A 52,788-nucleotide genomic window follows, 5' to 3' on the forward strand; every position below is an offset into this window, starting at 1 on the left:
ATGGGTCGAATTTTTCACACCAACGATTAAAACATGGTGGCATGGACGAAGACGTTGTTTCTTTCATAATGACCTAATGTTGTCACTCTGTCTACTTTTATTATTAGTTTACCTTACTTTTCTGTTTAAGTACCGCTATTAAGCAAGGCTGGGGCGGGGCATCAAACCCCATCAATGAAATAACATTTCCATATCACCCTGAGTAAAATCTTCTAAGGATAACAACCCAATACCAGATTTTCCCGTAACTTTTTCTCTGATTGCCTGTGTGTTGTAACCCCAAGTTGCCAAAAATAATTTTACTCCATCTAAATCAGGTTGTTTTCTTACCCCCTCTAAGGCTTCTAGTCTATCCTCAATAAAACAAATATCCCTAGGGCTAACTTTTTCTTGATTAATGATTAGGCGTAGGCTTTCATATTTTGGTCGTTTTTGTTCCTTTCCCCAAACGGTTATTTTATCAGTGTCAATTTCTGCACTTTCTAATATTTTTCTTACAAATTTTCCTTCTTTTGTAGTTATGATATATACCTTATAACCTTCATTAATTACCTTAATTAAAGTCTCGATAATTTGAGAATAAAAAGTATGTAAACCCAACCATTGCTCAAGGTTATTATTAATTTGCTTTTGCCTAATGTTATCCAATGCCTTAGCTATATTTTCCTTTTTGATCCCATCTTGTTCGATGATTTTCTTCACAAAAGAACTCCAATGATCAAACAATAATTGTTTATCTTGCTCCATTTCCATGGCTCTAAAAATCAAAGGCATTTCCCACCCTGTCTCAATGGTTGGTCGCAGATGGTTAAATATTTCTTTACTATGTTCTATATTTTCCAGTGACTTTTGCCAAATTTGTTCATAGGTTAATCTACTACTATGGAAATATTCTGCCATCCCATCACAAACAACACCATCAAAATCTAGGGCTAAAATTTGATTCATAATCTCTTTAAATTTCAGTTTTATATTATAGTATAAATTAAGTAGATAGGCTCAATTACATCCATGGTTTAAAAGGCATTGTCCTATTATTAAGAATTGCTTCAATATAATAATTTTTATGACTAATTCACCCAATTTATTTACCATGAATCAAGAGATAAATTCAACCTTTATTCATTCTTTAACGAAGGAAACGTTGATAGATTTAAAAAAACAAATTACTAGAATTGATAATTATTTGATGGTGATTTTTACTTTGGTAGTTATTTTACTGGTGATTTCGGGTTATCTTAACCACACTTACGTATTAAGGATAGTTTTTCAGTCTTTGGAGATTGCTTTGTTGTTAGGTTTATTAATTGTTTGTGTGGTGGGTTTATTTCAGTATCGACATCAATATTTTATTTTTAATGATTTACCACAGGATACCGAAAACTTGATTATTCAAGAAAAAGACGTGGTTAAATATTGGCAAGAGGAGTTATGGAAGTTACATCGGGTTTATCAAAGAAAAAATACTTGCCTTAATAGTGCCTATATATTAATGATTGTATCAACCATTTTTTTGACTATCAACATATTTTTAAGCTAATACTATGGGTGAAAACGGGTAATAAACTTTTTTTCTCTGTGCTAAAAGTTATTAAATAATAAAATTACTGTGAAAATCAAGTATATTTACGTACATATATTTCCCATTACATAAAAAGAACTAATAAAGTTATAATAAAAATAATATATAACAAAATAAAATGTATAGGTATGGGCAAGATTTAAGAAACACCTAGGGGTGATAATCTTTGTTTAAACCCTATAAAATAGCTATTCAAGATAATCATTACAACTATTAAACTTCATATTAAATAATTATTAACTTTTCTTTTCAACTACTAATATTATTAGAATAAACGGAGGAAATCATCCCATGTCCCACAAACCACCCCAATCTCCCCTAAAATCATTATTATGGCTATGGCAAAAAACCCTTAATCATCATCACCAAGAGGCAGGAAATACTTTAATTATTGCGGTGTCTTTGGGGGTATTATTGGTGGGGGCTACTACCACCATGATTTTTACTTCTAGCAGGAATAAAACTAATGTTGCTTCTGATGAGTTTGCGACACAAGCCTTGGAAACAGCAGAAACAGGAATCACTCGTACTATTGATAAGCTCAGTTCTCTATATCCATATTTTTTATCTTTGAATTACAATCCAGAAATAAAGAATCCTACTCCTGCAGATAGAGATTGGCGAAATCCACCAGATGATGCAAATATATCAGTATGTGCTCCTTCTACAAGTGAAACAATACTCACTGATGCGATTCTTACAGAAGAATTGGGTAATGGTCGTCGATATAAAATTCAATCTTATAGCTATAACTCTTCAGACGATACTGGAACTTTAATCGTTCAAGGCATAAATGACAACGGGGAAACTTTCAGCTCAAAAGCACAAATAGAAATCAACGCAAGTATAGAAACATTGACCCGCCCGAATTCCTTTCCTGGATTGTATGCAGAAACTGTTATTGACTTAGGCAACAACGATATTTTATCACAAGATCCAAACTCTTCTACTAGAACCTTTAATATTATATGTACTGATTGTACCTCCACCAAACCGTTGAATTGTCAAGATGGAGAACCGAGTCGAGAATATTTAGAAGATGCAATGAATATTAAGAGTAACTCAAAAGTAGAAGGTGATTTAATAATTGGTACACCTCTACTACCTCCATATCCTGATCCCCCCACGGCAATTTGTTCCAAAACCCAAGCATTACCTTGTCATATTCCCATTGGTAATATAGGTTCTTCCACAACTCTTCCAAGATCAACTGACATCACGGCAAGAGAAGATTGGGTTAAGGATCCAACTTCTGTATGGTATAACAAGGCAAGTTTACTTTCAAAAGACTATACATATATACTGGGAAGATCGGGCAACGATAGCATCAACATATCAGGAAATACAGATCAACGAATTACTATTAATAGTGCTGCGGCACCAGTCAGATTATATGTTACTGGTAATATAAGTTTTAGTGGTGGTGCATCTATCCGTCATACAGGAACACTTGATCGCTTTGCCATTTTTGGATGCACAGCATCTCTTAACAGTATTACCCCTTGTTTAATGAGGGACGCTAGCGGAAAGGCAGTGCAACGATTTTCAGTATCTGGAGGTGCCACAACTTCTAGTGCTTTTATTTATGCTCCAAATACCATTTTAGGCGTGAATGGAGGCTCTGCAAATCCTGATTTTAATGCTGTTATATGGGCTGATACTTGGGATGGTTCTAAGTCAAATCAGGTTGAAATAGTTGTGCCTGATAACGCAGAGTCTCTTGTGCAGCAAGCATATGGAGTTGATGGTCAAGGCATTGGTATGCCTTATAACAGAATTGGATCAATAACTTCATGGCAAAGGAGGCAAGCTAATTAAAATGACTAAAAATAATTCAAGATTAATTCAATTAAACTTTTTATCAAGATTGGGGCAAAAAAATAAACAATCAGGCTTCACCCTAATTGAAGTCCTTGTAACCATTCTTGTGGTGACGGGTTTCGTCCTCGGTTCACTCCAGGCGGTGGTATTAGCCACATTTTTCCGAGTTCAAGCCCAAGACAAAAACGAAGCCCTTAACTGGGTACAGCAGGATTTAGAGTTGATTCGCTATGAGGCTTTTATGTTGGATCGGAATGATGATGGTACTTATGGAAATAGTGGATGTCCCAACACTTATGGTGAAAGGTTGTTAGATGATACTACGAATGGATTATTGCAACCAAGTGCGAATCCACGTTTTCCAGGGGTTGAAACTCCAAATACTCCCGAGGCACAAACTGTTAGCGTTAATGCTAGGTCTTACGATATATTTAGAGAATACACGCCCAGCGGAAATACCTTACAAATTACACACACTGTAACCTACGGAGAAAATCATCCTCGTGGTAATTCTAGTAATACTCAAGTAACAACCCTATCAACGGAGGTAATACCCGATGCTGCACTTAGTTGCTAATCTAAGAAATAAAGATCCCCAAAAAGGTTTTACTTTAGTAGAAATCGTGGCTATTCTGGTTATTGTGGGTATTAGTGCCGCCATTGGTACTCCTAGCTTGGTTAATGCTCGGCGCCAAGATCAGGTAAATCAAGCCCATAGTCGCATTAGAAGTACATTAGTAGAAGCTCAGATTAATGCGAACAGGAGAAGTCAAGATTGTACTGTCAATATTGGTACAAGTAGCACAACGGGTTCTCCATCTGGTTGCGTACTAGAGGTAATTAATTATGATCCAGATGTTGTAAATGTTACACAAACTTCAATTACTTATACTTTTCAAGGAAGAACAAATGCTTCTCAAACTATTATAGTCGGCAGAAAAGATTTTAATGGTACAGTAATTCCTGGTACTGAAAAATGTATAGTAGTATCGTCTGTGGGGATGATACGTACAGGTATTGGCGATTCGGCGGCGAACTGTAGTAATCCTGAAAATGCCCGTTATGATTTGAGTAATCCTTAATGGACTGGTTTGATCCCCCCTAACCCCCCTTAATAAGGGGGGAATTAGAAAAAACAAAATAATGAAAACCGACTCTATCTTTTACGAACTATTCTTAAATCTTCCCGATAGCCTATTTTCCTTCCTCGGATTATCCCCCGAATAAGCAAAGGAATATCAATTTACCTCCCAAGAGTTAAAACAACTTGCTAAAAGAATCGACGGACTTTTTCTCCCTCTCAATGATGACAAACCTATCTATTTTGTGGAGGTACAATTTCAAAAAGACGAAAATCTATACTATCGGTTATTCACTGAAATATTTACTTACTTAGGGCAATACAAACCACCGCAAAACTTCCGTGCTGTTGTTATATGGGCAAAAAAAAGTTTAGATATATCCCTTCCATCCTATTATCAAGAATTTAAAGACTCAGGTAAATTAACTGTCGTATATCTTGATCAATTAAACTCAAACACTACTAATAGTATTGGAGTGGAAATTATGAAACTAATCATCGCTCCACAATCTCAGGCAAAAACTCAAGTAGAAAAGCTATTTTCCATTGCTCAACAAGCCGAAAACTCAACCACAAAAAACCAAGATATTATAGAACTATTAGAGAAAATATTAACCTACAAATTTAGTAATTACTCAAGGGAGGAATTAGCAAAAATGTTTACCCTATCAGACTTCAAAAAAACTCGCTTTTATCAAGAAACCTACGCAGAAGGCAAAATTGATGCAAAAATATCTAGTATTCCTAACCTGTTAAAACTAGGTTTAACCGCCGAACAAATAGCCCAAGCCCTCGAATTAGATATTGAATTGGTTAAAAAAGTGGCTGGAAATTAGCAAAATTAATCAAAGTCCTCCTGTCTTGGGTGGTTTCAATCCCCCCTAACCCCCCTTATTAAGGGGGGAACTGTGCGATCGCCCCTGGGCTTGTTTAATAATGAAATTAATCATTGCTCTAAAGTCAGAGGCAAAAATTCAGGTGGAAAGGCTCTGTGCGATCGCCCCATAAGGGGAAAACTCAACCACAAAAAACCAAGATATTGTAAGGGAAAAATTAGAGGAACGAAATCAAACTATTGCTATAAAGTCTTTTCTGACTGCACCATACGATAATAGGAAAACCAACCACTAACAAGCATCACTCCTGAAAAAATAAGTAAAAACCAAAAATGGTTTTGTACCTCCCTAAAATCATCACCCCCAGCCCACACACCAATTAAAGCCTCATTCATGTGAAAAATAGGATTAAATTGAGCAACTCTTAATAAACCATCGGGAAAGAGAGAAGTGGGTAAAAAAGCACCCCCAACAATCAATAATGGTACCCCAAAAGTTGCCACGATCGCATTTACATCCTCCGTACGTTTAGCCAGTTGAGTACCCAAAATAAAACCTACCCCCACATAACCAGCAATACTAAGACATAGAATAGTAAACCCAAGGAAAAAAGAACCTTCGATGGTTTCCCCCCTCGAAAAAATTACTCCATAAACAAGAATAGTTTGCCCAATACCGATTAAAGCATGGGCGATGAAAATACCAAGAAAATAAGAAAAACCACTTAATGGAGAGATAAACAATCTTTTCAAGGTTTTTTGCTCCCTTTCTGATACCACCGTAGCCACACTACCCCCTAGGCAACTAAAGAATAAAGCTGCTCCCACAAGACTAGGAGGTGCTGCCATCTTCAATGCCTCTGATAACTCTAAATTTGCCCTTTCTCCTAATATATAACCATTGATAAATAAAATAGAAATAGGAAAAATTGACCAAAAAATTAAACTTCTTCTTCTCTTAATTAATTCCGTTAAAATTCTTTGACTAACAGCTAAGGTTTCATTCCAATATTTCATCATAGGTAATCTATTCTTTAGAAAATAATTATTAATACAGGTTAACTTACTTCCCGATACTTTGAAATAATACTTCCAAGGTTAAACTTTAATACAGCTAACAATCGGCTTAAGCCCATTGCCAAAAACAATCAATATAATTTGTACATCGGATTTGGTATCAAGTAGCAACTACAAAAAGAAAAAGTGGGCGCTTAACCCACCTTTAAACTAACTAAGACTTAATAAGAACTTTGACCTTATTTCTAGCTACCGCCGACACGGGCAACATCTTGAGAATTGGCTTCAAAAGCAGCGTTTAAGGCTTCATCTCCTGTTAAACCAGAATCAATGGCTTCTTTAATTGCCTCTAAGACTCGTTTATAATCACGGGGCATTACCTTCACAAATTTAGCGATATTTTCCTGCCAATTAGCCAGAACTTTTTCCGCTCTTTTACTACCAGTAAGCTGTTGATGATTAGTAATTAACTGTTTCAACTCCGCAATTTCCGAAGCATCATCGAGGGTTTCTAAACCCACCATTTCTGTATTACAACGGGTAGCAAAATCGCCCTTTTCATCGAGGATATAAGCCACACCGCCACTCATTCCAGCGGCAAAATTACGACCAGTGGCACCGATAATAACCACTTTACCCCCCGTCATATATTCACAACCGTGATCGCCAATACCTTCTACCACAGTGGTTACCCCAGAGTTACGGACACAAAAACGCTCCCCTGCAATGCCAGAAAGATAGGCTTCGCCACTGGTAGCCCCATAAAAGGCAACGTTACCAACGATGATATTTTCCTCTGCTTTGAAGGTGGCTTTTTTGTCAGGATAAACGATGATTTTTCCTCCGCTTAAGCCTTTACCTATATAATCATTGGCATCTCCTTCTAACTCGAGGGTGACTCCCTTGGGTACAAATGCTCCAAAACTCTGCCCTGCGCTACCGACAAAGTGTAAATTAACGGTGTCTTCGGGTAAGCCTTGCCAGTGGTTTTTGGTAATCTCGTTACCTAAAATTGTGCCTACCACACGATTAATATTTTTGATGGGTAAAGTAGCGCTAACTTTTTCGCCCTTCTCAATGGCTGGTTTGCATATATCCAATAAGCTAGTTATATCAAGGGATTGGTCTAAACCGTGATCCTGTTTGATGGTACAATGACGGGGCATTTCAGGATCTACATCGGGTTGATAAAGAATGGGGGAAATATCTATCCCTTTTGCTTTCCAATGGTCAACGGCTTTTTTCGGTTCTAATACATCTGTACGCCCTACCATTTCATCCACCGTGCGGAAGCCTAGTTCTGCCATGATTTCCCGCATTTCTTGGGCAATAAATGTCATGAAATTAACGGTGTGGGCTGGATCTCCCGTAAACTTAGCACGGAGTTCGGGGTTTTGGGTAGCAACTCCCACGGGGCAAGTGTTGAGGTGACACACACGCATCATGATACACCCTAGACTAACGAGGGGGGCGGTGGAAAAACCAAATTCTTCTGCACCCAATAAAGTGGCGATCGCAATGTCGCGCCCAGTTTTCATTTGTCCATCGGTTTCCACCACGATACGGCTACGGAGATTATTTAATAACAGGGTTTGATGGGTTTCCGCCAAACCTAATTCCCACGGTAATCCAGCGTGTTTAATAGAGGTTTTAGGAGATGCGCCTGTACCGCCATCATAACCAGAAATGAGAACCACATCAGCCTTGGCTTTAGCCACCCCAGAGGCGATAGTACCGACTCCCACCTCAGAAACTAATTTAACGTTAATACGGGCGTTACGATTAGCATTTTTCAAATCATGGATTAACTCCGCCAAATCCTCGATGGAATAGATGTCATGGTGAGGGGGAGGAGAAATTAAACCAACCCCGGGGGTAGAATAGCGCACCTTCGCAATCCAAGGATAAACCTTCTTACCAGGTAACTGTCCCCCTTCTCCCGGTTTTGCACCCTGCGCCATCTTGATTTGGATTTCTTTGGCTTGGGAGAGATAAAGACTATTTACCCCAAAACGCCCACTAGCTACCTGCTTGATAGCACTGTTTTTCGAGTCTCCTTGATCATTTGTCCAAGTATAGCGCTCGGGGTCTTCCCCTCCTTCCCCTGTGTTGGATTTACCACCGATACGGTTCATGGCGATCGCCAAGGATTCATGGGCTTCTTTGGAAATTGAACCATAACTCATCGCCCCTGTTTTAAACCGCCTTGTAATATTTTCAATGGGTTCCACTTCTTCGATAGGAATCGATTCCCGTTGTTTAAACTCCAATAAATCCCGCAAACGGAAGTAGTGTTTTCCATGGTCGTTGATCATTTGGGAGTAGGCTTTAAACAGTTGATAATCCCCTTCTCTAACGGCCTGTTGTAGGGTATGGATAGTTTGAGGATTAAATAAATGGGCTTCTCCATCCTTACGCCACTGATACTCACCGCCCACATCGAGGGTATGTCCGTTAACCTGTCGTTTAGGGAAACCGTGGTTATGGCGCATGGTGGTTTCCTCGGCGATTACTTCTAAGCCTACCCCTTGTAAACGGGAAGCAGTGCGAGAAAAGTATTTATCAATAACGCTATCATTCAAGCCCACGGATTCAAAAATTTGCGCCCCTCGGTAACTTTGGATGGTAGAAATACCAATCTTGGAAGCGATTTTAATTACCCCTTTGGTAACACATTTAATGTAGTTATAAACGGCCGTGTCGTAGTCAACCCCTATGATCATTTTTTCTTCGATCATCTGGTGGATGGTTTCATAGGCGAGGTAGGGATTAATGGCACCGCAACCATAACCAAGGAGAAGGGCGAAATGATGGACTTCCTTGGGCTCACCCGATTCGAGGATTAGACCAACGAGGGTACGGGTGCCATGGCGAATGAGATGATGGTGTAATCCTGACACCGCCAGGAGGGCGGGAATAGGGGCATGATTTTCGTCAACTCCTCTATCGCTTAAAATAAGATGGGTGCATCCTTCTTCAATAGCTTGATCTGCTTGGGCAAAAATCCCCTCTAGGGCTTGTTCCATCCCTTTTTCTCCATCTTTGGGGTCAAACAAGATTGAGAGGGTCTGGGCTTTGAATTGGTGGGATTGATCCCCCGTTGATAAGGAGGGTGTCAAATTTTTGAGTTTTGCTAGTTCCTCGTTAGTGATAACAGGAGTTTTCAGGGCGATGAGGTGAGCGCTTTCGGGCTGAGGGTTAAGTAAATTTCCTTCCCTGCCAATGGTGGTTTCGGCGGAGGTGATAATGGCTTCTCGGATGGAGTCGATGGGGGGGTTAGTTACTTGGGCAAATAGTTGTTTGAAGTAGTCGTATAAAAGTTTGGGTTTGTCACTCAACACCGCTAGGGGAGTATCAATGCCCATGGCGCCGATCGCCTCTACCCCATTGGTTGCCATGGGGGCGAGTAACATCCGCAAGTCTTCAAAGGTATAACCGAAGGTTTGTTGCAAGGGTATGAGATCCCCCCCAGCCCCCCTTGATAAGGGGGGAATAGAGGGCAAATCATCGAGGGTATAGAGGTTTTTGTCGAGCCATTGTTGATAGGGTTTTTCGGTGACGATCGCCCTTTTAACTTCTTCATCGGCTACGATGCGCCCTGCTTCCATATCTACCAAAAACATCTGCCCGGGTTGTAGTCTGCCTTTGGATTCTACCCTTTCTGGTTCAATGGGTAATACCCCTGCTTCCGATGCCATGATTACTAGCCCGTCTTTGGTGACGATATATCTTGAGGGACGTAACCCGTTGCGATCGAGAATTGCGCCGATTTGTTTGCCGTCGGTAAAGGCGATGGAGGCAGGTCCATCCCAAGGCTCCATTAAGCAGGAGTGGTATTGATAAAAGGCTTTTTTCTCGGCATCCATGGACTCATGCCCCGTCCAAGGTTCAGGTATCATCATCATGACGGCATGGGGAAGGCTACGACCACTTAAAACCAACATTTCGAGGGCGTTATCAAAGATAAGGGAATCGCTTCCTTCCATGTTGATGATGGGTTGGATTTTTTTCATATCTTCCCCAAATAGTTCGGACTCAAAGAGGGCTTGTCGGGCGTGCATCCAATTGGTGTTACCTCTAAGGGTATTTATTTCCCCGTTATGGGTGATGTAGCGGTAGGGGTGCGCCCTTTCCCAACTGGGGAAAGTGTTGGTGCTAAATCTGGAATGGACGAGGGCGAGGGCGGTTTCTAGGGCCCGGTTGTTTAAATCGAGGTAATATTTCCCTACTTGCTCTGGTTTGAGCATTCCTTTATACACGATGGTACGGCTGGAAATGGTGGCAGGATACCAGTATTCATCAATATTTGTGGCTTTGATGGCACGGTGCGATCGCTTCCTAATTACAAATAAAGTGCGCTCGAAGGCAGTATTATCGTCAATGTGAGGATTTTTGGCGATAAATACCTGTTGCACAAAAGGCTCATTAATTAAGGCACTTTTTCCCAAATCAGAATTATCGGTGGGTACATCTCGCCAACCTAATACTTTTTGCCCTTCTTCGGCTACTATTTCTTCAAATACGGCTCTAGCTTTGAATCTTTTTTCTTCATCGGGGGAAGTAAACATCATCCCGACCGCATATTCTCCCGTGGGGGGTAGGGCGATACCTAATTTTTCGGCTTCCTGAACCATAAAGCCATGGGGAATTTGCATTAATATCCCTGCACCGTCTCCTGTGTTGGGTTCGGCACCGCAGCCTCCCCGATGGTCTAAGTTGATTAAGATGGTTAATGCTTGTTGTACTGTATCGTGAGATTTTTTGCCATATTTATGCACTACAAAGCCTACACCACAGGCATCATGTTCATTTTGTGGATCGTATAATCCCTGTTTTTTTGGTATATTATTTATGGTCATAATTGCTTCCTAAATTCTTGGTGTTAATCGTGCAAATATAAAGAAAATATTAAGTTTAGCTCTACTTTTTTCTCTATTTTTAGTTCTTTATATTATAGGAAAATTTCTTAATGATCTTTCTTTTTTGTCAGATTTTTAAGATAATATTAAGTTTATTAAAGATTTGGCAAGAAAATTTATGGGCATCCTAAGTCTATTTAGGGAATGTATAAGACAACTTATCAAGTTAATCTAAGAAAACAAAATAAAACAACTATGGGGGATGTAATAGAATAAGACTAGGAGTAAAAAATATAGTTAATGTTTACTTTTTTAAATTTCAGTTCACAAAGTTAAGTAATCATAAATAGTTTTCTATGTCATCACCTGTACTATTATGGCTTATCGTAGGCTCTCTATTTTGTTTAATGGAGCTTATTTTTCCTACCGCATTTGTGGAATTTATGATGGGCTTAAGCGCTTTTATCGTCGCAGGTATTTCCCTCATTTTTCCCTATAATAATGCTCTAATTGTTATTTGGATGATACTTTCTTTTTCCTTAATTCTTCTAGCTAAAAAATATTTTTCTCCCAAAAGAAAAGATCCGTTATTATTAGAAGAAGATGAAGCTGTTACGATAACGGCGATCGCCCCCGGGCAAATGGGAAGAGTAATGTATGAAGGAAATTCATGGCAGGCAGTATGTGCCGATGAAACCATCGAACTTAGCCCCGATGAAAAAGTCTATATCGTTAGTCGTCATGGTAACACCCTATCGGTACTTCCCAGAAAATTTTGAACAGAATAAATATAAGCAAAAAATAGATTCTCTTAACCTTTTTTAATAAAAAAACACCTTAATAACTAATAAAATTAGGTAATAAAAAAACCGATCTTTAAAATAAAAAAACATCAAAAATAACAACCCATGGAACAACTATTTTTTATCGTCGCCCTAGCAGGTTCAGCAATTTTCGGTAGTGTCAAAATTGTTAACGAAAAAAACGAATACCTCGTAGAGCGCCTCGGAAGCTACAACAAAAAACTTTCCCCCGGACTAAATTTTGTAGTCCCTTTTTTAGATAAAGTGGTTTATAAAGACACCATCAGAGACAAAATATTAGATGTCCCCCCCCAATCCTGTATCACCAAGGATAACGTCTCTATCAGCGTTGATGCCGTCGTATATTGGCGCATCGTTGACATGGAAAAAGCCTATTACAAAATCGAAAATCTCCAGTCAGCCATGCAAAACCTAGTTTTAACCCAAATTCGCTCAGAAATAGGAAAATTAGAACTAGATGAAACCTTCGTCGCTAGAACCGAAATTAACAACATTCTCCTAAGGGAATTAGACATCGCTACGGATCCTTGGGGTGTTAAAGTATTGAGGGTAGAACTAAAAGACATTACCCCTTCTATTGCCGTACAACAGTCCATGGAACAACAGATGACGGCAGAAAGGAAAAAAAGAGCTTCCATTCTCACCTCCGAAGGAGAAAGGGATTCCGCTATCAACTCCGCCCAGGGTAGGGCAGAAGCCAAACTCCTAGAAGCTGAAGCCATGAAAAAAGCCGCTATTTTGGAAGCCGAAGCCGAAAAACAACAGCAAATCCTCCAAGCCCAAGCCACCGCTGAAGCTCTGCAAATTGTGGTCAATCAGTTACGGGGAGATACCCTCGCCCAAAAAGCACTACAGTTTTTACTCACCCAACAATATTTAGAAACGGGTAAGGTGATAGGTAGCAGTCAGAGTAGTAAGGTAATGTTTATGGATCCTAGTAGTATTGTATCGACCCTTGAGGGGATGAATTCTCTAATAGAAGGCAATTCTGAACTTTAGATATTTCTTTTTCTCAATCAATGAAACCAACAATGGGCTTAAGCCCATTGCCCACAAATTTTAAAAAACTGTTCCCCATCCTAAGTAGTATCTGGTGTTGTTCATTTTAGGTCTGCAACATTATTGAACTAAAGCAAATATATAATACTACAACACTAAAAATAATACCTTCAGGACTTACGCCGTATCCTATTAGCACGGGGTTTAATATCAAGCATCATATAAAAAGTTGATAGTGTGTAATGTCGGTGATAAAATTTAGCCAATATTGCAATTACCTGATCAACAACCATGACGGACTGGACTTTATTATTACAACAACTTCTCGCCCAAGAATCCTTGAGTCAGGCTCAAGCATCAACCCTCATGGAAGGGTGGCTAAATGAGGAAATTAGTCCCGCCTTGTCGGGGGCTATTTTGGCAGCACTACAAGCCAAAGGGGTTTCAGGGATAGAATTGGCAGGGATGGCTCAGGTGTTGCAATCTCAGTCATTACAATCAGATTTAATTAACCATACCGTACCCGTTATCGATACCTGTGGCACTGGGGGAGATGGTTCTTCTACTTTTAATATTTCCACCGCCGTGGCTTTTGTGGCGGCAGCGGGGGGCGTAAAGGTGGCAAAACACGGTAATCGCTCGGCATCTAGTAAAGTGGGTTCAGCGGATGTTTTAGAATATCTTGGGGTTAAATTAAATGGAGATATTCAAGAATATAAACAAGCATTGAACGAAGTAGGGGTAACTTTTTTGTTTGCTCCAGGGTGGCATCCTGCCATGAAGGCGGTGGGGCCTATCCGTCGGGAATTAAAAATCAGAACAATTTTCAATTTACTTGGCCCTTTGGTCAATCCTTTACGTCCTACAGGGCAGATTATTGGGGTATATGCTCCCGAATTTATTGAACCCATGGCGATCGCCCTTAATACTTTAGGGATAAAACGTGCGATCGCCCTTCACGGTAGAGAAAAACTAGACGAAGCAGGATTAGGAGATATTACAGATCTGGCAATTATTGATAATGGTAATGTTAATAAAACCACCATTAACCCCCAAGAATTAGGCTTAACCCCTGCCCCCCTATCCCATTTAAAAGGAGGAGATGTGGAAGAAAATGCCCAGATTTTAACCCAAGTATTACAAGGAAAAGGCACCCAAGCCCAAACCGATGCCGTGGTATTAAATGCCTCCCTTGCCCTACAGGTGGGAGAAGTTACCCCCCTAGGGGATTACGCCACCGCCATTGAAAAAGCACAACAGATCATTGAAAGTGGTAGTGCGTGGGATAAATTACAACAATTAGTAACCTTTTTTGCCCAAAAGTAAAATTATCCACATATATTCCTTAAAAAGATAAATACCATAGGTTAAGTTATAATTTTTGTGAGCATAGGTAAAGCTATTACTCCCTAAAATTGAAATATTTATGTAACTCTTATTTTTACTAAAAAAAAAGTATTTATTATTAACACCATAGCTAAATAAGCCTAAAATAAAAAATGAATGAATCAGATCTCAACCTTGCCAAATATTTAATTGAGTCATCAGGAATAAAAAAGAATCAAAATAATAACTCCCCTCAAAAAACCCAAAAGCCCAAGGCTCAAACTCCCCCCGTTGAAACTAATATGAATTCCCGTCAAATAGTCCCTAGCAACGTAGCCCAAATCAAAGTCATCGGCGTTGGCGGTGGAGGTTGTAATGCCGTTAATCGCATGATTCAAAGTAACGTCTCGGGGGTAGAATTTTGGCAAATTAACACCGATGCCCAAGCCCTCACCGAATCCATGGCCACCTATTGCCTACAAATTGGGCAAAAACTCACCCGAGGTTTAGGGGCAGGGGGTAATCCTTCCATCGGGCAAAAAGCCGCCGAAGAATCTCGGGAAGAAATCGCTAAAGCCCTTGAAAATACCGACCTTGTTTTTATCACCGCAGGCATGGGCGGAGGTACAGGCACAGGGGCAGCCCCTATCGTCGCTGAAATCGCCAAGGAGATGGGTTGCCTTACCGTAGGGGTAGTTACTCGCCCTTTCACCTTTGAGGGCAGAAGACGCACCACCCAAGCCGATGATGGCATCGCCGCCCTACAAAGTAGAGTTGATACCCTCATTGTTATTCCTAACAACAAACTTTTATCGGTTATTCCTTCCGAAACTCCTTTACAAGAATCTTTCCGCATTGCCGATGATATTCTCCGTCAAGGGGTACAAGGTATTTCCGACATCATCACTATTCCAGGTTTAGTTAACGTGGACTTTGCCGATGTCAGGGCAGTTATGGCGGATGCAGGTTCAGCCCTAATGGGTATTGGCATTGGCTCAGGAAAATCTCGGGCAAAGGAAAGTGCGGTGGCGGCTATTTCTTCTCCTCTGATTGAGTCTTCTATTCAAGGGGCAAAGGGAGTTGTGTTAAATATCACTGGGGGCAATGATTTGACTCTCCATGAGGTTAACACGGTGGCGGAAACCATCTACGATATTGTAGATCCCAATGCTAATATTATTTTTGGTGCGGTGATAGATGAGAGTATGCAGGGAGAAATTCGCATCACGGTTATTGCCACAGGATTTTCCGCAGACAATGTCTCTGATGATTCTTTACAGAATATTATTTCTCCTCCTACCCCTCCTAGTATTCCCCTAGCTTCTTCTAGCAAGGATGAGGATGAAGAAAAGTCCGATGATTCGGACTCAGAAGGGAATCCCCTCGCTGGGTTGGATATTCCTGAGTTTCTACAACGTCGTCGATTTCCTCGCCGTTAAGGGCAAATTAATAATTGACAATAGGCAATGGACAATGGGATACTTTTTTACTTGTCCGTTGTCTTTTTCTGTAACCATATTTATTAATCAATGTCTTTTATTCTTTTTGGTCAAAAGATTTGGTTAATTTTATTAAATATTTAGACTTAAATGTTGTGCAGAATCGTGGTGTTTGAAAAACAATGAGTATTTATTTTATCAAGTTGAGATAATTTTTTTATGAATATAAACGAATATGTTGAGTTAACAAAACAAACGGCTATCTATCCTCCTGATACTTTTTTGGAGTATCTAACCCTTGGACTGGCTTCCGAGGCTGGGGAAGTTAGTGGGGTGGTGAAAAAGTATATCCGTAAAGATTTTCCCCTCGCACAAGCCCAAGATAAATTAACGAAGGAGTTAGGAGATGTGCTGTGGTATTGGGCAAGATTATGTGATGAATTGGGGTTAAACCCTGAAGAAGTGATGGAAGCTAATATTTCTAAACTGCTTAAAAGAAAAGAAAATCAAACGTTACAAGGAGATGGAGATGACCGATAATTTAGAGTTATTAGATCCTCGTTTTAAGGTTACTGTATTGGGGAAAACCGATCGCCCTAATCTGCTTTGTTATTTGGCAATGCACCAAGATTATAGTGAGAGTTTTGTGGCGGAGGAATACGAAAAGTTAGCTAGTTATTCTGAGGCGGAATTGGGCAGAAGAATTGTTCGTAATTGTGTTAATAAGATGCACTGGGGTATTATTGAACATCCTAGTATTACTTTTAATGTAATTAATTTTCCCCATTCGGTGATGGTACAGGCGCGCACCCATCGGGTGGGGGTAAGTTTTGATTGTCAATCTCAGCGTTATACTAGCCAACGAATTTTGAATCTTGCCAAAAAAATTGAGGAGTTGCAAGCCCAATCGGTGGATTTTGAAGTTATTGCCCAAGAAATTGAGAGTTTATTTTATTTTCGGGCTATTGGTAATTATTTTGATCGGGAGGGTAATAAATATTTTTATTCTCAGGATACCCGTAATAAGGATATTGCTTTTACCCAAGGTGCGATCGCCTATTATGCGGAAAAAATAAACAATGATGGTTATGCCCCAGAACACGCTAGGGATATATTAACCCAAAATATCCGTCAACATTTTGTAGTGTCTTTTAATGCCCGAAGTCTATTGCATTTTTGTGACCTACGCTTACCCAAAGATGCCCAATCGGAAATCCGAGACTTAGCAACCCTATTGCTATATCACTTTGAGCAATGGATGCCTGAAGTGGCAGAGGTATATAAGAAAAAGAGACTAGGTAAAAATTTACTAGCCCCTTAATCTTTTAACATGGCGGGAGGCGGATTTGAACCACCGACCTTCGGGTTATGAGCCCGACGAGCTACCTGACTGCTCTATCCCGCGTCATCACTCTTACGAGTATAACAAACTTTCTCAGATTATGCAAGGGGGAGCTTAGTTTTGGGGCGAAATATGGGAGGAAGGGCGATCGCCCAGATAGCTAACGGTAAACTATGGGCATATGGTTTTACCTCTTTATCCCCACGTCATAAAACTTATTAGTTCCCCTATTTTCTGAGTTGATACTTCTATACTGAAGACTAATATTCATTAAAAAAAATAAATGTTAATAAAACTATATCTCTATCTAGTCCTATTCTTAATATTAGGGATTTCTATATTGCATTTATTACCTCGGTTGGGAGACACGGGAAAAAAACTTTCCGATAGACTTTGTTATGCCCCCGGCATTGATTTAGCCTTAGCATATTTTATGCCATTACCTCTCCTCATCGGTTCAATTATTGCCCAGTGGCAAGGAGTCGGAATTGCTTTACTCGCTGAATTTACCAGTCTTTGGATTTGGATTTTCGCTCACGAATCGTTACACACAAGACCTAAAAGTAATATTCACAGCACATTAAGCACCATGGTAGGAAAATGGCGTAACCATCTAGCCGTGTGGATTACAGCCCTAGCAATTCCCCTATTTTGGCTTGTGCGTCTGGCTGAAATTGTTGTCTATCCCCCCTTGACTTGGTTAGTTAAACTACCTAAATACGAAGCAAAAGAATGGGTTAATGTTTCCCGTCAAAAATTTGAAGGATTAATTGGCTATGACTTAATCTGGTGCTTATATTGCGACTGGATGACAGGGGTATGGTCATTGGGTAGTGAAATGTTACGTAATGTAGAATCCTTTTGGTGTCCCATTCGCTTTTATCCTGATAAAAAGTGCGAAAATTGTCAACTAGACTTTCCAGACATCGAAAATGGATGGGTATTACCAGAAGGCACCATGGAAGATGTAACTCAACTATTGCAAGAAAAATATACAGCTAATCAAGAAAAAAGATCATGGTTTGGACATAATTCTCGTAAAGATAAATAATTCCTTGATATTCTCCGTCATCAAATGGCGGATTTTTCTATGGCAAAGACTTGGCGGCGGCATTAACCAACTCAGAAGCCACCTTGGCAGAATAGGGCTTAATAAACCACCAAATAAGAGGGGATAGCCACCCCTTGAGGGTGATGGAATAGGCAATATAACTGCCCCGTAGAGTTGATTCCATCTGATAGGTAATTCTTTGCTCAATACCGGGTATGGCTAATAGACGAATACTCAAAAATTCCTTGGGGCGCACATTTTCCACAAATACCCTGATAGGAATGGGGGTAAGACGAGTTACCACCCCAAAAATTAACCCCGGTTTTGGAATTAATCCCTTGGGTAATCTAGTTTTGACAAATAGGGGATGCCAAGACATATCTGCTAGGTTAATCAAACGATGCCATACCACGTCCACGGGAATATTTGTTGTTACTCGATAGGTTTTGTAGAGAGAGCATTGACATAAAAGTTTTTCGCCATCTGCCAGAAGTAATTTAAAGGAAAAGTTAAAAGTCATGATGGTAAGCAATGGATAATTGATAAATAATTTATCTGTGCTAATAAACTATTAAAAGTTAGTGTTGATCAATTATTGCTGAAGGCGTTTTTTTATTTCATAATATTAAGAACTGCAAAAATTTTAAGTTCCAAGACCCCTTACAGTTTAGATTGATAGATTGTAAGTTATTTTTAGCAATATTTAAAAAAAAATTATGAATACGGCGACCAAAGAAAATACTAACCCCATCAATTCTACTTCTTTTCCTCCAGAAGATGCAAAAACTAGGGTAAGTCAGTTTATGCAGTCTATCCAAGATGAGATTTGCCAAGGTTTAGAAGCCTTAGACGGTAAGGGTAAGTTTCAGGAAGAAAGTTGGGAAAGGGAGGAAGGAGGCGGTGGCCGCTCCCGTGTTATGACTAATGGAGATGTTTTTGAACAGGGGGGAGTCAATTTTTCTGAGGTATGGGGTGATAATCTTCCCCCTAGTATTCTGAAACAACGTCCTGAAGCGGAGGGACATCGTTTTTATGCCACGGGTACTTCGATGGTATTGCACCCTAAAAATCCTTATATTCCTACGGTACATTTAAATTATCGTTATTTTGAGGCGGGCCCAGTATGGTGGTTTGGGGGGGGTGCTGATTTAACTCCTTATTATCCTTTTGCTGAGGATGCGAAGCATTTTCACACTACTTTTAAAAAGACTTGTGATAAGCACCATCCAGAGTATTACAATGTGTTTAAGCGTTGGTGCGATGAGTATTTTTATTTAAAACATCGTGATGAAACCCGTGGGGTAGGGGGGCTTTTCTTTGATTATCAGGATGGCAATGATCCTATTTATCGTGGGCCTCACCCAGATAAGGCGGCGGCGCAGTACAGTAATCAGTTACCTCCTCAAAAACAACGTAGTTGGGAAGAAATTTTTGCTTTTGTGCAGGATTGCGGTAAGACTTTTTTACCTGCCTATAGCCCTATTGCTGAAAAACGTCGTAATATGGATTATGGCGATCGCCAGAGAAACTTCCAATTATATCGTCGTGGTCGTTATGTGGAATTTAATTTGGTTTACGATAGGGGAACTATTTTCGGTTTACAAACCAATGGGCGCACGGAGTCTATTTTAATGTCTCTACCTCCCTTGGTGCGCTGGGAATATGGTTATACCCCTGAACCTAATACCCCTGAAGCCGAATTATATGATATTTTCCTCAAACCTCAAGATTGGGCAAACTGGGATTAACAATTGATAATTGACAATGGACAATTAAACTTCAATTTGTTTTGTTTTGCTTATTTTAGACCCTGTTTCTGCATTGACAACAAATTATCATTGTGGGGATGGGGTTTAAATTTCTTCGGAGGGGATTGTGCAATAAAATTAAACACAAGATAATTAGTCGTTGTATTAGGATCAAGAAAAGTCTTTTAATTTTTTAATAAATCAAATATATGGGTAGATCACAAAAGAATGATAATTTTATCGATAAAACTTTTACCGTCATGGCGGATATTATTCTAAAGGTTTTACCGATTAATGCTAGGGCAAAGGAGGCTTTTGTTTATTACCGTGATGGTATGTCTGCCCAAGCGGATGGGGAATATGCTGAAGCCCTTGAAAACTATGAAGAAGCCCTCAGATTAGAGGATGATCCGGGCGATCGCAGCGAAATCCTCTATAATATGGGTTTAATCCATGCTAGTAATGGTAAATTGGAAGAAGCCCTAGGGTATTATCATCAGTGCTTAGAACTTAATCCTCGTAAACCTTCTGCCCTAAATAATATTGCGGTGCTATACCACTATCAAGGGGATAAATGTAAACAAGAAGGAAAGGAAGATGAGGCAGAAAATCTTTTTGATAAGGCAGCGGAGTATTGGAAACAAGCCATTAGACTTTCCCCTAATAGTTACCTAGAGGCTCAAAACTGGCTCAAAACCACTGGTAGATCAGAAATGGATGTATTCTTTTAATAATTGAAATTGATAATGGAGAATTGATGATGGATAATCTTAATTGTCAATTGTCCATTTTTGATTCTTATTATGTGTGTCAAAAATACAACTATTTTTTAATAGTAAACATAGCATAGATAAACTTCCATGAAATAAAGTGAATAATTTCCTCAGAGAATTTTAAAATATAATTTCCGTATAATTTCCGTGTGAGTATTTTTCTTGCAACAATTTTATATTTAAGAAATACAGTTAAAATAGTTCAATCAAAGAGAAAAGGCAATGAAAAATAATCGTAAAACTATTAAAGTTTTGACTCTAAGCGTTCTTTATCCCCCATTACTTCTATTCTCTGAATCTGCTGAAGCTCTATTTATTCATTTGTAGATAGACCAGTTTTTGGCAGAATCTGTTTCCTCTAAACTGATACAACTTAATCAGGAACAATATATACGATTGGTTTTATGAAAGTAATTCCTTAATAATAAGAGTGTAATATTTGGAAATATATGTTTACTTTTATTAATATAAAAAATCAATCAATAATTGCTATAATATTTCATAGAAATAAAAAAATGAACGGTATGCAGACTACATCAAAACAGTAAAAATAACCTATTAGTTAAAAAATCTATAGCCATTAGCGTAAAATTTTCAGTGAAAAAGATGGTTATCATATACTTAGCAAACTTTTAGATTGGAAATCAATTCTTTAGCTGTAAGGTGAAAAGCATACTAGGAGGTAATTTGCCATGAAAAAACGCTTTACACTGCCCTTAAGTTTACTCACAACATCTTTGGGATTGAGTCTCTTTTTCGTTACAGCACCAACTGCTTTATCTCAAAGTAATCAGACCCCGACAAATTCTATCACCATAACCCAAGCAAGAAATATAAGACTTCTATTTATTAATAGATGTCAATCAACCCCTATTCGTTTAGCGGTTCGATTTCGAAATAATACAGGAGACTGGGAAACAGCTTCTTGGTATAATTTTGACCCACAAGAAGGTCCTACTAGTTTACGGGGCGTAGTAACCAACAATAGAATTTTTTACTATTATGCAGAAGCAACAGATAACTCTGGTCGAGTTTGGAGTGGAGATCATCCTGTAAATATTGGAGGGAGAACATATCAGATGACAGAGGTGAATATTCGTTCTGGAGCGACCCAATTTACTCAAGGTTTGACTTGTAATGACGAATCTCCCACACCAACTCCTAACCCAAATCCCAGTCCTACTCCAGACCCAATAAACTATATGGAACCAGAAACAGCACCTACTGTGAGAGCGGAACGGAGTGTCACTTTATCGACAAGAGCAACTGGTGGGGCTACTGTTACTCTAAATCGTGGCGGACGACTATATATAGAAGGAAGATCAAGATCAAGACATATTACTAGGGCTTCCAGACCTACAGTAACTGTTGTGGGTTTGGATCGAATAGGTAGAGAATTATTTGTCTCTGAACATTTTGACATTCCGACGGCCTGTTCGACGACCGATCCTATGTGTCCATCAATCAGGTTTGCAAGTAATACACAATATATCAGCCCAGATATTGCTAAATATGTTCATAGTATGCAATTAGAATTCACTGAGCGTAGGGGAAGATCTGTTTCTGATCGTGTGGCAAGAAATATTTTGAAGGCTTGTCAAAATTATACAAATTTACCTCCTAGCGTTCGGACTGCGATTGGTGTAACCGCAACGGCAGTCTCAGGAGGTAGCGGGGGAGGAGTCGCTGGTGGTGTGGAAACATTTTGTGGTATTCATTCTCGTTAAGGTGTCAATAAATTTGACTGTGAGTAATATGAGTCCCCCAGAATTGGGGGATTTAATAAACCCAAATTGCTCTTTTTGTACAAGTTATTACCTTACTTAAACTCTCTCTAATAACAGGATATATTAGACTTGTTCTGAATTAAATATCTGCGTATCCAAAACTCTTATCAAATAAGAATTAAATTTGGGAAAAAACCTATTTCGCAACAACTCTATTACTAAAGCTTATTAAATCTAAATTTAGGCTGACATTGGAATGAAGTGTAATAATTAAATTTCCTATTCCCTGTTATGATTAATAGGGTTTTGATTATTTTTTATTAGTTATTATTTTTTATGAGTATCAGTCAGGAAGAAGTTAAAAAAGTGGCTAATTTAGCCCGTTTAGAGATTAGCGAACAGGAGGAGCAAGAATTTGGCTCTCAGTTAAATGCTATTCTTGAATATTTTGATCAATTGAGTGAGTTAGATACCAGTGAAGTAGAACCCACGACAAGGGCGATTGATGTTAGTAATATTATGCGCACCGATGCACAAACTACCTATGAAGATAGGGAAAGTTTATTAGATAATGCCCCTTCTCGGGATGATGACTTTTTCCGAGTTCCTAAAATTATGGGCTAATATTCTTTGGGGGTGTGAAATATGCCCCCTATTTATTGGGTAGCTTAACGATAAAATTTGTTCCCTCATGGGGGTTACTTTCTACTTTTATGCTACCGTGATGGTTTTCGATGATGGCACGGGCGATCGCCAAGCCTAACCCTGTGTTACTGTTATTGTTATCCCGATAACTACGGGCAGAATCACCCCGATAAAATCTATCAAAAAGATGGGGGACATTTTCTTTTTCTATGCCGATACCATTATCTTTAATTTCAACGCTACAATAAAGTTTATTTGTTTTTTTGATGCTTTTTAATATTACTTGAATAGTAGCTTTTTTATTATTATTTTCTTCAAATCCATGGATAATTGCATTACTAATTAAATTAGTAAAAAGACGGATTAACTGCCCCCAGTCTCCCTCTATGGTAAACAAATATTCAATGTCATCTAATTCCTTTAAGTTAGGCTCATAAATATTATCTATTATCTCCAATGATAAATTAATAGATTTTTCCTTAGCAATAATTACTTGTTCTTCCACCACTTCAAGCAACAAAGAATCAAGGGGAATAGATTGAAAAGTGGGATTGATAATACCGCTATCACTACGGGCTAAAAACAATAAATCATTAACTAAATTAGATAATCTTTCCGTTAAACGTTCAACAATTTCCAACTGTTTTTTATTTTGCTCTGGCTCCATATCTGGATAGGCTAAAATACTTTGGATATTGGTTTTAATGGTGGCAATGGGATTTCTCAACTCATGGGAAGCATCGGCGGTGAATTGTTTCAAACTTTGGTAGGATTCTTTGACGGGTTGAATGGCAATACCTGAGAGAAACCAACCGATCGCCCCTACAGAAGTAATCATTAATGTTACGCCGATAATTAAATCCGTAATTAGTTGACGAATGGGTTTGATGACATCAAAAAGGGGATGACTCACCCGCAGATAACCTAAAACATAGCGCCCTACTTCTATTCTTTTGGTAATTTGTCGTAATAGGTAATCGGAAGACATACGGATAGTTTTCCCCCCAGAGTGGAAGGAAAGGGGTATGGGTAAGGGCTCTTCTAAAGTCTGCCATAATAACTCCCCATTAGGACTAAACCATTCTAAATCAATGTGATCATCTTCTACTTTATTAGTAGTATCAGGATGTTGACGGAAACTAGCATTGATATTTAATTTATACTTTCCTTCCCCTAAGCTGACATCATCTATCACGAGGGAAGGTTCAACAATTTCAACCACGTGTTTGAGGGTATCATCAATTCTGTCAATGAGGGTTTTATAAACATAGCCATAAATCCCGATGGCAAAGATAATTAATAATACCGCTGTAACAATGGTGTAATAGAGGGCTAAACGTCTTCGGGTGGTTTGAAACAAGGGGAAGTCAATGGATAATTGATAATGGATAATTGATAATGGGTAATTAAACTTTAATTTTGCTTATTTGTTCCACTCTCAATTTTTACCATAGCAGTTTTTTCAATGAACAGTTAACAATGGATAATTAACAATTAAAATGACTTAGTATTTAAGATATTATCACCATTCCCTGTTCTCTATTCCCTTATTAATATTTACAGTTTTTAATTAATACAAAGGGTTGAACGATAATGGTGCTAAATTGGGTGGTGGGCTGACTATTCCAGTGGCTTAATTGTTCGGCGGTGGGTTTTTGAATTAATTGTTCGCTAATCAAGTTTTCGATGGTTTTTGTGTCGTTAAGGGCGATCGCACTTCCCACATCAATTAAATCTAAATTATCATTAACAACGATGATGACATCCCTTTGGGCATGGGGGATTAAATCTTTCCAGTCAATCTCGGCAATTTGTTCTTGTAATTGGGTTTTTAAATCTGACATTATTAAAATTTTCTTGGAATTGTCACGGTTTATATTTTCCCATCGTTGTTCTTTTCGTGCAATAGAAACTAGGGAATAGGCAATGGCTTGGAAATAAGGGGATGGGGTGATGGGGGGGAATAAACATAAAATTACATTCTCAACTGCTAATTGTCCATTGTTCCTTGTCCTAAAAAGGATAAAATAAAGCAATCAAGAGAGAATTATTAGTTATTAGATATATATATATATGAGTGCAACAGCTACTAAAACAAAATATGAAGCAATTATCGGTTTAGAAACCCATTGTCAACTCAACACCAAGAGCAAAATTTTTTGTAGTTGTTCAACGGAATTTGATAGCCCACCTAATACCAATGTTTGCCCCGTATGTCTTGGGCATCCTGGAGTTTTGCCAGTCTTAAACGAAGAAGTGTTAAACTCCGCTATCAAGATGGGTTTAGCCTTACAAGGACAAATTGCCCGTTATAGTAAATTTGATCGTAAACAATATTTTTATCCTGACTTACCCAAAAACTACCAAATTTCTCAGTTTGACTTGCCCATTGTTGAACATGGTAAATTAGAAATTGAATTAGTAGATCCTAAAACCAAAGAAGCCACCCGCAAAACCATTGGTATCACAAGGTTACACATGGAAGAAGATGCAGGTAAATTGGTACATGCAGGGAGCGATCGCCTCTCAGGGTCAACCCATTCTCTGGTAGACTTTAATCGTACAGGTGTTCCTTTGCTCGAAATTGTATCCGAACCCGATTTACGCAGTGGGCAAGAAGCCTCGGAATATGTACAGGAATTACGCCGTATCGTCCGCTATTTAGGCATCGGTGACGGTAATATGCAAGAAGGCTCATTACGTTGTGATGTTAACATTTCCGTGCGCCCTGAAGGACAAAAAGAATTTGGTGTAAAGGTAGAAATCAAAAATATGAACTCCTTTAGTGCCATTCAAAAAGCCATTGAATACGAAATTGAAAGACAAATCGAAGCCGTAGAAAATGGTGAACCTATCCTCCAAGAAACCCGACTATGGGAAGAAGGAAGTCAGCGCACTATCAGCATGAGGATAAAAGAAGGCTCTAGCGATTATCGTTATTTTCCTGAACCCGATTTACCCCCCCTCGAAATTACCGATGCCCAATTGGAGGATTTACAGAAAAAATTACCCGAACTTCCTGCCCAAAAACGCATTCGTTATGAAAGCGAATATGGTTTATCTGCCTATGATGCGAGGGTATTGTGTGATGATAGGGATGTAGCCCTTTACTTTGAAGCGGTAGTATCTGGGGGCGCTAGTGCCAAGGGGGCAGCCAATTGGATAACCCAAGACATCGCCGCCTATCTTAACAGTAATTTGGATTTAGATATTACTAAAATTGCCCTCAAACCTGAGATGTTGGCGGAGTTGGTTACTCTCATTGAAAATGGTACCATTAGCGGTAAAATTGCCAAGGAAATCTTACCTGATTTGTTGGAAAAAGGTGGCTCTCCTAAACAAATTGTCGAGAGTAAAGGGTTAGTTAGTATTTCAGATCCCGATGAGTTAGCTAAAATTATCGATGAAGTATTGGCAGAAAATCCTGATAAATTAGAACAGTTTAGGGCTGGAAAAACCAAGCTACAAGGCTTTTTTGTAGGTCAACTGATGAAGAAAACTGGTGGACGTGCCGAGCCTAAGTTAGCTAACCAAATCCTTAACAAGAAGTTAAATGGTTAAAAAAAATTAATAGAGTTTTATTTTCCCTCCCTAGGCTTTTTGGGGGGGGTATTCTTTTTAGGACAGAAAAATTTTAGGGATGGCTGCAATGGTAAATTGTTAATGGTTTATTTATTTATCATGGGCGATTATGTCTGAAGTTAGAAACGCAGTTCAAAAATTATATAATACTTATCCTTTTCCCCCTGATCCTCTTTTGGATGAGCCACCCCCGGGGTATAATTGGCGATGGCATTATCAATCAGCCTATAGTTTTTGCAAGGGTAGAAAACCTAGCAAGGCACAGGTTAGAATTTTGGATGCTGGTTGTGGTACGGGTTCAAGTACGGAATATTTGGTATTACACAATCCCACGGCAGATATTTTGGCGGTGGATATTAGTGAGAATGCTTTGGCTACTGCCCAGAAACGGTTGGAAAAGTCTGGGGTTTTAAAAAGTTTCCAAGGGAATATTGAGTTTAGACAGTTTAATTTGGAAAATGCAAGGGAGTTAGAAGGCTCTTTTGATTTTATTAACTCGGTGGGAGTTTTACATCATTTACCTAATCCAGTCATTGGTATTCAAGCCTTGGCGGATAAGTTGGGGGATGATGGTTTATTCCATATTTTTGTTTATGGGGAGTTGGGTAGATGGGAAATTTTACTGATGCAAAGGGCGATCGCCCTTATCCAAGGAGATAAAATAGGAGATTATCGAGATGGTGTGGCGGTAGGCAGGGAATTATTTGCAGGATTACCCGAATATAGCCGTATTCTACAACGGGAAAAGGAACGATGGGCATTGGAAAATCAACGGGATGAATGTTTTGCTGATATGTATGTTCACCCCAATGAGTTTGATTACAATATTGATAGTCTATTCGAGTTTATCCATACTTCTGGGTTGGAATTTGTAGATTTTTCTAACCGTGATTTTTGGCAAGTAGAAAGGTTAATCAAAAGTGAGGATTTACTACAACGGGTACAACAATTAACCACCCAAGAACGTTATCGTTTAGTAGAATTATTAGATCCTTCCAATGTAACCCATTATGAGTTTTTCCTTGCAAAATCCCCCCATCATCGGCAAACATGGCAAGATGATCAACTATTATTAAGAGCTAAACCAGAGTTAAATCCTTGTATGTTGGGTTGGGAGAGCAAAAGTTTACTCGATTATAACTATCAACCCGTTACTCTCACGGATGGGGAGTTTGAGTTCATGAAGTTAGCTTCCCACAATCCTAATGAAAATTTGACAGTAGAACATATTCTATCTCAAGTTAATGGTACTTTAGATCAGGTGCGATCGCTCATTAACCGTCAATTGATTATCATGGGATAAGCCATAATATAACAAGGGGTTAAAAATCCTCATACTCAATCCAATTTATAAACCGTATTTTTATTTACTGTTTATGGGCAATGGGCCTAAGCCCATTGTTAGTTTCATTCTTTTACTCTATATTTGCAGAGTCCGTCTTACTCCATCAAACTCCATTCCCCCCAGAAAGTTAACGCACTATTTGGTTTAAAAAAAGTTATTCTTGTTACAAAACTACACAATCTCTATTACGTTATGTTAAGATTGGTTTAAGGAAATAAAACACATAAAGATAAAAATTTCAAAAATAGCCATGACTACTCAAATTCAACACCTAAAAATGTTAACATCTGTTCAGAAATGGAATTTATGGCGTAAAGCAAATCCTGACATCCTTCCAGAGTTAAGGGCAGTTGATTTGAGTCACCGTAACTTAGAGGGTATCAACTTTAAAGGAGTAAACCTAAGAGAAGCCAATCTATCTGGGGCAATTTTGACAGGGGCCAACTGCACAGGGGCTAACTTTCACCGTGCCAACCTCAGCAAAGTAACCATGAAAGATGCCGAAGCCCACAAAGCATCCTTTAATGACGCTAATTTTTATCAAGCAGTATTAAATGGCAGTGATTTTGGTCAAGCCAATATCCGTAACTCTAACCTAGTAGAAGCCAAAATGGTAGGATGCTACTTTATTAAAACTGATTTTACCGATTCTAAATTGAATGAAGCCGATTTAAGCGACTCTTACCTTACCGAAGCAATTTTAGTGGGTACAAGACTTGTTGATGCTAATTTAACTCAGGTTGATTTAAGTTGCGTTAATGCTATGGCTGCCGACTTTACCCACGCTAATCTCACTGGGGCAAATATTGAAGATTGGATTATTGATGAAAGTACCAATATAGAACAAGTTTTTTGTAACTATTTCTACGCTAAAGTCCATGAAAAAGTTGACTTGAGTGATTGTAACTATTATGCCCTCAATGCTGCGGTTAACTCACAAGATGACATTGATACAGAAGGAAATATTGTTCATAACTCTTTTGTAAACTCTAGTCTTCCTAGGGTAAATGGTGTTAATAGTATTAGACAAACGCAAAATTGTTTCGAGTTAGCTATCAAAAGATCTCAACAAGTTTGAAATAGTTAAAATAAACCTGTTACCCTATAAGGTGGTTTAAAAGATTGTAAGGATAATTAGTGATGACAGTAATGGGATTTATTAACCTTCACAAGCCTAAAGGGTTTTCATCCCATGATTGTGTTGCTAGGGTAAGAAGGATATTAAGAACAAAAAAAGTGGGTCATGGTGGTACACTAGATCCCTTAGCTACGGGAGTATTACCCATTGCGGTAGGAAAAGCCACTCGTTTATTGCAGTTTTTACCTACGACAAAAGCCTATCGGGCAAAGATAAGATTTGGACTGACTACCACCACCGATGATTTAGAGGGAGAGATAATTACCCAAGAAAAATGCCCTGATTTAAGTTTAGAAAATATTAATAATTTTATCTCAGATTTTTTGGGAAATATAGAACAAATTCCGCCTATTTACAGTGCCATAAAACAGGATGGCAAAAAAATGTATGAGTTGGCAAGGCAAGGAAAAGAGGTTAATATTCCTAGTAGAAAGGTAGAAATATTTGATATAAAAATCATCCATTGGCAAGGGGGAGATTTTCCAGAGTTAGATTTAGATATTACTTGTGGTGCAGGTACTTATATAAGGGCGATCGCCCGTGACTTGGGGCAAAAAGTAGGTACAGGGGCAACCCTAGCTAACCTAGAAAGAACCCTCAGCTGTAACCTATCTATTAACAACAGTGTTACATTAGAACAATTAGAAGAAGAAAAAAACAATAATCAACTAACATTAATTGCCCCCGATTTATTACTAGAAACAATGCCTCTATTAACCCTTGATGATCATGAAAGTTGGCGATGGCAACAAGGGCAAAAATTAAGCTATAACGAAGATGATAATGACACCTTTTATCGTACCTACAATAAAGAGCAAAAATTTATGGGCATTAGTGAAATTAAACAAGGACTAGAAGGCTTAATAATTAAACCAAAAGTAGTAATGACAAACCCCAACGAACCCTAAAACTGTAAACCAATTATTAATAATAACCAAAGAAATAAAATCTTGATTCCAACTCAAGCTATATTAATCAATAATCCGTTAACCATAGGCACAATACTGAATGTTAGACCAAGTTTTACATCCCTCCATTGATTTTGGTATCGAAACCCTCTTTATCCTAGTGATATTAGTAGCCCTAGAAGCTGTTTTATCCGCCGATAATGCGATCGCCCTTGCCTCCATAGCCCAAGGGTTAGAAACCGAAAAAGAACAACAGTACGCCCTAAATGTGGGCTTAGTTTTAGCTTATATATTGCGTATTACCCTTATTATTACCGCCACATGGGTAATTAAATATTGGCAATTTTCCGTAGCGGGGGGATTATATTTACTGTGGCTTGTTTTTCGTTACTATACCAACAGAAGTGACGACTCCGAAGCAGTATCTAATCTAAACTTTAAAGGACTTTGGCAAGCCATTCCCATGATAGCGGTTACCGACTTAGCCTTTTCCCTTGATAGTGTAACCACCGCCATTGCCGTAGCCGATGAGATATGGTTAATCATCGCAGGGGGTACCATCGGCGTTATTGCCCTACGGTTTTTAGCCCAACTCTTTATCCGTTGGATAGAAGAATATACCCACCTAGAAGACGCAGGATTTATTACCGTAGGTTTAGTGGGATTAAGATTAATTGTCAAAGTAATTGACCCTAATTTAGTACCCCCAGAATGGGTAATGATAATCACAATTATCAGTATATTTACTTGGGGATTCTCCGCCAAAAACCCCATCAAAGAAGAAAAAGCAGAAGGGTGATTAAAACAGAAAAACAACGTAGAATTGAACAGATAATACCAGCTATTAAATAATCAATTCTATAACTTTATGAACGAATCAAGACTAAAAATCTCCCTCAGTAGTCTTGCCATATTAATCTCCGTAATTTTATGTTTAATTCTACTATGGCATCTGCGAGGGCTTCTTGTCACCCTGATGATTGCGGCCGTACTTGCGGCCACCCTTGCCCCCATCGTTGATTCTGCCGAAAAATTTGTTCCCCGTTGGCTAGGGGTTATCCTAGCTTACCTCATTATCATTGGCATCCTCGTAGGGGGAGGATTGGTAATTGGGCCCACCGTATTTACCCAAATACAAAGATTAATCCAAAAATTTCCCCTTTACCTAGAAATACTCGGCAATACCGCAGAAAACCTAGTTATGCGCTTTGGCATTACCGAACCTAGAGCCTTAGAATTAATCGATCAACTTCTCGATTTACAAGCCTTAATCTCTTGGGGGGTGCGATCGAGTCAAAAATTACTTTTAAGCTCCCTAGGGGTCACGAGGGGCATCGTAGGGGGAACCCTTAACCTAATCCTTTCCATCTTACTATCCGCCTATCTTTTGGCTGGTTCCGATAAACTAATCAAAGGATTTGTAAGAATATTTCCTGAACCGTGGGACGATAAAATTGAAGCCCAATTTGAGCCTGTCACCGAGAGAATGGGTAAGTATATCCAAGGTAGAATCTTGGTTTCCCTCGTTTTAGGGGTGGCCATTACCATCGGTCTAAAATTTTTGGGTATCAACGAATTTGCCCTCGGTTTAGGGGTAATTGCAGGGTTTACTAACCTCATTCCATTTTTTGGTCCAGTGTTAGGTTCAATTCCTGCCCTCATCGTTGCCGTTGCCCAAGGGGGATGGGTATTTTTATGGGTGTTGTTGTTATTCCTCATCATCCAAAATGTAGAAACCTATGTACTAGATCCCCTCTTGGTCGGTTCCAGTGTTAAGGTTGAGCCTTTATATCAACTCCTTGCCGTGTTGGGAGGGGTGCAGGTATTGGGCATCATTGGTGCTTTAATTGTACCTCCTTGGATTGCGGCGGCGGGGGTAGTTTTGGAAAATCTTTATATCGAACCAAAACAAAAGGCACAGGTAATGCAAAATTGTAGTAAATAGGGTTTGATTTTCCCTCTCCCCAACCCCTCTCTCAAAGGACGAGGGGAGAATAAATCATCCTGCTTTTAGAAGGTTAAGGGCGATCGCACTTAGTGGCACTTAATAGTATATTGATAAATCATGAATAACCATCAAGAAAACCTAGAAAAATTCATCCAATTTTGTCAGCAACACATTACAGGGCAAGAAAGGAAAGAAGCCCAAATATTTCTTGACAGGTTTTTTCAAGCCTTTGGTTATGAAGGGGCATTAGAAGCAGGGGCAAAATATGAAGAAGCCATAAAAAAAGGTAGCAAAAAGAAAAATACAGGGTTTGCCGACTTGGTATGGAAACCCAAGCTACTCATTGAAATGAAAAAACGAGGGGAGGATTTAAATAAACATTATGCTCAAGCCTTTGAATATTGGTCAAGACTCGTCCCCCATCGCCCCCGTTACGTCATTCTTTCTAACTTTGATGAGTTTTGGATATTTGATTTTGACTTACAACTAGATGAACCTGTAGATATAATTTCTTTAGAAGAATTACCCCAACGGCATTCGGCTTTTAACTTTATGTTGAGGGGTGATGTAGAATCCATCTTCAAAAATAATCAGGTAGATGTCACCGAAAAGGCAGGGAGAAGACTAGGGGAATTATTCCAAATATTACAGGCAAGATTTGTAACCCCCAATTCAGAGCAAAATCAAGGCTCTACTCCCCCCTTATTAAGGGGGCTTGGGGGGGATCAAAACCAGCACTTTTCTGCCCCCTTATCAAGGGAAGAAATTCAAAACTCCCCTCGCCCTTTGGGAGAGGGGTTGGGGGTGAAGGCAAATCAAACCCTCAAGATTCAACGGTTTATCTTACAATGCGTGTTGGCAATGTTTGCCGAGGATAGGGGGTTATTGCCGAATAACCTCTTCATCCGTTGTGTGGAGGAATGTATTAACGGCGCCAGTAGTTATGACGTGTTGGGGGGTTTATTCCGTGAGATGAATAATCGGGGGGTTACTCCTGCGGGGAAATATCAAGGGGTGGAATATTTTAACGGTGGTTTGTTTGCCACGGTGGAAGCCATTGAGTTGACTAAGCCTGAATTAGAAATTTTGGCTACCGTTGCCCGTCAAGATTGGAGTAAGGTGCGCCCTGCTATTTTTGGGAATATCTTTGAAGGCACGGTGAATGCCAAGGAAAGGCATAGTTATGGGATGCACTATACCTCCGAGGCGGATATTATGAAAATTGTACGCCCTACTATCAGCAAATATTGGGAGGATTTAATTGATAATGCTAACACTATCAAGGATTTAAGCAATTTACAGCTTCGGTTACAATCCTACAAAATTTTGGATCCTGCCTGTGGTAGTGGTAATTTTCTTTATGTGGCATATCAGGAGTTAAAAAGAATTGAGCAGTTATTGTTAGACAAAATTCGGGCAAAGAGTAAAAAACAAAATGTCCAACAAAATCTGGGTTTTGTTACGCCGAATCAATTTTATGGTATGGATGTAAATCCTTTTGCGGTGGAGTTGGCTAAGGTTACTTTGATGATTGCCCGTAAGGTGGCTATTGATAAGTTAGATTTGACTGAACCTGCGTTACCCTTAGATAGTTTGGATCAAAATATTCTCTGCATTGATGCTTTATTTTCTGATTGGGTAAGGGCTGATGCTATCATCGGTAATCCTCCTTTTTTGGGTGGGAAACACATGAGATTAAATTTAAGTGATGACTATGTAGAAAAAATATTCACTAAGTTTAAAGATGTTAAAGATTCGGTAGATTTTTGTAGTTATTGGTTTAGGGTTGCCCATGATAATTTAGGGGAAAATAGTAGGGCTGGATTAGTGGCAACTAATTCTATTTCTCAGGGTAAAAGTCGTCGGGCTTCTTTGGATTATATTTTACAAAATAAAGGGATTATTCATGAGGCTATTTCCACTCAAGAATGGTCTGGAGAGGCGGCAGTTCATGTTAGTATTGTAAATTGGTCAAAGTCAATTCCTGATCATTATATTTTAGATAATAAACAGGTTAAACAGATTAATTCTTCTCTCACTTCTTTAACAGATGTTTCTCAGGCTAAAAAATTAAAGGTTAATAAAAATATTTGTTTTCAAGGGGTTTCACCCGTAGGGAGAGGGTTTATTATCACTGAAAAACAAGCCCGAGAATTTATCAAAGCAGATAGTAAAAATAAAAAAGTAATTAAGCTCTTTTCAATGGGAGATAATTTAGCTAGTAATCCTCATGGTATTCCAAACAGATGGATTATTGATTTTGCTAATTTAGATGTTGAATCAGCATCTGACTATAAATTACCTTTTCAATATATTAAGGATAATGTTAAGCCAGAAAGAGATAAAAATAGAATGCAAATGAGAAGACTAAACTGGTGGAAAATGGGGGTAAATGCTCTAAAGATGAGAGAATTAATTAATAATTTATCTTGTTGCTTTGCCGTACCTAGAGTTTCAAAATGGACAATATTTATCCCTTTCAACACAGAATGGTTAGCTGGTGATAAGTCAGTTATTATTGCATCTGATGATTATTATATTTTAGGGGTTTTAACTTCAAAGATTCATCGTATTTGGGTGAAGGCTCAATGCTCAACATTAAAAGCTGATACCGCTTACACATCAACAAGTTGTTTTGAAACATTTCCTTTTCCCTCACCCCTAGCCCCTCTCCCCAAGGGCGAGGGAAGCAAGATAAAAGAAGAAAAATTCCCCCTTATTAAGGGGAGTTTAGGGGGATCAAAAACGGATTTAGAAGGCTCAAAAATCGTGCAACAAATCAGAGATAAAATGACAGAATTACACGAATATAGAACTGAACAAATGGAGAAAAAACAATGGGGAATTACGCAGTTATATAATGCTTTTTTTGATGAGCCTAGCAGTAAATTATATAAGTTACATCAACAGTTAGATGATTTGGTAATGAAAGCCTATGGTTTTGATGAGGATGGGGATATTTTAGAGCAGTTATTGGAGTTGAATGGCAAGATGGCAAAGGAAGTTTAATTTGTGGGTAAGGGGCTTAAGCCCCTTGTTATTAATCAAAAAGGGGATTACTAAAAACTCCTTGGGGGTCAAATTTTCCTTTTATTTTTTTCATCATCATTAAGCCGTTGCCTACATATCCCCATGGTTCGATTTGTTTTTTTAACTCTAAAGGTGCTTGTACCATAGATAGATAACCGCCATTATCTTCACAAAATTGACGCATCGCCCTAACCTGATGGCTTCGGGTATTTTGTTCAAGAAAAATAAAGCCCACTCCGCTACTAATGTTTATAAATCCATCACAGTTAAAAGTAGCAAATAAATCAACGATTTTATTACCCAATATCCCCACCTTACAAAGGATGGGAGCATCGGTTATTTTAATGTTTTTCCAAAAATTAACCTCCTCTGACTGAGCAAAAACTAAGGATGATAACCCCAACTCCTTGCCCCACCGTTGCACCTGCTCAATTTGTTGTTCTACACTGGGTTGGATACTCTCAAAGCGTATCGCTAAACCAAAACTATCATTGCTACCTACCATTTTTGTGGAAGGATGAGATATAAAATCAGCCATGGTGGGAGTTAATCCAGATTTTGTCACCATATCCCGTAGGGTTTTTAAATTTTCTTTTTCTCCCGTCACAAAAATAGAACTAGAATAGGAAACGAGGGGATAAAGACGAAAGGTAACTTCGGTAATAATTCCCAAACTACCATAGGATCCTGTAAACAGTTTCATCAAATCATATCCTGCTACATTTTTTACCACCTTACCCCCCGCTTTGACAAGCTCACCATCGGCACGAATGAAGGACAAACCCAAAATTAAATCCCTAACTCCCCCATAACGTTGGCGCCAGCTTAGATTATTAGCGGTTGCGACTACCCCCCCTACGGTGGCTTCTTCTTCAAAAAAGGAATCAATGGGCAAAAATTGACCTTTAGCAGCTAGAAATTGATTTAAATCTTTAATTTTCATTCCTGCTTGAACTGTTATAACCAAATCCTCCTCTCCATGTTCTACTACCTGATTAAGATTAACCGTACTAATTAATATATCTGCAGGTTGCCGTATTCCCCCCCAAGACAACTTTGTGGCTTCACCAGTGGGGATAACTCGCCAATTATTTCTGTAGGCAAAACTAACTAATTGTGATAGCATAGCGGTGGTATTTGGAAAAACTAAGTAACGAGGAATACAATCCGCCAACCCAGCCATTTTAATTTTATTTTGCCATTTTGAATTTTGATCCCATTCTATTATTTTTGTAGAATTAACATTACAAAAGTCTAATATTTCCTTGATTTGTCTTTGAGAAGAAGCCTGAAAAATTTGGTTCATTTTGAAAAGATATTAAATATTTTTTTTAAACGGGTAATCTATAACTTATACTAAGTTAGATTTATTCGGTAGAAATAAAAGGATAATACTAATATGCCATTGTAAATTATAATTTGATACTATCAGTGGATGATATATAATCTATTAACACTGACATTCATGTCAAAATAACAAACTGGGAAAATTGGTAGTTATATACCAATACCAATACCTGTTTTGTACTTGTTCGATGAGTTTGAACGAAAGTTTAAGATTAAAATTTTGAAAACTTCTTCCATTGACAAGATATGAAAATAAAATAAATAAAGAATAGTCGAGTTTTAGCATAAAAATGACAGTTTCAACTTCAGAAAAAGCACCACTAGCGTGGAATATAATCATATACATGGCTACTATTCATTTAGCAGCCCTTTTTGCCTTTTTACCTAGCAATTTTAGCTGGGGCGCTGTGGGCATTTTTTTCGTACTCTATTGGCTAACTGCCTGTATCGGTATTACCCTCGGTTTTCATCGTTTTGTGTCTCACCGCAGCTTTGAAACCCCTAAATGGGTTGAATATATCATCGTATTGTGTGGTTGTTTAGCCTGTCAGGGTGGCCCTATCCAGTGGGTAGGTTTACACCGAATTCATCATAAGTTTTCTGACCATGATGGCGATCCCCATGATTCTAATAAGGGTTTCTGGTGGAGTCATATGGGCTGGATGTTTATCAAAAATCCTGCTAACAAACTTGTGCCTAAATATACTAAGGACATTCAAAATGATCCTTTTTATCAGTGGTGTGACAAATATTTCATTCCTGTTCAGGTTGCCCTAGGATTATTATTATTCTGGTGGGGTGGATGGTCTTATGTGGTTTGGGGTATCTTTTTACGCCTAGTGGTGGTATTCCACGTTACTTGGTTTGTAAATAGTGCTACTCACAAGTTTGGCTATGTTAGTCATGATTCTAATGATCATTCCCGCAATTGTTGGTGGGTTGCTGTATTAACTTTCGGTGAAGGTTGGCACAATAATCACCATGCTTATCAATATTCTGCTCGTCACGGTTTACAGTGGTGGGAAGTGGATTTAACTTGGATGACCATTAAACTTTTATCTTTCTTCGGATTGGCTAAAAACATTAAGTTAGCTCCTACTACTCAGCCTACTAAGGCATAATTTATAAGCTAAATGGGTACTGAAAATCTCTCTTTTTTTAAGGGGGATTTTTTTGTTTTATTCTAGTATTAGGAGGTTTTGTATATATTCTTCTCTAATTATTTCAATGGTTTTTCTTAGGTCTTTTAGATATTGTTCTTGATTTAATTTTGTTTTTATCTCTGAGAAGTAAAGGTTATTATTCTCAATTTTGGCTATGAAGCCTAGGTTTTTAATGGTTTTTAAGCTATATTCTAAGGTGCGATCGCCCATGGCAACTTTTTCTTGAAATGTATTTATATTAATAGATTGTTGATGATTAATTAAGTATTTGACGATCCCTAAAAAGTGAAGCCATTTCTCCTTATAAAAATGTTTGTTAAATAGTTTTTGGGAGTCTTTTTTGACCGTTTTTAAAACAATATTATTCCTAGGAATAGAAGATTTATTAATGTCATAATTTAAGCCTGAATTATCGACGGGTTTAATATCTACAATTCTGGGTTCATATCCTTCGTTATAGTTATTATAATCAAATTCAATTACCACATCATAACTTTGATTTAATTGGATTTCACTGGCACTATGCCCCCACCAACTGCCAGAAATACCATGGAAGTGAGTGTTATCACAAAGATTAAAATGGGTAACTAAATATTTAATAGTTTTATTGGTTTTAGACGTAAAATTTTTATTAAATAAATTAGTAAACCAACAATTTTTAATCAATAGTTTGGGGGCCGCATTACCCATACCGCAAGGCTCAATGAGCTTTAATTCCCTAAAGAATTGTTTATTTAACTCAGATACGGTGACGGTTAAATCGATGTTAATGATAGGTTGTAGGGTGTTGATGTCTAACTGTTGTTTTAACTGTTGATTGATGGCATCTCGGAATAAGGTTAAGTTTTCCGTGGGCAAAGCCAACCCAGCGGCGAAGGGATGCCCCCCAAAGCTGGTTAAAAGGTGTTTTTGGGAAAAGACGAGGTCATATAGGTTGATGCCACTGACGGAACGAGCCGAACCCCGTGCTAAACTAGAATCATCGGTTTTCATGGTACTAAGGAGAATACTGGGGCGCCCATATTCTTGGCTGATGGCACTGGCCACTAATCCTAATACCCCCGTTTCCCATTGATTATCATCCAAAACAATGACAGCGGTGGTGGATAAGTCTAGGTTGGCTACTTTTTTTCGGGCTTGTTTAAGTACCCTTTGTTGTAATTCTTTTCGGTTAAGGTTGGCTTCCTCTGTTTGTTGTGCTAAGGTTTGGGCTTCTTTTTTATCTTTGGTGGTCAGTAATTTGACGCAAAAACTAGCATCTCCGTGGATACGACTCACCGCATTGATACGGGGGGCAATACCAAAGGAAATGTCCATGGGGCGATCGCCATTACCCTTACATAATGTTAATAATTGTTTAACTCCATAACGCTGGGTATTTTGTAATTTTTTGATACCTTCTTGGGCAAGATAACGACAATCATCTTTCAACTCTACTAAATCAGCAACCAAACCGATGGCAACTAAATCCAATAAATCCTCCACGGGTTGAGTAGGAATGTCAGGAAAACTCTGGTACAAAGCCTCCACTAACTTGTAAGCCACTGCCACCCCAGAGAGGTTATAAAGGGGATGGGAGTCAGCAAAGTAGCGGGGGTTAATAATAGATACCACCTCGGGGCGATGTTCTGGCAGGGTATGATGATCTGTAACAATTATATCTACACCTAATCTGTTCGCATATTCAATCTCCTTTAAATTGGTACTACCCGTGTCACAGGTAACAATTAACCCGATACCCTCTTGATGTAATCTATCAATTCCCACACAATTTAACCCGTGGGATTCCTTGAGACGATTGGGGATGTAGTAACTTAGCTGTAAATCCTGAACAAAAAACTGCCCTAAACCTTCCCACAATACAGAGGTAGAGGTAATGCCATCCGCATCAAAATCTCCCCAAATGCAAACTTTTTCTCCTTTTTCCCATGCCCTACTCAGGCGATTTACCGCCCGTTTCATCTCCTGCCCAAAATCAAAGGGTGATGTTGGCTGGTAGTTACGGCTATCTAAAAAAGTACGTAATAGTGTTTCTTCCCTAATGCCCCGATGCCACAACAGTTGGCACACAAAATTCCCTTGAGATTTTATATCCTTGGTGTATTCTTGGATAATGTCTTGAAACCACTGGGGAATATCATAGGTTGGTGCGATGTTCCATTGATTTATCATAGTAAGATTGAGGAAAGTTTGAGGTTTTTCGAGGCAAAGGTTTAATTTTCTTTAAAAAAATATTACAAAAATTGGTTTTTTTATTGACTTATGGCTTTTTTTGTGAGACTATAGAACAGTCTTTAATATAATGGAAATCTGACTGTTTGTGAGTAAAAATGGCAATATTCCCATTATAAAACAAGTATATCATAGAAAGAGGCTTATTAAACAAAAAAAGAGGAAAATCGAAATTTTCCCATAAAAAGATGATCCCCTCCGAAGGGAGGAGAAAGGGGGTACATTAACCCGTATTACGCATTCCTGCAGCGATACCATTAATAGTTAATAAAGCTCCCCTCAACAACTCATCTTTGCTATAGCGGAAGTGAATTAGTCCCGCTTTGTCTTGACTGGCATATTGTCTCAGACGTTTGAGTAAAGATACTTGTAAAAACCCAAGGGGTACAATAGACCCATTACGCAACTGCACCGAGCGTTGTAATTCAGGGTCATTATCTAATAATCGCTCCTGCTGATTGATTTTCAAGACCATTTCACGGCTAAGATAGTATTCCTTGGCAATTTGGGAAAATAGCTTATGGAATCGCTCTTTATCTTCATCCTTTGCCAATTCTTCCACATAATGACTAGCCATTTGTAAATCAACCTTTGAAAGGGTCATTTCTACCTTGGAAATCACCATTTTGAAGAAAGGCCATTTGAGATAAAAATAACGTAATAATTTCAGATTTTCTTCAGGCTCTTTGGCTAAAAACTCTTGGAGGGCCGTACCCACTCCATACCATGCGGGAAGCAAGAAACGGCTTTGTGTCCAGCTAAACACCCAAGGAATGGCACGCAGAGAGCTAATGTCTTTTTTCCCTGTTTTACGACGGGCAGGGCGAGAGCTAATTTGTAGTTTACTGATTTCTTCGATGGGGGTAACGGAAAGGAAGAAGTCGATAAAGTCTGGTTGCTCATAGATTAAGTCTCTATAGGCTTTCCTGGAGGCGATCGCAATTTCTTCCATAATATTATTCCAAGGCTCAATATCATCAAATCCACTGCCCAACAAACTAGCCTGAATTACAGCGGTGCTGATGGTTTCAAGATTATATAAAGCCAACTCAGGTAAAGAATACTTAGAAGCCAACACCTCTCCTTGTTCCGTAATTTTAATACGACCGTTAATAGTAGAAGTAGGTTGAGCTAAAATCGCCGCATAGGCAGGGCCTCCTCCCCTACCCACAGAGCCACCCCTGCCGTGGAAAATCTTAATTTTTACCCCATAGGTATTACCCAATTTTGCCAAAACCTTTTGGGCTTTATGGATTTCCCAGTTACTACTCATAAAGCCAGAATCCTTGTTACTGTCAGAATAACCCAACATCACCTCCTGTAAATTGTGGGGAGTCAACTTAGGCATCACAAAGTTAGACTGATTATCCGTCGAAACCCCCTCATATCCCCCTGCCAAACAAGCACGATAAAGGGGTAAATCAAACAGTTCTTTCATGACCGAGTAGGATCTCTTCAAGTCTTCCACCGTCTCAAATAGAGGCACTATGCGAATGGTACTAGCACCAATTACAGGGTCATACAAACCAGCTTCTTTTGCCAACAATAAAACCTCTAATACATCACTAACATAGTTAGTCATACTGATGATATAGGTATTACAAATTTCCAAGCCAAACTCTACCTGTAACGCCCTCAACATATTAAAAGTCTCGATGGTTTCGGTGGTAGTCTCCGAAAAAGGAATGGGGTTAGGCACTAGGGGGCGACGGGTTTTTAATTCCCCAATTAGCCACTGGGTTTTTTCATCCTCACTCAATTCATTGTAGGGTTTATCCAACATCCCCAAATATTGGGCGATTTCGTTGATGGCATCGGAATGGCGGGAAGAATCTTGGCGAAAATCTAGCTCGGCAAGGTGAAAACCATAGATTTCTACTTGAAAAATGATATGGTCTAATTCTTGACAGTTTAGCCCCGTTTGTTCAAGGTTGAGCTTAATAAGTTTTAAGTCATCGAGGAAATCGTTGGCACTAGGATAAAGGTTATCATCCCTGGTGGCTAGTTTGATGGATTTACGGGTTTCGGGGTTGGATAAAGACTCGTTTCTTGCCTTGGTATTATGTAATTTCTTCTCGATAAAGGCGAGTTTGAGTCGATAGGGTTCTTGGCGATAACGGACATATAATCTATCATATACATCTGGCATTTTAATGCGATCTGTTTCCAAGGAGTCTAACAATTCTGGTAATACGTTAGACCAATGGAGGGATAAACTAAGAACATCGTTTAACTTAGCGACGGATTCTAAATATTTATCAATAACTAAGTTACGTTGATAACAGGCCGTTGACCATGTCACCTCTGGGGTTACAAAGGGGTTTCCATCACGATCGCCCCCTACCCAAGAACCAAAATAACAAAACTTATGACTAGGGGCTTTTAAATTGGGGAAAGTATTATGTAAAGCCTGTTGGATGCGCTTAGAAAGGTGGGGTAAACTGTCAAATAACACCTCTTGGAAATAGTGCAGGGCATAATCCACCTCATCTAATACCGTGGGCTTAAACTGGTGTAACTCATCGGTGCGCCACCACAACTGAATCTCATCCATTAAACGGGCGCGAAAATGTTCTGCCTCATAGGAATTAGTCAAACCCATGGCACGACAAGATTCTTCTGCCCCATCCAACCGCTCTAAAATTTGAGAAATACGTCTTTGCTTTTTACGGATAGTATGACGGACAATTTCTGTGGGGTGGGCCGTAAATACTAAACGAATATCCAACTCATCCAACAAATCTTGAATTTTTTGGGGGGGCATATTCAGCTGTTGAAGATGGGGAAATAGCCAATGGAAAGTTCCACCACTGGCGGGGTTAGGCTTTTGTGCAAAATAACTATAATCTTTATGCCCAGCATCAATGACTGTTTTTTGAGTCTCCCCTTCAACTAATTGATCTACCACACTATCAATTTTATTGCCATTTACCTGATCTTCGGTGGTGGTACTGCGAATAATTTTTTGATTTCGCTGTTCGTAATGTTGCTCTACAATATTGATCAGCTGAAAATAGAGGGCTAAAGCTCGTACAGCCTTAATAGCATCGTCTAATTCTAACTGTTCAATCCATTTACTTACGGACTGTTTGGGGGTTTCGGAGGTTTGTCCTTCTGGGGAACAAGCGGATTTTAACTGATCTAATAAATCTACTAGATGTTGTCCACATTCATTGGTCAAAACTAACTCCCACAAATTTTCGACTAGCTTGAGTCGGTGACGCAATAATAGTTCTGAATTAGAATAAATGCTTAGTTCTTCTTCTTCTTTGTGGTTAGTTTTGATAAAAGTCATAGTATTTGCTTCTCTTAGATGTTGATTCATGGGCGAGTTGTCATGACAACCTTATAATCTTAGCGGTGATTAGTGTTTAAATAAAGTTTTTTCAGATACATTTTTTACTATTTTCCTTCATTTATTCTCATTATTGAGAATATTTTCCTTCAATTCATAGAACTATCGAACTTTTAAGTTTAGTGAAATTAATGATTTTTTGGGCAATTTTCGTTGCTATATTTGATTTATACTTCCCTTTCTAGGAATAATGAGTCAGTCTTTTAGCCCTAATACCATTCTTGAACGTAATCTTAACCCTTATATTACTCTAAATAATCAAGGGATTATGCTGCCTGCCATGGAATTGTCCGCCCCTGAGCATCTTTTGGGTCGTGATCCTGCTATGGTAGATTTGGTAGTACCAAATGAGTGGAATATTGTTAGTCGTTGTCAGGCTACTTTTATTCGTGAAGATAATAATACCTATCGTCTTTTAGATGGTAATAGGCAAAGGCGTAGCTCTAATGGGCTTTTTATTAATAATAGATTGATTCCCCCAGAGGGTCATGGCTTACGTAATGGCGATCGCATCCAAATCGGTCAAAATCCACGGGATTGGGTAATCATAGAATATCATTCTTCTGTGATGACCAGCGGTGTTACCACTCCAAAAATTCAGTCTGTTTCCCTTTTGGAAAAACCCATCATCCTCGGTAGGGATGAAAATGCTGACCTTCGTTTAGATGCCCCCACGGTATCCCGTAAACACGCCGTAATTAATAAAAACAGTCAAGGGCAATACATCTTAACCGACTATAGCGCCAATGGAGTCTTTGTCAATGAACAAAAGGTAAATGATTCTTGCATATTAAACCATGATTCATTAATTAATATTGGTCCCTATCGTTTGGTGTTACAAGGACATAGATTAGTTATTGCTGATCAAGGGGATAATATTCGTTTAGATGCCTTTAATTTAATCCGAGTGGTGAAAGATGAAACGGGAAAAGATCGCACTATTATTAATGATATATCTTTACCCATTGAACCCGGGCAATTTGTCGCTTTGGTGGGGGGAAGTGGCGCTGGAAAATCTACTTTAATGCGTACTCTTTTGGGCATTGAGCCAACTACTAATGGGGGTGTATTCATTAATGGGGAAGACTTACGACAGAATTTTAACATCTACCGTAATCAAATTGGTTATGTACCTCAACAGGATATTATTCATAAAGATTTAACGGTGGTAGAAGCCCTTGAATATGCTGCTAAATTACGTTTACCCCCTGATATTAATGTTCGGGAAATAGTTAGTAAAACTTTGACTCAAATTGAGTTAGTGGATTATAAGAATATTTTAGTTAAAAATCTCAGTGGTGGTCAGTTAAAAAGGGTTAGTATTGGGGTAGAATTACTAGCAGATCCTAAGTTATTTTTCCTTGATGAACCTACATCAGGACTTGATCCGGGGTTAGACAAAAAGATGATGGAATTGTTACGCAAGTTAGCCGATGAAGGACGTACCATCATTCTTGTTACCCATGCGACTACAAATATAAATATGTGCGATCGCCTCGTGTTTTTGGGTAGGGGGGGGCATCTTTGTTATTATGGTGAGCCAAAAAGTGCCATGGAATTTTTTAATATTTCTAGTGCTAATTTTGCGGATATTTATATTAATTTAGAAACCATAGAAGCAGTAGTTCAAAAAACCCAAGAATTTAAAAACTCATCCTATTATCAAGAAAATATTACTAACCATTTATCTCAAAAACATCATCCCTCAGCCTCCGCTAAAAATAATGCCCATGGCTTCACCAGTGCTTCTGCTATTAATCAAAAATCATCCCCTCAATCTACCCCAGAAAAAGTAAAACCATCGTTAATAAAACAAACTATTACCCTCACTCAACGATATGCCAAAATTGTTTTTAGGGATAAAATTAACCTCTCAATTTCCCTTTTAACAGCCCCTATTGGTATTAGTTTAATTAGTTTTGCTATCAAAATAGAACCATTAGTATTAGGCATAGATGATAATCCTAAACTGGCATCTACAGCTCTAAGTGTTTTATTTGTGTTTACCTGTGCTAATATCTGGGTGGGTTTATCGGGGTCACTTCAAGAAATAGTAAAAGAAGCTGATATTTATTTTCGGGAAAGATTGGTTAATCTCGATATTTTTGCCTATTTATTTTCTAAATTATCTGTTTTAAAATTGGTTACGTTATTACAGAGTTTATTAATTGTTCTAACGGTTTTATTCCGTTTTGAAAGTCCTAGCTCTGAGTTAATTTACTGGTCAGTAGGAGTATTTATCACCAGTTTTTTAACCATCTTTGCCAGTATAAATTTTGCTTTAATGGTATCAGCCACCGTCAAAAATATCACCCAAGCTAACAGTTTATTACCTTTATTATTAATTCCTCAAATTATCTTTTCTGGGGTACTCTTTACCATGGAAGATGCAGGAAAATATTTATCATGGTTAACCATCAGTCGTTGGTCTGTGGGTGCTTATGGTACTTTAGTTAATGTTAATAGTATGATACCTGACCCTATCATATTACCTGATGGCAGTGCGATCGCCCAGGGTATTCCAGAATCATTGGTTTATGAGTCCACTTGGAATAATTTGGCTACGAATTGGTCAGTTTTAATTTTACATACTTTTATTTATTTTACGATTACTTTTATTTTGCAAAAAAGAAAGGATATATATAATTGAGAATTGAGAATTGATAATTGATAATTGTTATATTTACCTAAATAGTCTATTTTTTATTTTTAACTCCTATCAATAAATATTCTAAATTTATGAAACTAAGTCAATTAATATCAAGATAACCCCTAAAAATAAACAGCCTATCATGCCATACTTGAGAGCATTTTGATTATTTAGATAATCTGATTTAAGTTCCTCTTCTGTTTTCAAAGAAACTAAAAATGGTTGATTGTCCGTCGGTTTAGTTATTCTTAATTCCCCTGTTTCATCACTAGCATTCCCTAAGACTAATACTTCTCGATTGATAGGTAAAATAAACTCTTGATAACGATAACCTAAAGTGTGAGTATTATAACCATCATTTCTGAGCAAAAAAGAAAAATTGCCAAACTGAAGCATTCCCCCCGCTGGTTGTTCTGTCCTAAATTCGTCTAGTGTTTTAATGGTGTCAAATTTTGCATCTTGGGGATTAATGGTAATGGCACCTGTTTTATCTTCTAATATAAATGGAGTTGAGCGTTGATTTTGGGTGATGGTTTCAGATTTTCTAACTATTTTTTCTGTGGTTTTTCCTTCACTATCTTGCGATCGCACTTTTTCCTCATATTCCCGTTGTACTAGGATACGATAATAAACGCAGGGTTCTTGTCTAATTTCAGACATTAAAGGTTCATCTACCCTAATTTTGCCCCACAATTTAACATAATCGCGCCAATTTCTGCCCCCAATTTCTTGGGTAATAGCTTCACAAGTGCTTTGTAATTCTTGAATATTTGTCAGTCTAGCGGAGAGTAAACTACCATGGCTTTTTACTTGTGCTTGTTTAATAAAAAAAAGAATAAGTGCGATCGCCACTAAAATAAATCCAAAAACGCCCATAACAAAAATCTAAAAATAACCTTAAAAATAAGCTATTTCAATTGTATTTTAAAAAGTAACCGCTACACTTAAACAAAAAGCCCCTGTAATAAAAAATAACAAACCTAAATAAAATGTTAAAAGAAAATTGGAAAAAACTACAAAACGGCTCAGATATTAGGGGAGTTGCCCTAGAAGGAGTAGCAGAAGAAAAAGTCAATTTAACCCCTGAAAAAATACAAATATTAGGGAAAAGTTTTGCTCAATGGCTAAGTCAAAATCTCAATAAATCCCCCTGTCAACTAATAATTTCCGTAGGTAGAGATAGTCGTTTATCTGGGGAAAACTTGTTACAAAATATCTCCACTGCTATGGGTGAATTAGGGGTAACAGTATATAACTTTGGAATGGCTTCCACCCCTGCCATGTTTATGAGTACCATTGATGCTGAATTAAATTGTGATGGTGCCATTATGATTACCGCTAGTCATCTACCCTTCAACCGTAACGGCTTAAAATTTTTTACCAAACAAGGCGGTTTAGAAAAACAAAATATTACAGATATTTTAAAAATAGCTCAAGAAAATAACTTTATTTTCGCACAAAAAAAAGGAGAAATTATTGATAAAAATTTTATGGCAAAATATGCCGATTTATTTGTTGAAAAGATAAGAAAATCTGTTAATCATCTTCAAAACTTTGAACAACCTTTAAAAGATTTAAAAATTATCGTCGATGCAGGTAATGGGGCAGGGGGCTTTTATGCAGAAAAAGTATTAAAACCTTTGGGGGCAGATATTACAGGCAGTCAATTTTTAGAACCTGACGGCACATTTCCCAACCATATTCCTAACCCCGAAAATCCAGAAGCCATGACCTCAATTTGTGAAGCTGTGATAAAAAACCAAGCAGATTTTGGAATTATTTTTGATACCGATGTAGATAGAAGTGCGGGGGTTGATAGTACGGGAAAGGAGTTAAATCGTAATCGTTTAATTGCCTTAATTTCCACCATTATTTTAAAAGAACATCCTCAATCAACTATCGTCACGGATTCTATTACCTCAGAGGGTTTAACTAAATTTATAGAGCAAGATTTAGGGGGCAAACACCATCGTTTTAAGCGAGGTTATAAAAATGTTATTAATGAAGCACAAAGGCTTAATAATGAGGGCATAGAATCATGGTTAGCCATAGAAACTTCCGGACACGGTGCGCTCAAAGAAAACTATTTTTTAGATGATGGAGCGTATCTAATCACAAAATTGTTAATAGAATTAGCCAAGTTAAAGTTAGAAAATAAACAGTTAACTGAGTTAATTAGTAATTTAGAAGAACCCTTAGAAAGTCAAGAAATTAGACTAACTATAAAACAAGATAATTTTAAGGATTATGGTAATGATGTAATTGAAAAATTAAAAGAGTTTACTAATAATCAAGATGATTGGCAAATCGTTCCAAAAAATTATGAAGGGGTGAGAGTTCGTTGTTTATCTGAGCAAGAAAAAGGATGGTTTTTATTACGTTTATCTTTACATGATCCTGTTATTCCTATCAACATTGAATCTGATGTAGAGGGAGGAGTGAAAAAAATTAGCCATCGTTTATTTAATTTTTTAGAGTCTTTCTCAGCTTTAATAAAGTAAGTTGCTTTTTTCTGCTGCTATCACCATAAAAAAATTAAGTAGTGGTGATTAATTCAAGGTAAAATTTTGTTTGTTAAAAATTATATGGTCAATACGACAATGGATTTAAAGGCATTAATTAGAGACGTTCCTGATTTTCCCCAACCTGGTATCATGTTTCGTGACATTACCACCCTTTTAAGAGATTCTCAAGGATTAACCCATGTGATTGATCAACTAACTAATCAATGTCAAAATCTTGATAATAAACCAGAATATATTGTCGGTATTGAATCAAGGGGGTTTATTTTTGCCCCTACTTTGGCTTATCAGTTGGGATTGGGTTTTATTCCTGTGCGTAAAAAGGGAAAATTACCTGCTCAGGTACATGCCATTGAGTATAACTTAGAGTATGGCACTGATACCCTCGAAGTCCATCAAGATGCGGTGGAAAAGGGTGCTAAGGTAATGATTATGGATGATGTTATTGCCACGGGAGGTACTGCTAAGGCGACGGCGGATTTATTAACTTGCATTGGTTGTGAGGTGGTGGGATTTGGTTTTGTGGTGGAATTGAAGGGCTTAAATGGTCGTAGTCTTTTGCCTGATGTACCTATGGTGACTCTGGTAGAGTATGAGTAGGGGAATAGTGGGTAATTAATTGTTTAAGGATTTATCAATTAGTCTGGTGAAACCTAATTTGATATAATTGTTAAGAAATAATAAGCAAAATTGAGGAAACAAAAATGCCCCATACCATTGTGACAGACGTTTGTGAAGGAGTAGCTGATTGCGTATCGGCTTGTCCTGTTGCTTGTATCCATGAGGGAGAGAGTAAAAATGTCAAAGGCACGGATTGGTATTGGATTGATTTTGATACCTGTATCGATTGTGGAATCTGTGTGCAAGTTTGCCCTGTAGAGGGTGCTATCCTACCTGAAGAGCGTCCTGAGTTACAGAAAATGTCTTAACTTCAAATAAAGGGAAATTTGATCCAATCTTACCCCCCTTAATAAGGGGGAAGCATATTCAATAGTTTTGCTCAGTCCTAGCTTATTATTCGATTTTATGATGATTATTGGTTTTGATCCGGGTAGGGATAAGTGCGGTTTGGCGGTGATGGATAACCATAAGCAAATCTTATGCAGATCGGTGGTAAATTCTTCAGGGGCGATCGCCTTTATCCAAGATTTGATCTCAAAATATAGCCCTTCACTACTGGTAATGGGTAATCAAACCACCTCTAAACAGTGGAAAGCAAAATTAGAAGATAATATAAACTTATCTATTGTGTTGGTGAATGAAAAAAATAGTTCCGTAGAAGCGAGACAGAGATATTGGGTATTTAATCCTCCTCAGGGGTTAGGAAAGTTGATTCCCCTTAGTTTGAGAGTACCTCCTGAGCCTATTGATGATATTGTAGCGGTGATATTGATTGAAAGATATTGGCAGACGAAAATATAATAAAATCCAATTTTTCCTATCATTAACGGCGAAATTTTAGTATGATGGTAGGTTTGTCAGGGTAATTGAGCATAGAGAATGAATTAACTAAATATAGTAATTTTATTTAAATTATAAGAATATGATCCCCCCTAACCCCCCTTAATAAGGGGGGGATATACCTTGAAATTTCTACAAAAAATTTAGGACTACCTAATTCTTATAAAATTAACATCCTAAAAATAATTTCCATATTGAAATTGATATAAAAAAACAAATTATGAGAACTAATTATTGTGGCGAAGTGCGCCGAGAACATCTTGACAAGACTATCACCGTTTGTGGTTGGGTTGATCGTCGTCGAGATCATGGTGGAGTAATTTTTATCGACCTGCGCGATCGCACTGGAGTTGTGCAAATAGTCAGTGATCCCCAGCGTACCCCTCAATCATACCAAAACGCCGATACTTTGCGTAACGAATATGTGGTAAAAATTACGGGAAAAGTGAGCGAACGCCCCCCCGAATCCCTTAACCCCAAACTACCCACAGGGGAAATCGAAATCTATGCCAGTGAAATCGAGATTTTAAACGCCGTGGGGAAACAACTACCCTTCCAAGTATCCACCGATGAGGAAAATTTGAGGGAAGATTTAAGGCTCAAATACCGTTACCTAGACTTGAGAAGACACCGTATGACCAACAATTTAACCCTCCGTCATCAAGTGGTTAAAGCCATGCGTCGTTTCCTCGAAGATCAAGAAAACTTTATGGAAATTGAAACCCCCGTATTAACCAAATCTACCCCCGAAGGAGCAAGGGATTATCTCGTACCTTCTAGGGTAAACGAAGGACAATGGTATGCCCTACCCCAGTCTCCCCAATTATTTAAGCAGTTGTTGATGGTGTCAGGATTTGACCGTTACTATCAAATCGCCCGTTGTTTCCGTGACGAGGATTTAAGAGCGGATAGACAGCCCGAATTTACTCAGCTTGACATGGAAATGAGTTTTATGAGCGAAAATGAGATAATTGAGCTTAACGAGGCTTTAATTTGTCATATCTTCAAAACTGTCAAAAATATTGATTTACCCCGCCCCTTCCCCCGTCTAACCTACGCGCAGTCCATGGATAAGTATGGGTGCGATCGCCCTGATACCCGTTTTGGTTTAGAATTAGTTGATGTTTCCGACATCATGGCAGACTCAGGATTCAAAGTATTTTCAGGCGCCATCAAAAACGGTGGTATCGTCAAAGTATTACCAATTCCCCAAGGCAACGACAAAATTTCCAACGTTAGAATTAAACCGGGGGGAGACTTATTCACCGAAGCCACCATCGCAGGGGCAAAAGGTATCGCCTACATCCGAGTCAGAGATAACGGCGAAATTGATACCATCGGCGCCATCAAAGATAACCTGAGTGAAGAACAAAAACAAGAATTACTCCAGCGCACAGGGGCAAAACCGGGGCATCTTCTCCTCTTTGGGGCAGGGGATACTCCCACCGTTAATAAATCCCTAGATCGTTTACGCTTAGTAATAGGGGAACAACTGGGCTTAATTGATGAGGATAAAATTAATCTCGTTTGGATTACCGAGTTTCCCATGGTGGAATGGAATGCCGACGAAAACCGTTACGAAGCCCTACACCATCCCTTCACCGCCCCCAATCCTGAAGATTTGGACGACTTAACCACCGCTAGGGCTTTGGCTTACGACTTAGTCTTAAATGGTATTGAAATCGGCGGAGGTAGTCTGAGGATTTATCAGCGGGAAGTACAAGAGAAGGTATTTAAAACCATTGGTTTATCGAGGTCAGAAGCCCAAGAAAAATTCGGTTTTCTTCTCGAAGCCTTTGAATATGGCACTCCTCCCCATGGTGGTATTGCCTATGGTTTAGATCGTTTGGTAATGTTATTGGCAAAAGAGGATTCTATTCGGGATGTCATCGCTTTCCCCAAAACTCAACAGGCTAGTTGTTTATTAACGGAAGCGCCTTCAGTGGTTGATAATAAGCAGTTGAAAGAGTTGCACGTTGCTTCTACCTATAAGCCTAAAGCCTAGTAGTTTTTTTAGTTTTAAATCCCTCAATTTTGGGGGATTTATTTTCACAATAGAAAAAACAAAATTATAGTTTTCGTAGTTTTCAGTAACCAATTATCATTAACTTAGCTCAGGTTGATATAGTTTTAATTGGTTAATGTAATAAAAATCTTTAAGGTTTAATGTGTATAATTCCCATTGATAAACTAAAGCTGTTGAAGCGATTAAAGCATCAGGGATTGTTAATTTATGACTAAGGGAATAGGTTTCCATAAGTACAATAAATTGGTCCGAAATTTTTTTGTTTATGGGACAACTATAAATAAAGTTTAGATTTTTTTTGATGGCATTTAATTCATTTTTATTAATTGCACCAAAATACAATTCACTTTGTGTGATAGCACTTATAGCTAAGTTACTCACGCCTATTTTTTCAAGTTGATTAATTATTTCTTTATTATTTTTATAAAATTCAATTAAAATATTCGTATCACAAAGTATCAATTATTTTCTTCTCCCCACGCTTTGTTATGCAAAATTTCTGAGTTTATTTCTCTATTTTCCCAAATGCCCGCTAAAGAAAAAAAATTATTTTCTCTATTTTTGGTTAATTCTTGATTTTTTTGTTCTAAATAGTCTGCAAAGTCTAATAACTCCTTTTGTTTATCTGGAGGTAGTTTACGAAATGCCTTAATCATTAATTCTTCGTATTTTATGGCTTGATTCATTTTTGTAAACCTCTTTTAATCTTAAGTATCTTCATAGTTTAACTTCATATATAGTGTTTCTCATAGTTATGAGGTATGTCTATTATTCCCAACTCCCCCGAATTTGCGGGGAATCATTCTGTATTTCATGAGCATAGTAATTGCTATAACAGGGGATTTCAACCCCTTCCCTCCCATAGTTAATCATTTAACGTAAATGGCAAAAGAAGTCCCTAATCTCTGCGTAGCAGATTAGAGGATGAATTTTGCCCAACAAAAAGTATCCGTAGGATTCGACACAAGAGCAGAAATCTATGCTAGAATGATTTTATCACTAAAACTTTTCC

Annotated in this window: 41 protein-coding genes, 1 tRNA gene and 1 pseudogene; 30 read left to right on the forward strand and 13 right to left on the reverse strand. The window is 38.3% G+C overall.

All coding sequences use genetic code 11. The features are described 5' to 3' along the window. Positions 1–171: 171 nt before the first annotated feature. Entirely contained in the window at positions 172–948 is a 777-nt protein-coding gene (locus ACXITR_RS03290; protein ID WP_457995806.1) for an HAD family hydrolase, read from the reverse strand. Positions 949–1,066: 118 nt separating this feature from the next. On the opposite strand from ACXITR_RS03290, the gene ACXITR_RS03295 reads away from it, so the two are divergent. From ACXITR_RS03295 to ACXITR_RS03315, 5 genes and pseudogenes are all read left to right on the forward strand, one after another. Continuing rightward, a complete protein-coding gene (locus ACXITR_RS03295; RefSeq protein ID WP_457995807.1) occupies positions 1,067–1,540 on the forward strand; it encodes a hypothetical protein in 474 nt (157 codons plus the stop codon). Positions 1,541–1,873: 333 nt separating this feature from the next. Beyond that, the gene (locus ACXITR_RS03300; protein ID WP_457995808.1) at positions 1,874–3,400 is read left to right on the forward strand and encodes a hypothetical protein; all 1,527 of its coding nucleotides are present in this window, start codon (positions 1,874–1,876) and stop codon (positions 3,398–3,400) included. 1 nt (position 3,401) lies between these two features. After that, entirely contained in the window at positions 3,402–3,980 is a 579-nt protein-coding gene (locus ACXITR_RS03305) for a type IV pilus modification PilV family protein (RefSeq protein ID WP_457995809.1), read from the forward strand. Then, positions 3,961–4,485 carry a pilus assembly FimT family protein gene (locus tag ACXITR_RS03310; protein ID WP_457995810.1) on the forward strand — a complete coding sequence of 175 codons (525 nt, stop codon included), beginning with the start codon at positions 3,961–3,963 and terminating at the stop codon, positions 4,483–4,485. Before ACXITR_RS03305 ends, ACXITR_RS03310 begins: the two co-directional genes overlap by 20 nt. A 157-nt stretch (positions 4,486–4,642) precedes the next feature. Further along, positions 4,643–5,320 (forward strand): annotated as a pseudogene (locus tag ACXITR_RS03315) (Rpn family recombination-promoting nuclease/putative transposase); the annotation flags it as partial. Between the two features lie 242 nt (positions 5,321–5,562). Here ACXITR_RS03315 and ACXITR_RS03320 read toward each other — a convergent pair. Continuing rightward, a complete protein-coding gene (locus tag ACXITR_RS03320) occupies positions 5,563–6,336 on the reverse strand; it encodes an ABC transporter permease (RefSeq protein WP_457995844.1) in 774 nt (257 codons plus the stop codon). Between the two features lie 245 nt (positions 6,337–6,581). Then, on the reverse strand, positions 6,582–11,195 hold the full coding sequence (gltB, locus tag ACXITR_RS03325) for a glutamate synthase large subunit (protein WP_457995811.1): 4,614 nt from the start codon (positions 11,193–11,195) through the stop codon (positions 6,582–6,584). Between the two features lie 356 nt (positions 11,196–11,551). On the opposite strand from gltB, the gene ACXITR_RS03330 reads away from it, so the two are divergent. From ACXITR_RS03330 to thyX, 6 genes are all read left to right on the forward strand, one after another. Continuing rightward, entirely contained in the window at positions 11,552–11,974 is a 423-nt protein-coding gene (locus ACXITR_RS03330) for an NfeD family protein (RefSeq protein WP_457995812.1), read from the forward strand. Between the two features lie 129 nt (positions 11,975–12,103). Next, positions 12,104–13,018, forward strand: a complete 915-nt coding sequence (locus tag ACXITR_RS03335) for an SPFH domain-containing protein (protein ID WP_457995813.1) — start codon at positions 12,104–12,106, stop codon at positions 13,016–13,018. A 291-nt stretch (positions 13,019–13,309) separates the two neighbouring features. After that, entirely contained in the window at positions 13,310–14,344 is a 1,035-nt protein-coding gene (gene trpD, locus ACXITR_RS03340) for an anthranilate phosphoribosyltransferase (RefSeq protein WP_457995814.1), read from the forward strand. A 302-nt stretch (positions 14,345–14,646) separates the two neighbouring features. Then, entirely contained in the window at positions 14,647–15,783 is a 1,137-nt protein-coding gene (ftsZ, locus tag ACXITR_RS03345) for a cell division protein FtsZ (RefSeq protein WP_457995845.1), read from the forward strand. Positions 15,784–16,002: 219 nt separating this feature from the next. Next, positions 16,003–16,323 carry a nucleoside triphosphate pyrophosphohydrolase family protein gene (locus tag ACXITR_RS03350; RefSeq protein WP_457995815.1) on the forward strand — a complete coding sequence of 107 codons (321 nt, stop codon included), beginning with the start codon at positions 16,003–16,005 and terminating at the stop codon, positions 16,321–16,323. Continuing rightward, positions 16,313–17,104 (forward strand): FAD-dependent thymidylate synthase, encoded by a 792-nt coding sequence (thyX, locus tag ACXITR_RS03355; RefSeq protein WP_457995816.1) that lies wholly within the window; start codon positions 16,313–16,315, stop codon positions 17,102–17,104. Before ACXITR_RS03350 ends, thyX begins: the two co-directional genes overlap by 11 nt. Positions 17,105–17,114: 10 nt before the next feature. On the opposite strand, the gene ACXITR_RS03360 is transcribed toward thyX, so the two are convergent. After that, positions 17,115–17,188 (reverse strand) — tRNA-Met (locus ACXITR_RS03360). A gap of 220 nt (positions 17,189–17,408) precedes the next feature. On the opposite strand from ACXITR_RS03360, the gene ACXITR_RS03365 reads away from it, so the two are divergent. Continuing rightward, positions 17,409–18,176 (forward strand): hypothetical protein, encoded by a 768-nt coding sequence (locus ACXITR_RS03365; RefSeq protein WP_457995817.1) that lies wholly within the window; start codon positions 17,409–17,411, stop codon positions 18,174–18,176. Between the two features lie 37 nt (positions 18,177–18,213). On the opposite strand, the gene ACXITR_RS03370 is transcribed toward ACXITR_RS03365, so the two are convergent. Beyond that, entirely contained in the window at positions 18,214–18,696 is a 483-nt protein-coding gene (locus ACXITR_RS03370) for an SRPBCC family protein (RefSeq protein ID WP_457995818.1), read from the reverse strand. Between the two features lie 196 nt (positions 18,697–18,892). Between ACXITR_RS03370 and hemF the strand changes: the two genes are divergently transcribed. The 4 genes from hemF to gatC all read left to right on the forward strand — a co-directional run bounded on the left by hemF (position 18,893) and on the right by gatC (position 23,048). Then, entirely contained in the window at positions 18,893–19,924 is a 1,032-nt protein-coding gene (gene hemF, locus ACXITR_RS03375) for an oxygen-dependent coproporphyrinogen oxidase (RefSeq protein WP_457995819.1), read from the forward strand. 209 nt (positions 19,925–20,133) lie between these two features. Next, positions 20,134–20,655 (forward strand): photosystem I assembly protein Ycf3, encoded by a 522-nt coding sequence (locus tag ACXITR_RS03380; protein ID WP_457995820.1) that lies wholly within the window; start codon positions 20,134–20,136, stop codon positions 20,653–20,655. Between the two features lie 734 nt (positions 20,656–21,389). Next, entirely contained in the window at positions 21,390–22,424 is a 1,035-nt protein-coding gene (locus ACXITR_RS03385) for a DUF1036 domain-containing protein (RefSeq protein ID WP_457995821.1), read from the forward strand. A gap of 336 nt (positions 22,425–22,760) precedes the next feature. After that, on the forward strand, positions 22,761–23,048 hold the full coding sequence (gatC, locus tag ACXITR_RS03390) for an Asp-tRNA(Asn)/Glu-tRNA(Gln) amidotransferase subunit GatC (protein ID WP_457995822.1): 288 nt from the start codon (positions 22,761–22,763) through the stop codon (positions 23,046–23,048). A 28-nt stretch (positions 23,049–23,076) separates the two neighbouring features. Here the strand turns inward: gatC and ACXITR_RS03395 are convergent, their stop codons facing one another. Beyond that, positions 23,077–24,429 (reverse strand): sensor histidine kinase, encoded by a 1,353-nt coding sequence (locus ACXITR_RS03395; protein ID WP_457995823.1) that lies wholly within the window; start codon positions 24,427–24,429, stop codon positions 23,077–23,079. Positions 24,430–24,619: 190 nt separating this feature from the next. After that, entirely contained in the window at positions 24,620–24,913 is a 294-nt protein-coding gene (locus ACXITR_RS03400; RefSeq protein ID WP_457995824.1) for a DUF2288 domain-containing protein, read from the reverse strand. A gap of 229 nt (positions 24,914–25,142) precedes the next feature. On the opposite strand from ACXITR_RS03400, the gene gatB reads away from it, so the two are divergent. The 7 genes from gatB to ACXITR_RS03435 all read left to right on the forward strand — a co-directional run bounded on the left by gatB (position 25,143) and on the right by ACXITR_RS03435 (position 34,999). Next, positions 25,143–26,630 carry an Asp-tRNA(Asn)/Glu-tRNA(Gln) amidotransferase subunit GatB gene (gatB, locus tag ACXITR_RS03405; RefSeq protein ID WP_457995825.1) on the forward strand — a complete coding sequence of 496 codons (1,488 nt, stop codon included), beginning with the start codon at positions 25,143–25,145 and terminating at the stop codon, positions 26,628–26,630. 130 nt (positions 26,631–26,760) lie between these two features. Further along, complete coding sequence (locus tag ACXITR_RS03410; protein WP_457995826.1) at positions 26,761–27,954, forward strand: class I SAM-dependent methyltransferase; 1,194 nt, start codon at positions 26,761–26,763, stop codon at positions 27,952–27,954. Between the two features lie 292 nt (positions 27,955–28,246). Next, complete coding sequence (locus ACXITR_RS03415; protein WP_457995827.1) at positions 28,247–29,074, forward strand: pentapeptide repeat-containing protein; 828 nt, start codon at positions 28,247–28,249, stop codon at positions 29,072–29,074. A gap of 62 nt (positions 29,075–29,136) precedes the next feature. Beyond that, positions 29,137–30,042 carry a tRNA pseudouridine(55) synthase TruB gene (gene truB, locus ACXITR_RS03420; RefSeq protein ID WP_457995828.1) on the forward strand — a complete coding sequence of 302 codons (906 nt, stop codon included), beginning with the start codon at positions 29,137–29,139 and terminating at the stop codon, positions 30,040–30,042. Positions 30,043–30,142: 100 nt separating this feature from the next. Beyond that, positions 30,143–30,841 (forward strand): TerC family protein, encoded by a 699-nt coding sequence (locus ACXITR_RS03425; RefSeq protein WP_457995829.1) that lies wholly within the window; start codon positions 30,143–30,145, stop codon positions 30,839–30,841. 69 nt (positions 30,842–30,910) lie between these two features. Further along, on the forward strand, positions 30,911–31,987 hold the full coding sequence (locus tag ACXITR_RS03430) for an AI-2E family transporter (protein WP_457995830.1): 1,077 nt from the start codon (positions 30,911–30,913) through the stop codon (positions 31,985–31,987). A 120-nt stretch (positions 31,988–32,107) separates the two neighbouring features. Next, positions 32,108–34,999 (forward strand): DNA methyltransferase, encoded by a 2,892-nt coding sequence (locus tag ACXITR_RS03435; protein WP_457995831.1) that lies wholly within the window; start codon positions 32,108–32,110, stop codon positions 34,997–34,999. Positions 35,000–35,030: 31 nt separating this feature from the next. Here the strand turns inward: ACXITR_RS03435 and ACXITR_RS03440 are convergent, their stop codons facing one another. Next, positions 35,031–36,326, reverse strand: coding sequence for an FAD-binding oxidoreductase (locus ACXITR_RS03440; protein WP_457995832.1), 1,296 nt, complete (start codon positions 36,324–36,326; stop codon positions 35,031–35,033). Positions 36,327–36,657: 331 nt separating this feature from the next. Between ACXITR_RS03440 and ACXITR_RS03445 the strand changes: the two genes are divergently transcribed. After that, on the forward strand, positions 36,658–37,488 hold the full coding sequence (locus ACXITR_RS03445; protein ID WP_457995833.1) for an acyl-CoA desaturase: 831 nt from the start codon (positions 36,658–36,660) through the stop codon (positions 37,486–37,488). 57 nt (positions 37,489–37,545) lie between these two features. On the opposite strand, the gene recJ is transcribed toward ACXITR_RS03445, so the two are convergent. Then, complete coding sequence (gene recJ, locus ACXITR_RS03450; RefSeq protein ID WP_457995834.1) at positions 37,546–39,702, reverse strand: single-stranded-DNA-specific exonuclease RecJ; 2,157 nt, start codon at positions 39,700–39,702, stop codon at positions 37,546–37,548. A gap of 283 nt (positions 39,703–39,985) precedes the next feature. Continuing rightward, positions 39,986–43,057 carry a phosphoenolpyruvate carboxylase gene (gene ppc / locus ACXITR_RS03455; protein WP_457995835.1) on the reverse strand — a complete coding sequence of 1,024 codons (3,072 nt, stop codon included), beginning with the start codon at positions 43,055–43,057 and terminating at the stop codon, positions 39,986–39,988. A gap of 250 nt (positions 43,058–43,307) precedes the next feature. On the opposite strand from ppc, the gene ACXITR_RS03460 reads away from it, so the two are divergent. After that, positions 43,308–45,767: an ATP-binding cassette domain-containing protein gene (locus ACXITR_RS03460; RefSeq protein WP_457995836.1), complete on the forward strand. Its 2,460-nt coding sequence runs from the start codon at positions 43,308–43,310 to the stop codon at positions 45,765–45,767. Between the two features lie 87 nt (positions 45,768–45,854). Here ACXITR_RS03460 and ACXITR_RS03465 read toward each other — a convergent pair whose 3' ends face one another. Beyond that, complete coding sequence (locus tag ACXITR_RS03465; RefSeq protein WP_457995837.1) at positions 45,855–46,643, reverse strand: E3 ubiquitin ligase family protein; 789 nt, start codon at positions 46,641–46,643, stop codon at positions 45,855–45,857. 113 nt (positions 46,644–46,756) lie between these two features. Here ACXITR_RS03465 and ACXITR_RS03470 point away from each other — a divergent pair, with 113 nt between their 5' ends. The 5 genes from ACXITR_RS03470 (at position 46,757) to aspS (ending at position 51,755) form a co-directional block, all read left to right on the forward strand. Then, the gene (locus ACXITR_RS03470; RefSeq protein ID WP_457995838.1) at positions 46,757–48,268 is read left to right on the forward strand and encodes a phosphomannomutase/phosphoglucomutase; all 1,512 of its coding nucleotides are present in this window, start codon (positions 46,757–46,759) and stop codon (positions 48,266–48,268) included. 84 nt (positions 48,269–48,352) lie between these two features. Continuing rightward, positions 48,353–48,889: an adenine phosphoribosyltransferase gene (locus ACXITR_RS03475; RefSeq protein WP_457995839.1), complete on the forward strand. Its 537-nt coding sequence runs from the start codon at positions 48,353–48,355 to the stop codon at positions 48,887–48,889. Positions 48,890–48,993: 104 nt separating this feature from the next. After that, complete coding sequence (locus ACXITR_RS03480; RefSeq protein ID WP_069789789.1) at positions 48,994–49,218, forward strand: indolepyruvate ferredoxin oxidoreductase subunit alpha; 225 nt, start codon at positions 48,994–48,996, stop codon at positions 49,216–49,218. 97 nt (positions 49,219–49,315) lie between these two features. Further along, a complete protein-coding gene (locus tag ACXITR_RS03485) occupies positions 49,316–49,711 on the forward strand; it encodes a pre-16S rRNA-processing nuclease YqgF (RefSeq protein WP_457995840.1) in 396 nt (131 codons plus the stop codon). 259 nt (positions 49,712–49,970) lie between these two features. After that, complete coding sequence (gene aspS, locus ACXITR_RS03490; protein WP_457995841.1) at positions 49,971–51,755, forward strand: aspartate--tRNA ligase; 1,785 nt, start codon at positions 49,971–49,973, stop codon at positions 51,753–51,755. 99 nt (positions 51,756–51,854) lie between these two features. Here the strand turns inward: aspS and ACXITR_RS03495 are convergent, their stop codons facing one another. Together ACXITR_RS03495 and ACXITR_RS03500 are read right to left on the reverse strand one after the other, a co-directional pair. Next, positions 51,855–52,238, reverse strand: a complete 384-nt coding sequence (locus ACXITR_RS03495; protein WP_457995842.1) for a PIN domain-containing protein — start codon at positions 52,236–52,238, stop codon at positions 51,855–51,857. Continuing rightward, positions 52,235–52,462, reverse strand: a complete 228-nt coding sequence (locus tag ACXITR_RS03500; RefSeq protein WP_457995843.1) for a DUF2281 domain-containing protein — start codon at positions 52,460–52,462, stop codon at positions 52,235–52,237. The genes ACXITR_RS03495 and ACXITR_RS03500 overlap by 4 nt, the downstream gene beginning before the upstream one ends. Between the last annotated feature and the right edge of the window lie 326 nt (positions 52,463–52,788).

The organism is Cyanobacterium sp. (assembly GCF_054166785.1).

Bases quoted from the DNA above. Each gene is read 5' to 3' on its own strand.
- ACXITR_RS03350 (WP_457995815.1), top strand. From the start codon at position 16,003: ATGAATATAAACGAATATGTTGAGTTAACAAAACAAACGGCTATCTAT.
- ACXITR_RS03290 (WP_457995806.1), bottom strand. From the start codon at position 948: ATGAATCAAATTTTAGCCCTAGATTTTGATGGTGTTGTTTGTGATGGG.
- ACXITR_RS03305 (WP_457995809.1), top strand. From the start codon at position 3,402: ATGACTAAAAATAATTCAAGATTAATTCAATTAAACTTTTTATCAAGA.
- ACXITR_RS03410 (WP_457995826.1), top strand. From the start codon at position 26,761: ATGTCTGAAGTTAGAAACGCAGTTCAAAAATTATATAATACTTATCCT.
- ACXITR_RS03295 (WP_457995807.1), top strand. From the start codon at position 1,067: ATGACTAATTCACCCAATTTATTTACCATGAATCAAGAGATAAATTCA.
- ACXITR_RS03470 (WP_457995838.1), top strand. From the start codon at position 46,757: ATGTTAAAAGAAAATTGGAAAAAACTACAAAACGGCTCAGATATTAGG.
- recJ (WP_457995834.1), bottom strand. From the start codon at position 39,702: ATGATAAATCAATGGAACATCGCACCAACCTATGATATTCCCCAGTGG.
- ACXITR_RS03385 (WP_457995821.1), top strand. From the start codon at position 21,390: ATGAAAAAACGCTTTACACTGCCCTTAAGTTTACTCACAACATCTTTG.
- ACXITR_RS03480 (WP_069789789.1), top strand. From the start codon at position 48,994: ATGCCCCATACCATTGTGACAGACGTTTGTGAAGGAGTAGCTGATTGC.
- ACXITR_RS03380 (WP_457995820.1), top strand. From the start codon at position 20,134: ATGGGTAGATCACAAAAGAATGATAATTTTATCGATAAAACTTTTACC.
- thyX (WP_457995816.1), top strand. From the start codon at position 16,313: ATGACCGATAATTTAGAGTTATTAGATCCTCGTTTTAAGGTTACTGTA.
- ACXITR_RS03300 (WP_457995808.1), top strand. From the start codon at position 1,874: ATGTCCCACAAACCACCCCAATCTCCCCTAAAATCATTATTATGGCTA.
- ACXITR_RS03500 (WP_457995843.1), bottom strand. From the start codon at position 52,462: ATGAATCAAGCCATAAAATACGAAGAATTAATGATTAAGGCATTTCGT.
- ACXITR_RS03370 (WP_457995818.1), bottom strand. From the start codon at position 18,696: ATGACTTTTAACTTTTCCTTTAAATTACTTCTGGCAGATGGCGAAAAA.
- ppc (WP_457995835.1), bottom strand. From the start codon at position 43,057: ATGACTTTTATCAAAACTAACCACAAAGAAGAAGAAGAACTAAGCATT.
- ACXITR_RS03320 (WP_457995844.1), bottom strand. From the start codon at position 6,336: ATGAAATATTGGAATGAAACCTTAGCTGTTAGTCAAAGAATTTTAACG.
- ACXITR_RS03465 (WP_457995837.1), bottom strand. From the start codon at position 46,643: ATGGGCGTTTTTGGATTTATTTTAGTGGCGATCGCACTTATTCTTTTT.
- hemF (WP_457995819.1), top strand. From the start codon at position 18,893: ATGAATACGGCGACCAAAGAAAATACTAACCCCATCAATTCTACTTCT.
- gatC (WP_457995822.1), top strand. From the start codon at position 22,761: ATGAGTATCAGTCAGGAAGAAGTTAAAAAAGTGGCTAATTTAGCCCGT.
- ACXITR_RS03425 (WP_457995829.1), top strand. From the start codon at position 30,143: ATGTTAGACCAAGTTTTACATCCCTCCATTGATTTTGGTATCGAAACC.
- ACXITR_RS03460 (WP_457995836.1), top strand. From the start codon at position 43,308: ATGAGTCAGTCTTTTAGCCCTAATACCATTCTTGAACGTAATCTTAAC.
- ACXITR_RS03435 (WP_457995831.1), top strand. From the start codon at position 32,108: ATGAATAACCATCAAGAAAACCTAGAAAAATTCATCCAATTTTGTCAG.
- truB (WP_457995828.1), top strand. From the start codon at position 29,137: ATGACAGTAATGGGATTTATTAACCTTCACAAGCCTAAAGGGTTTTCA.
- ACXITR_RS03400 (WP_457995824.1), bottom strand. From the start codon at position 24,913: ATGTCAGATTTAAAAACCCAATTACAAGAACAAATTGCCGAGATTGAC.
- ACXITR_RS03485 (WP_457995840.1), top strand. From the start codon at position 49,316: ATGATGATTATTGGTTTTGATCCGGGTAGGGATAAGTGCGGTTTGGCG.
- aspS (WP_457995841.1), top strand. From the start codon at position 49,971: ATGAGAACTAATTATTGTGGCGAAGTGCGCCGAGAACATCTTGACAAG.
- ACXITR_RS03310 (WP_457995810.1), top strand. From the start codon at position 3,961: ATGCTGCACTTAGTTGCTAATCTAAGAAATAAAGATCCCCAAAAAGGT.
- ACXITR_RS03335 (WP_457995813.1), top strand. From the start codon at position 12,104: ATGGAACAACTATTTTTTATCGTCGCCCTAGCAGGTTCAGCAATTTTC.
- ftsZ (WP_457995845.1), top strand. From the start codon at position 14,647: ATGAATTCCCGTCAAATAGTCCCTAGCAACGTAGCCCAAATCAAAGTC.
- trpD (WP_457995814.1), top strand. From the start codon at position 13,310: ATGACGGACTGGACTTTATTATTACAACAACTTCTCGCCCAAGAATCC.
- ACXITR_RS03430 (WP_457995830.1), top strand. From the start codon at position 30,911: ATGAACGAATCAAGACTAAAAATCTCCCTCAGTAGTCTTGCCATATTA.
- ACXITR_RS03445 (WP_457995833.1), top strand. From the start codon at position 36,658: ATGACAGTTTCAACTTCAGAAAAAGCACCACTAGCGTGGAATATAATC.
- gatB (WP_457995825.1), top strand. From the start codon at position 25,143: ATGAGTGCAACAGCTACTAAAACAAAATATGAAGCAATTATCGGTTTA.
- ACXITR_RS03440 (WP_457995832.1), bottom strand. From the start codon at position 36,326: ATGAACCAAATTTTTCAGGCTTCTTCTCAAAGACAAATCAAGGAAATA.
- ACXITR_RS03365 (WP_457995817.1), top strand. From the start codon at position 17,409: ATGTTAATAAAACTATATCTCTATCTAGTCCTATTCTTAATATTAGGG.
- ACXITR_RS03330 (WP_457995812.1), top strand. From the start codon at position 11,552: ATGTCATCACCTGTACTATTATGGCTTATCGTAGGCTCTCTATTTTGT.
- gltB (WP_457995811.1), bottom strand. From the start codon at position 11,195: ATGACCATAAATAATATACCAAAAAAACAGGGATTATACGATCCACAA.
- ACXITR_RS03475 (WP_457995839.1), top strand. From the start codon at position 48,353: ATGGTCAATACGACAATGGATTTAAAGGCATTAATTAGAGACGTTCCT.
- ACXITR_RS03415 (WP_457995827.1), top strand. From the start codon at position 28,247: ATGACTACTCAAATTCAACACCTAAAAATGTTAACATCTGTTCAGAAA.